This window comes from Pseudarthrobacter sp. DSP2-3-2b1 (assembly GCF_049895945.1).
Classification (GTDB): domain Bacteria; phylum Actinomycetota; class Actinomycetes; order Actinomycetales; family Micrococcaceae; genus Arthrobacter.
In genome coordinates, this window is the sequence record NZ_JAFCTI010000001.1 from 288,358 (window position 1) to 346,028 (window position 57,671).

Genomic DNA, 57,671 nt, shown 5'->3' on the forward strand with positions numbered 1-57,671 from the left:
ACCTCCTACTACAAGTACCCGCTGCTACGCGGCGATGACGGCTGGCGGATCTCTCACGTCTCGACCTTCCTCGACCCGCTCGGCACACCGCAGCAAGACTTACGGCATCATCTGCGAGGCTAGGTACGCGGAATCGCGAGGCAGAAGTCCCGGATCTCCTTGTTGAATGCGTCCGCGTTTTCCAAGTTGCTCACGTGACCCGCCCGAGGAATTACCGCAAGGCGAGCGCCGGTGATCGCCTGATGCAGCTGGTGCGCAACAGCGATCGGCGATCGTCCGTCCGATTCACCCCACAGCAGCAGAGTGGGAACGGTTATTGTCGGCAGGATGCTTCGGGTGTCCACAGCAGATGCCCTGGCCATCAGCCGGAAGCCCGTGGGGTGGAAGCCGCGCATGATGCCCGCAAGCTCCTCGACGGCCTGCGGATTCGGGGAACGGCTGAACATTGATGGAAGGTATTTCGCTACAAAGTCGTCCCGCGGTAACGAGGCATCGCGAAGGCAGGCGGCCAGCCGTTCTTGGGGAAGAGGATCCGGAAGTGAGCCCTTCCAACCGGCGTAGGTGCCGGCCAGGATCAGTGACTCCACGACAGAGGAGTGACGCCTATAGAACTCCTGCGCCAGAATCCCTCCCCAGGACAGACCAAGAATGTGTGCCCGCTCAAGCCCGGCAGTGCGGAGGCAAGCCGCCAGGCAGTCCGCCCAGTCCGCAAGTGCGAACGGGCTTGGAGGGTCGGAGGAGCGGCCTGCGCCGGGGGCATCCCAGGCGAAGACTGTGAAGTCCTCTTTGAGGTTCTCCATCTGAGGCCGCCAGACACGTGAATCGTGGGAAAAGCCGTGCAGCAGCACCAAGCCCGGCCCCTCGCCGACCTGTTGGTAGGCCACCGAGAGGCCCCTCACGTCAGCGCGAAACACGTCTCATCGGTTCATAGATTGCCGCGGCGGCGCCCATTTGGTCAGTGTAGGCCTGCCCCATCCCCGCGGGCCGTTGACAGGTGGTTCGCGGCGGCGATTTCCAGGTGCGTCAGGTCGGACGCAACCGTGACGAAGGTGAACCCCTCCGCAATGCGCTGACTGGCGATCTCGCCGCTCGCCGTGTGGATGGCTGCGATCACGCCGGCGGCCTGGGCTGCCTCGCGGATGGTTACCAGCGCGGCGTTGAACTCGTCCGCCACGTCCGGATCGTTGTGGAACTTTCCGCCCACGGCCAGGCACAGGTCTGACGGGCCAATGTAGATCCCGTCGATCCCGGGCACGGCACAGATGTCCTTCACGTTCGCCAGCCCCTCGGGGGTCTCGATCATTGCCAGGCACAGCACGGTGGCATCGGCCTCGGCCGGCACAGGCCCGATCCGCAAGGCGGACCGCATGGGCCCGTAGGACCGCATGCCATGGGGCGGGTAGCGCACAGCGCGGACCGCCGCGGCGGCTTCCTCCGCGTTGTTCACCAGCGGGACAATCACACCGGCCGCACCTGCGTCCAGCGCCTGCCCGATGAACGCCGCGTTGTTGGATGGCACCCGGACGATCCCCGCAGCGCCGGCCGCGTCAATCGCCATCAGTCCGTGCAGCCAGCCCGAATAGCCCATCAGCCCGTGTTGCGCGTCCAACGCCACATAGTCGTAGCCCAGCCGTGCCACCCGCTCAGTGGAAACCGGCGAGTCCAGGACCACCCAGTATCCGACGACGGGCTCATTGGCTCGGGCTTTGGCGGCAAACGATGCGGCACTCATGGCAGATTCCTCTTCAGTTGGCGGCGAGTCAAAGATTCGCCGGTCGGAGCTAGGGGTGGACGGGCTAGCGGTTGTACTTGGGCATGGGCCCATGGATTTCCGCGGCCACCGCGTCGCAGGCGGCAACCACGTCCTCCGGCAGCGGGCCCTTCCCGGCAGCGGCGATGTTGGCCTGCAGCTGCTCCAGCTTGGAGCCGCCCAGCAGGATGGAACCCACCCCGGGCTTGCTGAGCAGCCAGCGGAAGGAAAGTTCCGGCAGGGCCAGGCCAGCGCCACCAGCGATGGCACGGAGCTGCCGGACGGCTTCGAACAGCCGTGGGTCCCAGTACCGCTGCTTGTACATCTCAGCCAGCCGTGAGCTGCCGAACCGGCCTTCGGTGGGCGACTCCGTAAACGAATGCCTGCCCGTCAGGAGCCCGCCGCCCAGCGGGTTGTAGACCATGGTCACCAGCCCGGTGTGCCGGGCGAACTCCATATATTCGTCCTCGATCCGCGTCGCAAGGAGGTTGTACAGCTGCTGCGCCACCACCGGCCGGGGCACCCCAGAGGCGTCCGCTGCAAAGTTCAGTTCACTGATCTGCCACGCCGCGAAGTTGGACACACCCCAGGCGCGGATCTTGCCGCCGCGGATCAACTGGCCGACGGCGGCGAGCGTCTCTTCCAGCGGCGCGTTCCGATCCGGCTGGTGGAGGTAGAAAAGATCCAGCCAGTCAGTGCCCAGCCGGCGCAGGCTGCCATCGACGGAACGCCGGAGCCCCTCCGCCGAGAGCGGCGAGTTCCCTCCCGCATCGGGGTGCGGCATGCCAGCTTTGGAGGCGAGAACGACGGCGTCGCGGTGCGCGGGCAGGATCTTCGCCAGGATTTCCTCGCTGGCTCCGCCCGCGTAACCGTTCGCGGTATCCACCACAGTTATGCCAGCCTCGAGCGTGGCTTCCAGCATGCCGGCGGCCACCTCCTCCGACGCCGTGTCCCCGAACGTCATGGTGCCCAGGGCCAGCTGCGAAATGGGTAGCTCCAGGCCTGCCACTTTGGTTCCCTGCATCAGCTGGCTTCCTCCATCAGTACGGGCTCCCCCTGGGGTGCCACCTTGTTCAATCGTGAAACCAGCTCGCGGGGTTTGCGGCCGGTCATGGTCAGCGGATCCAGCGCCGCGGCCCGCAGCGCCCGGGTGTAGGGGTCCCGGGGCGTCGTGAGGACCTGTTGGGTGGGACCCTGTTCCACGATCTTCCCCTTGGACATCACCACCACGTGGCTGCTGCTTTCCCGCACCACCCCAAGGTTATGGCTGATCATCAGGTAAGTCAGCCCGCGGTCCCGCTGGATGTCCGCGAGGAGTTCGAGCACCTGCGCCTGAACGGAAACGTCCAGGGCACTGGTTGCCTCGTCACAGACCAGCAGTTCCGGCTTCGAAGCCAAGGCCCGCGCAATGCCGATGCGCTGGCGCTGGCCGCCCGAAAATTCGGCCGGCCGCCGGCCCAGGGCGGACGCGGGCAGGCCTACCTGGTCGATCAGTTTGGCTGCTTCCGCCCGGCGTTCCTTGCCGGACCGGATACCGCGCAGGGTCAGCGGTTCGGCCACGATGTCCTCTGCGGTGAGGTGCGGGTCCAGGGAGCCGTAGGGATCCTGGAACACCATCTGCACCTTGGACCGGAGCGGCCGCAGCTGCCGGGCCGGCATCCGGGCGATGTCCTGCCCGTTGAGCAGGATTTCCCCGGAAGTGGGCGTCAGCAGCCGGACGATCGCCTTCGCGATGGTGGACTTGCCGCAGCCCGATTCCCCCACGATGGCCACGGTGCTGCCCCGCGGAACGTCGAAACTGACGCCGTCCACAGCCCGGAAGCTGCTGCGGTGCACAGCGTAGTCCACGGTGAGGTTCTTGACGGAAAGCACCAGGTCCTGCCCGCCGGCCGCTGAGGGTGGGTTGCTCAAGGATGAACTCACGGGTGTGCTCCGTTCAGGGCGGCCGGGCCGGTTTCAAGCGGCTCCACGTGCGGTTCGCCGTCCCAGTGCCCCAGCCTGGGCACTGCGGCCAGCAGCTTTTTGGTGTACTCGGTCTGCGGGTTCTCCACGATCTGCTCCACTTCGCCGCTTTCCACGAACCTGCCGTCCTTCATCACGTGGATCCGGTCCGAGACCAGCCGGGCCACGCCCAGATCGTGCGTGATCATGAGGATGGCCACGTGCGTGCGTTCCTGCAGCTCCATCAGGAGGTCCAGGATGCCGGCCTGCACGGTGACATCCAGCGCGCTGGTGGGTTCGTCCGCCACCAGCAGGACGGGATCAACCGCGAGCGCCATGGCGATCAGGACACGCTGCAGCATGCCGCCGGACAGCTGGTGCGGGTACTTCTTCAGCTGGAGCGCCGGTTCCGGGATGCGGACCTGTTCCAGGAGTTCCATGGAGCGGCGGTTCACGTCTGCTTTGGAGGCAGGGCCTTTGCGCAGGATGGCCTCGCCCAGCTGCCGGCCGATGGTGTGCACCGGGGACAGCGCTGTCATGGCGTCCTGCGGGATCAGCGCCACGGAACGGCCGCGGAGCTTTGCGAACTTCCCGGGCTCGGTCACCACGTCCACGCCGTCGAGCACTGCGAGCCCGGAGATGACGGCGAGGTCCTCCGGCAGGAGCCGGAGGAGGCCCATCGCCGTCGTACTTTTGCCGGAGCCGGACTCACCGATGACCGTGACCGTCTGCCCCGCGTCGATGGCGAAGGAGATGCCGTCCACGGCGCGGATCACGCCGGCGGTGGTCATCAGTTCGATGGACAGGTCCCTGACCTCCAGCACGCTCATGAGGTGGCTCCCTTGCGGCGGCGTACGCGGTCCCGCAGGCCATCGGCCAGCAGGTTGACCCCCACCACCAGGATGGCGATCACGGCGCCGGGCAGGGTCACAATCCACCAGGAGGTGGTGATGAAGTCCTGGCCGTCGGAAATGATCCGGCCCCAGGTGGCGAAGGGCCGCTGCGGGCCGGCGCCGAGGAAGCTCAGCGCGCTTTCCATCAGCACGGCAGTCGCCAGGAGCAGCAGGACCACCACAATGACCTGGCTGATGACATTGGGGATGATGTGCTTCACCAGGGTGGTGATCTGCGGCAGGCCAAGGACCTTGGCAGCCTGCACGTAGGGCTTTTCGCGTTCCACCAGCACCAGCGAGCGCGTGAGGCGGGCAGGTTCGGGCCATTGGGCGATGGCGATCACGAAGGTGATCACCGGGATGGACGGGCCGAACAGCGCCACCACCAGCAGGAGCATCATCAACAGGGGCAGGGAGAGCTGCGCCTCGATCAGGCGGGAAACCACGGCGTCCACCCAGCCGCCGAAGAACCCGGCGAGCGCACCAAGGACCACACCCACAAGGCCGGAAATCACCACGGCGAGCACGCCGATGGTCAACGACACCTGTCCGCCGTGCAGAACGCGGGAAAGGATATCCCGGCCCAGCTGGTCGGTTCCAAACAGGTGGCCCGGGCTCAACGGCGGCAGGAAACGGGAGGTGATGGCCTGCGCGTCCACATCGGGCAGCGGCAGGACCTGTGCCAGGACGATGGGCAGGACCACGACGGCGGTCAGGAAACCTCCCAGCACCATCTTCACCTTCGCCGAGCGTTCCCGCCGCGCCGCGGAGGAGCGGCGGAGCAGCCGCTTGGTGACCGCCGTCGGCCGTTTCGTAGCCAGATCTGCGGGCGGAGTTTCGTTGAGGGTTGTCATGCGACGGACACCTTTCCGAGCCGGACCCGGGGGTCAAGCAGCGGGTAACACAGATCGATCAGCAGCTGGACGCCGACGGCCAGCACGGACGTCACCAGTACGGTGGCCTGGATCAGCGGGTAGTCGCGGGTTTCCAGGGCGCGGACCACCAGGGATCCCAGGCCGGGCCAGTTGAACACCACCTCCACCACCACCACGCCGTTGAGCATGCCGGCGAACCGGGTACCCAACGTGGTGAGGATGGGGATGGAGGAGTTGCGCATGGCGTAGGCCCAGGTGAGTTTCTGCTCGCCGGTGCCGCGGGCCCGCGCCACCGTGAGGTAGGGGGCGGCCATGTTGGTGCCCACCTCGCGGCGGACCATCCGGGACACCAGCGCGATCTGCAGGATGGCCACCGTGGTGACCGGCAGGACCACCCCGAACCAGCTGGTGAAGCCGGAGGAGGGGAAGATGGGGAACACCACCGCGAACAGGGTAAGCAGCATGATGCCGATCCAGAAGTCAGGCATGGACTGCCCGGCGATGGTGAGGACGTTGACGCCGAGCTCACGCTTGGTGTCGGCGCGCTTGGCCATCCAGACACCCAGCGGGATGGCCACCACAATGGCCAGCAGGATGGCCAGCACGGCCAGGAAGATGGTGTTTGGCAGCCGCGACATGACCACTTCCAGGGCGGGGGCCTGGAAAGAGTAGGACTTGCCGATGTTCCCGGCGCCGAGGTCCTTGAGGAAGATGCCGTACTGGGTCAGCAGGGGTTCGTTGAGTCCCATGGAGATCCGGATTTTTTCGAGGTCCCCGGTGGAGGCCAGGGGCCCGGCCAGGGCGTAGGCCGGGTCGCCGGGAGCCATCCGGATCAGGACAAAGACTGTTGACACGGTCAGGAAGATCGTGAGCAGGCTCTGCCCTAACCGCTTGGAGACGTAGGTGAGCATGGTGTTAGCCGTTCACCTTGACCGCGGAGAGCTGGTAGGAGTTGATGGGGCGCAGCTTGATGCCTTCCACCCGGGTCCGGCGGGCCAGGACGGCATTGGGGATGAACGCCCACATGCAGGGCCACTTGGCCCAGATGTCCTTCTGGACGTCGGTGAGGAGCTTGGTGCTCTTGGTGGTGTCCGTCTCGGAGGTGGCGGTGATGATCTTGCTGCTGATCTCCGGGAAAACGAAGCCGTGGTACGTGTCGCGGGTGGCTTCCTTCTCCGCTGTGCCGGCGTACATGCCCTGCAGGTTGGTCAGCGCGAGGCCGGTCTGGTTGCCGTAGCCGTTGCCCAGGATGTCCCAGTCGCCGGCCTTTCCCTGGCGCCAGCTGGAGATGTCGCCGCCGGGTTCGAACTGCTGCAGCTCTGCGGTGACGCCGATCTCCTTCATCATCTCCACGAGGGCTTCCATGATGGACACGTCGCCGGCGAATTCGCCGGTTTCCCAGATGACCTTGACGGCCAGGTTGGAGACGCCCAGGTCCGCGAGCATGGACTTGGCCTTGGCGGGGTCGTACTTGAATTCGCCGGTTTCCACCGCGCCGGCGAGAGTCTGCGGGACCACACCCTTGGCGGAGGTGACGGTGCCGCCCAGGATGCCGTCCACCACGGACTTGCTGTCGAAGCCGTAGGAGAGGGCCTCGCGGACCTTCGGATCGGACATGGGGCTGCCGGCCGGCTTGCGGAAGTTGTAGAAGAGCTGGTTGTAGCGTGTGCCGGTGACGGATTCGATGGTGACGCCGTCAACGGACTTCAGCTGGGCCACGGAGTCAGGGGTGATGGAGTCGATGACGTCCACCTCGCCTGAGCGCAGTGCCACCACCCGGCTGGATTCCTCGGACATGAACCGGACGTTGACCTCGGAGATGTTGGGCTTCTCGCCCCAGTAGTTCTCGTTGATCACCAGCTTGTAGGTGCCGGTGCCGCGGTCCGCGGAGGCCACCTTGTAGGGGCCGGTGCCCACGCCTTCCTGGAGTTCCTCCGGCTTGTTCGCGGCGGCCGGGGTGATGAGGATGTTGGACATAAGCGTGTTCAGCACGGGCAACGGGGCTTTGGTGTCCAGGGTGAAGCTCAGTTCGTCCTTCTTGGTCACGGTGGGCCATTCGGGGAACTGCGGGGCCAGGAAGGAGCCGTTGACCTGGCTGTACATTTCCAGGGCCTTGGCCACGTCCTCCACGGCCACCTTGGTGCCGTCCGAGTACTTGATGTCGTTGCGCAGCTTGACTGTCCACTGCGTGGGGCTGGTCAGTTCGAAGCTTTCGGCCAGCACGTTGCGGGGCTTGAGGTCGTCCCCGATCTCGGTGAGCGCCTGGCGGACGGCGCGCTGGACGGTTACAGCGGCGTCGAACTGGTTGAGTTTGTTGTCCAGGCTGACCAGCGAGCGGTTCAGCCCAAGGGTGAGGGTACTGGTGCCTGTTGCGCCGCCGCCGGGGGCGGCCGGGCCTACGCAGGCGGTGACGGCGGGAGCCAGCACGGCGCCGGCTCCGGCAAGCGCGCCCCACCGGAGCAGGGAACGCCGGGAGACGGAACGCTGAGCTACTTCGCCGAGGAATCCACTGCCGCCGGCAACGCTGTCGGATCGAGTCATCTTTGACCTCCAAGTAAGGGCCGGCTCCTGCCGGCTTGGGCGGTGCATCCTGCTGATACGGGCCCCCGGGGTGTTACTCCGATCACAATGCCACGATTGCGCAAAGCGCGCAATAGGTCTAGCGTGTTTTGTGCAGGGCGGTTCAGTCGGCGTCCAGCACCACTACCAGCCAGTGCCAAAGGAGGCAGCGATGCAGCGCATTCTCGCCATTGCTGATGATCTCTCGGGCGCCGCTGAGACCGCCGCTGCGCTGCGGAGTTTTTCGCAAATCTTGACCGAACCTTTTGCGCAGAGTGCGCAAAGCGGGGGCGCCGGCCGGGAAATGGCCGACGACGGCGCCCCGCGGGTGTGCCTGCTCCCCCACCTTATGGAGGAGCTTGGGCCCGCCGTGCGGCACCTTCTGCAGGAAGGCGGTGGCTGGTCCGGCAGTCAGCCCGGCTCATGGCCGGTCCGGGGAGAGGGCGGCGGTGCCAGGGCACCCCTGGTGCTGGACACGGACAACCGCAGGTTCCCGGCGGACGTTGCGGCGGAGCGGCTGCGGATTGTGGTTGAGTCCCTGCCGTCCGGAGGCTCCCCCATTGTGTTCCTGAAGCTGGACTCCCTGCTCCGCGGCCCTGTCCGGTCCCAGCTGGAAATCCTCGCCGCGGAGGGTCCCGTGATCCTGGCGCCGGCGCTGCCGCCGCTGGGCCGCAGCACGGTGAACGGGACGGTGCATCATCAGGGTGTGCCGCTGCACAAGACCTCGCTCTGGCACGCCGAGTCCTCGGCCCCGCCGGCCACTATTGCCGCTGGCCTTGAGCCTTTGGCCACCGTCCTGGTGGACCTGGCAACGGTCCGCAGCGGCAACGAAGCCCTCACTGCCGCACTCACACAAGCCAGCCGGGGCTGCCCAGGCCCCGTCCTGGTCTGCGACGCCGAGACGCAGGAGGACCTGGACTCGATCGCCGCTGCGGGCCTTAGGTTTCCCCGCACCCGGTTCGCTGGCGCGTCAGCCCTGGGAGCCGCACTGGCACGGGCCGCAGGCCTGGCACCCGGGCCAAGCGCCGGCGTCGTACGCTCCGCATCCGGCAGGCGCCCAACCGGTGGCTTTCCCCTGCTGGTGGTGGGCTCGGCGTCCGGCCCGGCACGGCAACAGTTGCAGGCCCTCGCCGCTGACGGCGTTCACGTCATCACCCTCACCCCCGCAGACCTCCTGGCAGGTACCGCCGACCTCACTCCGCTGGCGCAGGCCCTGACGGAAGGACCAGTGGCGGTGACGGTGGATGCGTCAACGGTGGATCCGGCGTCGTCGGGCAGGATTGCCGCCGCCCTGGCACAGGCCGTTGCTCCGCTCGCCATGGGCCGGCCGCTCATGCTGACCGGCGGCGAAACGGCCCGCTCGGTGCTGGATGCCCTCGGCGTTCAGCGGCTCAGCGTCAGGGGCGAGATCGAACACGGCGCTGTCCTGTCCCTGTCCCCGGACGGAAACCCCGTGATCACCCGTCCGGGCAGTTTCGGCAACCCCAACAGCCTCCGCACCAGCCTGGCCGCACTCGCCGGCCACCCCGCGCCAGCATCCCAGCCGGGGAATCCCCCCGCTTCACACTCCCCTCTGCCGACGGCGCCCCAGCCGTCCCTGCCCGGAAAAGGACCCTCCATGAACACTGTTGATCCCACGGAACTCCCGTATGTAGCCGTCACCATGGGCGACGGCGCCGGTGTTGGACCGGAGGTGGTGGTGGCCGCCGTCCTGGACGCGACCATCAACGCGGAGTGCAGGCCCGTGGTGATCGGTGACGCCCTGCGGCTCCGCCAGGCTGCAAACATCCTAGGCATCGCGGCGGACATCCAGGCCGTGGCCGCAGTGGAGGACGCGGTGTTCACGCCGGGCCGGGTGAACGTGATTGACCTGGCGCTGCTGCCGGCGGACCTGGCCTGGGGCCAGCTCTCCCCAGTGGCCGGCAACGCCGCCTACGAATACATCCGGGTGGCCAGCGAACTGGCCATGGCCGGCCGGGTGCAGGCCATCTGCACGGCCCCGCTGAACAAGGAGGCGCTGCACGCGGCCGGGCATATCTTCCCCGGGCACACCGAGCTCCTCGCGCAGCTGACCGGGACGGAGGAAGTGTCCATGATGCTTTCCACACCCAAGATCAAGGTGATCCACGTGACCACCCACATCGGGCTGATGGACGCCGTCCGCAAGATCAACCCGGACTTGGTGGAACGCACCATCCGCCGAGGCCACGAGGCGCTAATCCGGGCAGGGATCGCCAAGCCGAAGATCGGTGTCTGCGCCATCAACCCGCACGCCGGCGAGAACGGGCTGTTCGGCCAGGGCGAGGAAGCCGAGAAGATCGAACCGGGCGTGAAGGCGGCGCAGGCCGCCGGGATCGACGTCACCGGCCCGTTGCCCGCCGATACGCTGTTTTTCCTGGCCGGCCGGGGTGACTACGACCTGGTGGTGGCCATGTACCACGATCAGGGGCACGGCCCGGTGAAGGTGCTGGGCATCGAGGCCGGCGTGAACATCACGGTGGGCCTGCCGGTGATCCGCACCTCGGTGGACCACGGCACCGCCTTCGATATTGCCGGCAAGGGCATCGCCGATCCGCGCAGCATGGTGGAGGCACTGCACCAGGCGGCGGAGATGGCCACCCGCCCGGCCGTGGCCGTGTAGGAGTTGAGGGCAATGCTGCGCTCACTTGCCGGGGGCCGGAACTAGCATGGTAACCACGCCCACGGGAAGGAGACCGGGAATGCTGAGCGCACATGCCAGGCGCGAGGAGATCTACCACCTCGCGGTCACCACCGGCCTGGCTTCCGTGGAGGAACTCTCGGCCCGGTTCGAGGTGACGGCCTCCACCATCCGCCGCGACCTGGCGCTGCTGAACGGGCAGGGCCGGCTCGCCCGCACCTACGGGGGCGCCATGGCCCTGGGCGCACACCCGGAAGCGTCGCTGCGGCAGCGCACCGGCGAGGCGTATGAGCAGAAGCACGCGATCGCCCGCTGGGCGGCGTCGGTGATCCGTCCCGGGGAGAACATCCTGCTCGACGCCGGCTCCACCGTGGGTGCCCTGGCCCACGAGCTGCGGGAGTTTGACCGGTTGTCCGTCACGACGCCGGGCATCAACACCATGCAGGAGCTGGCCGATTCCGAGGGCATCGAGGTGGATTGCCTGGGCGGCCGGCTGCGGAGCCTCAGCCAGAGCTTCGTGGGCCCCCTGGCCGAAGCGGCGCTGGAGCGAATGAGTTTTGACCGCGTGTTCCTGGGCGCCGATGCCGTCACCGCCGAGGACGGGATCTGCGAGGCCGATCACGCCCAGACCCGCCTCAAGGAACTCATGGCCCGGCGCGGGAATGTTGTGTATGTGTTGGCGGACTCCTCCAAGCTGGGCCTGAGGCCGTTCCACGCGTGGGCCCGGCTGGCGCTGCCGTGGATCCTGGTGACGGACGACGGCGCCGACCCCGCGCAGGTGCAGAAGTTCCGGGACGCTGGGGTTCAGGTTGAGGTAGCCGCGGTTGGCGGGCCCTGAAAGTGCTCGTTGAATTCCGGAGATCTCCAATGGCCTAGGGTGAAACCATGATTCTGCTGACCGGCTTCGAACCCTTCGGCGGAGCAAACTTCAACCCCTCATGGGCCGCCGCCCAAGCAGCCGCCACTGCACTGACGGACGCAGGGCAGCCGGCCACTGCCGTCGTACTTCCTGTGGAATTCGGGGCGGCCGCGGATGCACTGCGGCACGAACTGGCGGCCGGGAAGTACGGCCTGGTGCTGGCCGTTGGCCAGGCTGGCGGGCGGACCGGGCTGTCCCTGGAACGGGTTGCCATCAACGTGGACGACGCACGGATCCCGGACAACGCGGGCAACTCGCCGGTGGACCAGCCCGTGGTTCCTGGTGGACCCGCAGCCTACTTCAGCACACTGCCCGTCAAGGCCTGCCTGCGGGCGCTCGGCCGGGCAGGCATTCCGGCCGAGGTGTCCCAGTCGGCCGGGACGTACGTGTGCAACCACGTCTTCTACGCGTTGATGCACGCGGTGGCGGCGGAGCCCGGCGTGCGGGCCGGCTTCATCCACGTGCCCCACGCGCCGGAACAGGCGGCCGACGCCGGGCGTCCCTCCATGGAGGTCGCGGTGATGGCCCGGGGCCTGGAAATCATTGCGCGCACGTCGCTGTCCACAGTCACGGACATCAAACTCGGCGCCGGCGCCACACACTGACGCGCGGCTGAGTGGGGAGTGACGTACGACGGCGGGCGTGCGGACGGTGGCGTCCGCCCCGAAAGTCGAGGTGCGGACCTCTATCGGTCACTTCGGCCTGGATCGGTGGGTACCCGGCGCCTATGCGGGGCGGTCAGGCGGATGTCAGGTGAAAGGCGGGCTTCGTGCGCTCCCGCACCCGAACGCGACGCGTCCGGGGACCAAGCACCGTTTGCCATATCCGGAGCACGCAGCTGCCGCCCGCTTTCAAGAGCCCGCGCCCAATGCGCCAGGACTACCGCGACGGTCAGGAACTGCAGCAGCACCATCAACGAGAAAAAGAACATGCCACTAACACCAACGTTGGTGGCGCGGACATCATTGAAGTCCGTCGTGGTGACATAGGACCAAACGCCAATCCCGAGGACGAGGACAAACCAATAGGCCGCACGCACAACCCGGGCTGCGGGACGCGAGAGCGGGACGAGTGCCGCCGTCTTGAGTGCCCTCAACATCACGGGTGGACGGGCGTCCGGCTTCTTCATCTCAACGCTCGAAAGCCGGGCATGCGAACCAATCAGCTGCTTGCGCACTTCCGCCCGCACTTTGCTGGCCTCTCCCCCCTTGGAACCGCCGGCCAGGAGCTCGGTCTCCAGCCACGCCTTCAAATATCTGACGTGGTTGGTTTCCTCCGCTATCGCTCGCCGTCGGCGCTGGGCGGCATTACGTTCCTTGCGCAGCTCCGAAAACCACAGGCTGAGTGCCGCGAGAATTGCTGTGATGAGCGGTGGAAGCACCGCGCTGACAAGGGCACGTCCGGTCTCATCCACAGCACCCACCCCCCTGATGAGTAGGACATCATTGTCCGTAACGTAAAGCATGCGCTCACTGACGCAACCGGTCAACGCCTTGCACCTTCGCCGACCCCGTCGCGTCCGAGGACGGCATCTGCGAAGCAGACCACGCCCAGACCCGGCTCAAGGAGCTCCTGCCCGACGGCGGGGTGGCCGGCAATTTTGCTGAGCGCCCCGCCGTCGAGGTTCAGTCTGCCGTGGCTGACTGTGCAGGTAGGGTGTGTCGCATGACTCAGGAAGAGGTCCGCGGCAGAATCGAGGCCTTCGTGGCCGATTTCCACACCAGCTGGCAGCGGTCGGGCACGTCGCCGGGGATGTTCGCCTTCGACCCCCGCGTGTTCGAAGGGTGGGCAAACGAGTTGGCGGCCTTGGTGGCCTCCCATGGCACGCCGGGGATGCGCACCGGCCAGGAAGGTGCCCTGAGTTCCACTCCCGCGCACCAACCGGACGCCGAACAAATCACCGGCATCGAGGTGGACGGGGACACTGCGACGGCCCGCTCGGTCATGCACGCCGCAGGGAACCAAACCTCCTACTACAAGTACCGGCTGCTGCGCGGCGGTGACGGCTGGCGAATCTCCCACCTCGCGGCCTTCCTCGATCCGCCCGGCAAGCCGTTGATCGATCCGGCGGCGGCCGAGGCACTCCTGCTCGGTGCAACACCTGAAGCCGCGCTCCCGGACCTGCCGCCCCATCTGGAGCTCGACTTTCCGGGGTTGTTTACCGCCAGCCGGGTGGTGGCCCCGTTCGGCAACCCGGCGCAGCTCGAAGTGGTCCACCTTGGCGAACTCACCTGCGCGTCCGGCGTGCTGGCGGTCCTTGACCTGGGTTTTGTCGACGCACGCTTCGCCCCTCTGGCGCGCCGGATAACGCCGGGGACGTACGCCGTGGACGTCGCCACCGTGGCGGAGATGACCGTCGCAGTGCGGCTGCGGCTCTCCGATGCGCCAGCGGTCAGCTGGCACCCCGCCGAGTTCACCGATGGCGCGCAAGGTGTGGGGGTCGACGCCGGGAACGTCGCCATCCTCGATGCCGGGTCGCTGGTGGGATGCCAGGCCCAGCACATCGAGGAGCTGTTCCAGGAGCAGGCGGCACTTCTGGTGGGAACACCGGGCACAATGTTTGGCCTCGCCGGAGAGGTGGTGGATGCGGCCGTGGTCTCGAGCGGGTATGGCGACGGGATGTACCCGTGCTACTGGGGTGTGGCCGCAGACGGAAGTCCCGCCTCGCTGGTTGTAGATTTCAGGGTCCTGGCCGAGGACATCCTTCGCACCAGCCGCGTGCCGTTCCAGCCCGGCGCCGTCAGCACGCCCGAACTCGCCGGCCTCGACCTGCAGATCAGCACGGATGGCGGCTCGTTCGTCATCAGCAGCAGAGGAGAGCGCATCACCGGCCTCCGGGTGCTGGCACCGGACGGCGAACTCCTGATGGACGGGGACCAGCTTGGCACCTTCGTCACGGGAGGGAGGTCCAGCAAGACCTGGAACCCGGACGCACCTCCCCCGCCCGGCGCAGTACTCGAGGTCACCCAGTACCTCGGGTACCGGCACATCTAAGCACTCCGAAGCGGTGGCGGCGAACGCCGAGAAGAATCGTCCGAATTACTAGGCCACGTTGAACCGAGCCTGGACCAAGTTGGCAAATGGCAGCCGTCCGTAGAGGCTGATGAACTCTGCCTGGTATCCGGCTTCGGCGGAATCGACCTCGGCCGCCTCCAATTCTTTCCAGGCAATGACCAGGGACTGAGAGTCGGCAAGCTGCCACAGCAGCCGCCCACCCCAATGTCCTACGGGTTTCCCTCGGCCAAAGTCAGCGAACTCTTGGAGACGCTTTCGAAGTCCCCTGGTACCGGCGGTTCCTGCACCTGCTTTCCCGATGTACAGAACCTCTGCGTCGTCGATCCAGTGCGATTCCAAGGAGGGTAGGAGGATGGACGGATCCCGCTTTTTGAACTGTCCTCCCACGCTCGTCGCTAGGAACAGCCGCTTAAAGCCCTCTGGTTTCAGCACTGCGTAAATTCCCGGTACCTGCGGAACCTTGTGGATCTCCAGCTCGCGGAATGACAGGAAGCCTCGAAACCCATCATCTGCGAGCATCTGTCTGTCCATCTTCATTGAGCACTCCTATGTCGAAGCTTCGTGAATGTCCTAAAGCAGTCCCTCGTTACTTACCCAGCAGCTTTGCCAGGTAGCCCTCACCAACTACCGGAATTCCATAGCCGTGTGCATTCTTCGCCTTGCCAGAAAAGCAGTCCGGATCTGCCGCAACCAACAGCCTCACCGCCTTAGTGACCGCCGGATGAGGGACAGGACTCGGAGGGCTCAAGATCGGACATTTAAAGATACGCGACGCTCACAAGGCAATCGAATATGCCACTCAAGCTGGAGTGACTAGCAAGAGGAAACAGAACCAAGGGAACGGTCTCTACGGACTGCGAAGCTCAGTTGAATCGAACGGCGGCATGCTGCAGATTCATTCCGGTAGAGGTCAATGGAGCATTGACAATGCTAAGGGCATTTCTCGCAGTTCCGACCTCAGTCGACCTGTGCTGGATGCAATACATCACTACGGCACGACGGTTGACTGGCAACTGGATTGCTCGCGACCTGCTCGGATTACCGACGCTCTCGGCGTAGCGGAACGATCTAGTGACTTTCTGGAGGCAATCGAAACTCAGAACGGTTACTACCGGATCGGAGTCTCTGAACCCGAGGAGGCATTGGGGTCAAGGTCACTGGGTCGAGAGATTCGTAATCGGCTGTCGAATTACCTCAATGCTGGGACCGAACAAGTGGTCTTGGAGTTTAGTGGGATCGGAGTGGTTTCGTCGAGCTTTGCGGATGAGGTACTGGGCAAATTGGCAGCTGAACTAGGGGAGCTAGAGTACCGCCGCCGCATTGTCATCGACAGCGCTTCTCCGACTAACCGTGCGCTAGTGGAGCGCACGGTAGCTTTACGACTCGAGTCGGGCGTCTGATGGCCGAAAAGCGCACCGGCTGTCCTCACTGACGCCGACGTCGAGAGCCGTGGCAGCCGAGAGGCGCTGCGCAACCGGACGGACTGGCGCGAATTCTCCGCCATTCCTTAGCGGACATTTCTCTACGGGGCACCTAGTTCTTTGCGTGCTTAGTTAGGGTTCCAACGCCCGGTCATGCACCATCGGTCCGGCGGGAACTGCTCATGATCGGCTTGAAACGGGGCTGCTGGTCTGTCGGTGATCTGTCGACCGATAAGATCGTGTCCCATGACCTTCGTGCAATCGGACCCATCTCCTTCTGACGCTCAAATGGTGGATCTATTCGCCGGTCCAGGTGGATTGGATGTCGCCGCACGCTGGCTGGGATTGCCTGTGGCCGGTATCGAATGGGACGAAAATGCTTGCGCAACCAGACGGGCCGCCGGGCTGGAAACCGTGCAAGGTGACGTACGGGAGCACGGTCCGGCTGAGTTCCCCTACGCGACGATCCTCACCGGGGGGCCTCCGTGTCAGACGTACACCGTGGCCGGGGCAGGTGCCGGTCGTAAGGCGCTGGACCAGGTCCTGTCTTTCATTGCGCGCATGGTCGATGGCGACGACGTCACCACCGAGCTAGCCGCTTTGGATGATGAACGAACCGGGCTGGTGCTGCAGCCGCTGCGGTGGGCGCTGGAGGCCCATCAGGCAGGGAACGCCTACGAGGTGATCGTCTTGGAGCAGGTACCAGCGGTACTGCCCGTGTGGGAGGCCATGGCGAGGGTTCTGGAACCACTCGGTTACGAGTCCGTGACTGGCATACTCCATGCAGAGGAGTACGGTGTTCCGCAGACCCGCCGCCGCGCGATCCTAATTGCGAACCGGAACCGCAGCCCTGTACTACCTGCCCCAACGCACCAAAAGTTCAGGAGAAAAGAGATGGAAGTTTCCACGGACCGATCTGCGTTGCTGCCGTACCAGAGCATTGGCAAGACCCTGGACCGGGTAGAGCCCTTCGTAATGGTCTCCAATTATGGAACCGGCGGTGATCCGAAGGCCCGCGGTCGGCGCACTTCTAAGGAACCGGCTTTCACGGTTACCGGGAAAGTCTCCCGGAATCGCCTGTTCTCGGACAAGGGTGAACTGGATCGCCTCAACGTTTCAGAGGCGGGCCGGCTTCAGACGTTCCCCGCTGACTACCCGTGGTCAGGCAAGGACGTTTCCCAACAAGTGGGCAACGCCATTCCACCGCGCCTCGCGGCTCATGTCCTGGCTGCAGCTCTCGGGCGAGAACTCTCCCCGGGTTTCCTCGACACGATGACAAGAACACGGTGGATCGACGCCGACGACGAATTCACGAACATCACTGACGGCGCCCTTAGCCTCGCGTCGTCACAGCTCTGAGCGTCCACACGCTGTCAGGATCCCATTTCTAGATTCGTTTGTCGGACCTCGCCCACCGTAAATCACCGAGACCAAGGACGGTCTCCGGTGACCACGATGATGATCAAAACCCGGAGGGACCGGGGCCGTGATGGTATGAACCGGGGCGGAAAGAACAGAGGCGGTCGGGTAGAACCTGATCCATAAGCGGCCGTATGAGCAGGTTCCTGTCAGTTATTCGGTCGGTGTCCGGATATCGACGCAGTACAAGGGACAACGCTCCAGAGTTGCGTTGAGGAGGTCGCTGTTCGCCCGGGGGGTGCGCTTTTGGGTCAATGCGCCACTTCCCGGGATGACCCGTCGTCGTACGGAAGTCCTCGTCACCCGGAGAAACGGGCGGTGTTTGTCGACGGCTAGCTCAGGCATTCGTGCCCGCTCCACACTTCGTTGCCGCCGTCCAACCATGATTCGTGGGTTGCAGAGCTCGAGAAGAACGTGCCGCGGGACCTGCGCCCCCATCTGCGGGCCATCGGATGGGGGATGTCCGCGCTTCTGGGAGCGTGAGGACAGGGACCAAGGCGGCAGAGGTCATGTAGCAGTTCCTCGATACCAGTGGGCCCTGACTCGCCACACGGCGCGTATAAGAGTGGTTGTCCTTGAAGGGTTGTCGACATCGTTAGGATCGAGGAGTCGACGTGGGGGAAGGGAACAGCAATGACGCACGATTTTCTTTGGAGCGAGCCGGATCTAGTGCTCCTGGACTTCCTCGAAAAATGGCGGTCGGTGGTCCCACGTATCTACCTGGAGGATCCCAAAATGCTCGAGGAGCATGTGGGGCAGGAGAACTCGTTCCGTACGAGTGGCTACTCACGTCGTCAGATCACTGAACTGGTCCAGAACGCTGCCGACGCGATTCTCAGGTCGGGGAACACGGGAAGAATCAAGCTCGTCCTAACTGATCACTACCTCTACTGTGCGAACGACGGCAAGGACTTTAACCAGGCGGGAATCGACGCGATTACTCATGCCTACCTCAGCGATAAGAGGGGCGAAGAAATCGGTCGGTATGGCAACGGCTTCAAATCCGTCCTGGCCGTGACCGAAAACCCGCAGGTCTTCAGTCGTTCGGTTAGTTTCCAATTCGGGGCACCTGAGGCTCGTGCGATCCTCGCTGAGGTTGGCGCGCGCGGGAAAGACCTGCCGATACTGCGCCTACCTACGGTCTTGAATGCGGCGGTAGCGATCGCCGAAGATGCCACACTTCGGGAATTGACGGAATGGGCGAGCACAGTTGTGCGACTTCCGCTTCAACAAAACGTGGAGCTGGAGGAACAACTACTAAGCTTCCAGACCCAGTTCCTGATCTTCACTCCCCACGTGGAGAAATTGACGATGATCATACGCCGGAATGGCGGCCAGCAAGAGGTCGAGCACTCGTGCCGATCTATAGGACATTCGTCCTACGAACTGCAAGGCCCCCGGCTCGCTGCCCAGAAGTGGGCGATCTTCAAGAGGGAACACCACCCCTCGCTGGCGGCACGGCAAGAGGTGGATGATGCGATCGCCCGGAAGTCGATCCTCGTTACATGTGCAATGCCTTTAGACGCCCCAGGCAAAGAAGGTGAATTCTGGGCAAACTTCCCGCTGTCTGACCGAACCTCCGCCATAGGAATCTTCAATGCACCGTGGGCGCTGAGTGAGGACCGAAGTCACATCCTTAGCGAGAAGAAGTACAACGCCGAGATTTTCGACACAATGGCTCAACTATTCGTCGATTCCTTGCCGGACCTTCGAACACAGGAGCAGCCTGCGCGGCATCTCAGATATCTTCCCAGCCGACCCCAGGAGTACCACTCCCCAGCAGACAAGGCCTTGATCTCGCACATCCATCGCAAGGCCTCGGAAGCGGCCCTGATCCCCGACACCACGGGGCAGCTACACCACGGTTGCGACATTGTCGCTCTCAATTACGGGGTCGTCCTACCAGCGAGTGCCATGGCAATGTGGGCTGCTGCTCCCCATACCCCCCAGCACGTACCTCATGTGTCGTGTTACCAGGACGACAAGAGCGGGACCATCAGGGTTCGCCTACGAGAAATGCATCGACGATCGTTCGCCGATGCCGGAGCGCTCTTGCAACGAGATTTACCCCCCTCGAGGAACGAACTCGATCCCTCAACTTGGTTGGGCATGCTGGGCGATGTGGATGATGTGCGGTACTCACGGGCAGCCCTGGCGATGATTCCCAGCATTGAACCGGAGAAGGCTCGCGGAAGCTTGTCCTCGGCCCGAATCGTACCAACCGACAGGGGCCGGCGCGTTGCCCTCAACGAGTACGCGAGGGTTCACCTTCCCCCCGAGGACGGACCTGAGTTACCGGGCTATGAGCTCGTAGTGGAGGACATTGCCAAGAACGCGTCCTGCCGCAAGGTCCTCGAGAAATTCGGGTTCAGGACGCTGGATGCCGAGGTCGTCTTCACATCAATGCTCCCGAGCCTAGGGCCCGATTCTACCGATCGTCAGTGGGAAGCCCTTTGGGACCAAGCACTGAACCTCAAACCACATCAGTTGGCGCTGGTACTCAAGGACTGGAGGCGCGAGGGTAACATCGTCAAGGTCAGCACTAAGGCATCGACGTGGCGCGACTCCGAACAAGTCTTTGCACTTCAGAACCCTGCCGTGGACATCCCCTGGGCGGATCGTGCGCTGGCACCCAATTTCCTCACCAAGGAGCTCGTCGAGCTCCTCGGCATAGTGACCGGATTCTCACACCGGTATCCAGTGATCGAGGAACCCGAGTTCGTGCAGTATCGCGCATGGGCGGTGAATCGGGCCCGGGGGGCAGGCGCCGAGGACAAAGATTCAGCACCGGAAGACTGGTACTTCGCGGAAGAACGAGGGGGTGGGCCCATAGGGCTCCTTCATGATCTGTCCCAGGTGAGCCCTCAACCGACCCATGACCTGGTGCAGTTGACTGCAGCCCTGCTTAGGACCGGCACGTCCCGGGAATGGAATCTTCACAGCCCTGACGGATCAGAGAACTTCACGGTACCGGCCCCGCATCTGTGGGCCGTAATGACATGGGGATTGGCAGACACCTCCTTCCGTGTCGTCCTTCCTGCATCGCGCGTGGTGTCTCCGCTCCTGCAGCCATATTTTCCCTGGGTACCCCTACCCACGGATTCGCACTTCGGTATCCTGCCGTTGGCCGAGTCAATCGATGAGATCGACACGGACATTCTCATGGAGGGCCTGAGAGCGGGTCGGGGCATGCAGGCCACCGCTGCAGTGACCACATCCCTCCTGAACTTCCTGTCCAAAGCTCTTCCGAGGATTCGCGGCGAACAACGTTGGACGCATGAGGTGCCAGCAGTCGTCGGTCCGGTGATCGATCTGGTCGCGGCAGGGCAGATTTTCATCGCATCCGATGAGGCGCAGGTCGATGTCCTGAAACGATCGAAGAATCCCTACCTCTTCGTCCAGGACGAGACGCTCCGGAGCATCCTTTTCGAGCACGGGGACTTTCAGGACGCCGCGAGCGCCATCCGATTCGAATTGATTCCGCAGCAGCCTGTTGAGCCGGTGCTGCTCACAGACTGCATTCCGACCGTATACCGTTTGCTTGACCGGAAGGACCGGCGGCTAACCATCACGGAGTGCTCTGAGATCGTGGCGCGTCAGTTGACGCCGGTGGGTACGCAGGAGCAGCCTCTGAAGCGGGCGTTTCATGATGGGACGATTTATGTGACCAGTGATCCTTCCGTGAGGAGGGATGCTCATGATCTACTCGCCTGGATCAATCAGGAAGTTGGTCTGCGGTTGAGTGCCGTGGATATTGACGAAGTGGTCCAGGCTCTCTTTGCAGCTGATACGAACGAGGTGAGACAGCGGTGTCTTGCCGCGTCGTCCAATGAGGATCGGCTGAGGGTGTTGGCGTCACCCGATCAGCTCGATGCGAAACTTCCTCGTGGTCTCACAGGAACCCTTCGCGCGATGGGGACCTTAGTGCGTGACGATGACATGGCGCGATTGTTCCTTGATTCTTACGGTACCGACAGCCTAAGCCATCTTGCGGATGAGTTGAGGGCTCTCGGTTTGACGCCTCCTGACAAGTGGGGGGGCCTTGGGCCCGCCCGTAGGTTCGTCACGGAATTGGGATTCACACCCGATTTTGCCGGGACGTCCAAGCCCTCGCGGCCGGCCGCGGAGACCATTATGGGTAAACCTGGGCTCGGGGCGTTGCATGATTATCAGCAGGAAGCTCTGCGTGAACTACGGTTCTGCCTTCGTTCTAACCCCGGGAATGCAGACAAGGCTCTCTTGGAGTTGCCGACCGGTGCTGGAAAGACCCGTGTCGCTGTGGAGTCGTTGGTCATGGCGTTCTTGAACAACGACTTCGTGGCCATCGGCCCGGTGTTGTGGATCGCGCAGTCCGAGGAGCTGTGCGAACAGGCGATCACGACGTGGAGCGAGGTGTGGCGGGAGTTCTCCGACGAGAGGTCGTTGAGTATCAATCGGTTTTTCGGCACGCATCGGCCGCAGGCACCTGAGTTGGAGTTGAGCGTGGTCGTGGCGACCGATGCGATGCTCTACGAGCACATCGATGATGATTCTTACGATTGGATCTATGATCCAGTCGCCGTGATCGTCGACGAGGCCCATCGGGCGGCGGACAACAAGATGTACAGGAGGATCTTCCAGCGTCTCGGCGTCGACCTCGGGAACCGCGAGCGTCCTTTGATCGGTCTTTCGGCCACTCCTTACCGCGGGAGGAACCCTGAGGCGACGAGTCTGTTGGCGAAGCGGTTCGGGAACAACCTTGTCCAGACGTTGGGCGCCGACCCGATCAAGGAGCTCCAGGATCGCGAGGTGCTGGCTCGTATCGATCATCAGGTCCTTCCCGGTACGCAGTTGACCATCGACCAGTCGGAGCTCGGATTCAACAACTTGTCACAGGACACTTTGGACCGGGTGGGTGGGGACCAGGAACGGACAAAGGGCATCGTCAATCACATCTTGGCATTGCCCGAGGAATGGAAGGTTCTGGTATTCATGCCTTCGGTGCTGTCTGCTCAGGTGCTGGCGACGATCTTGATGAGTGAGGGCATACAAGCCGCCTCGGTTAGCGGGCGGAGTTCGCGCGGTGAGCGATCAAAGGTGATCTCAGACTTCAAGCGCGGCTCCCTCCAGGTCCTGGTCAACTGCGAGCTGTTGACGCAGGGTTTCGATGCACCTCAGATCCGTGCCCTCTACGTCGCCCGGCCGACGTTGAGCGAAAGCCAGTACGTGCAGATGGTCGGTCGTGGACTGCGAGGACCCAAGAACCGTGGATCGGAGCGGTGCTTAGTGGTGAACCTCGAGGACACTATCGAGAACGTCAACGTCGATCTGGCCTACCGGGGGTTCACCCAGTATTGGGGGGTCGAGGGGTCGTGAGGTTAATCCCACCGGCGGAGTACATCGACGCCCAGAGTCCTGCGGAGCGGAAAATCGCCGAACTCCTCACCGCAATCCGGTCCGACGACGGTGTCGCATACCATTCGGTCCACCTTCCTCGCCACCGCAAACAGGTGATGGGTGAGGCGGACTTCGTGGTCCTTTGGAAGGGGACGATCCTCGTACTGGAGGTCAAAGGAGGGCGGATCGGGAGGACCGAGGACGGCCTCTGGTACTCCATGGACCGGCAGGGCATCCAACATCCTCTGCGGCGCAGCCCATGGGTGCAGGCCAAGGACGCTTCGTTCGCGTTACTCGATATCCTCACAAGGCAGTTCGACGAGAGCGGGTGGCCGTTCGCCTATGCGGTGGTGACCCCTGACCAGAATCTGACCGCGGACGCGGAATGGGTTCCGCAGCAACACATCGGGTTGGATCGGATGACTCCCGCCGGGTTGGAGCGAAGCCTGGACGCGCTGGCTCGTCTAGCCCGTACACCACCGAGTGACTCCGACTACTCCCTGCGCCAGGGCCTACGTCCGATGGCGAACCTCTCGACCGTCGTCACCCACCTGCGCCGCCAGGTGGACGCTATGCGGACCGTGCCGGACACGGAGATGCTCATCGACCGGAACATCGTAACCATGACCGATGAACAGGTTGACGCGATGCGGGCCTTCGAACGCAATCCACGGGTCCTGGTCCTGGGCGGTGCCGGTACGGGTAAAACCGTTGTGGCGATCGAAGCGGCACGTCGGGCGGTGGCCGACGGCAGTTCGGTGGCTTTCGTCTGCGGCTCCCCCGGCGTGTTGAGGTTCGCGTCTGAATTGTTGAGCGACTGCCCGGTGCAGGTGGTGCCCTTCGATTCGATTCCCGGCGACCCCGTCTTCGATGTGGTTGTAGTCGACGAGGCACAGGACCTGCTGAACCTGGAGGACATGAGCAGACTTTCGGAATCTGTCCGCGGCGGGTTGCAGAACGGTCGGTGGTGGATCTTCCTGGACCCCAACAATCAGACTCATCTGATCGGGGTGTTCGACGAGATGGTGTACCAGGAGATCCAGACCGGTGCCATCATCGTCGATCTGACGAAGAACGTCAGGAACGCCCGCACCGTGGTGACCGCGGTGCAGTCCCATCTCGGGGCGGACCTGGGAAGCCCACGCATCGGTGAAGGACCGGACGCATCGATCGTACAGGCCCGCACCCCGGAAGAAGCCCGCCGTCTTCTGGACGGGCGCCTCAGCACCCTTCGAGACCAGGGCGTCAGTCGGAAGAAGATCACCATCATCAGTGCCGCCGCCGACCCCTCGGCGTCAATACTTGCCATCGAAGGGCGACCACCGGCGAACTACACCATGGAGAACCAGTCCTATGAGGTCGTCACAGCAGCGAACATCAAAGGTCTGGAGCGGGAGCACGTGATCGTCATGGACGTCGCTGACCTGGACACCACCGGGGGTCGGGCCGGGTCCTATGTCGCGATGACCCGGCCTCGCTACTCGCTCTACGTCATCAGTTCTCCCGGCGCCTACCAGATCATGGGACGAAACGCGCTGCAGTACATACAGAAGCAGGTAGGAAAGGCCGGTGCCCGCAATGAATGAAGCCGTCGAACGCCAAAAGCGCGTGGTCGAGCACCTCGAACAGCAATACCTGGGCCCAATCGAGGGACCAGAGGAACTACTCAGGAATCGACCGAACGCTACCTACCTCGTCGGAGTCCTCTACCCCGTCGGTATCGGGGTAGAGGTCGAGGAGCCACAACCCTCCACCGAGGACAATCCAGGTGAGGAAGGGATCGACGGTACCGAGGAACTCGCCATCGACATGGCGAACGCTTACCAGCCCTCCTCCAGCGCCCTGTCGTTCATCCATGATGGCGAGGCAGTGGACATCACCCTGGGATACGCCACCTACAGCGAGGAGAAGACCGACACCCACATCGCGTGGCGGCGTCAGGGCCACCAGTTCTCCGGCATCCGCTGCGAGCAGCGAGCCGACGCGGAGGCCCCCGGGGACGGGCGGGTAGCACTGGACGTACGATGGCGGCCTTTCGGACAGAACAGTTCACTGGTCACGGTTGCCATCAGCAACACCCGCGTAGCCCCGAAGAACGACGAAGGAGAAGGACAACTACGCAGCGAGGACTGCCTGTACCAGGTCGGCATGACCGTACGCTCGATCGGGGGCCGGATCCTTCCCTACAGGTCGGTCGAGGACCTCCGCCTGGATCCGGAACAGGAAGAACTCGCGGTGCGCTACCGACACCGTCAGGTCTTCGCCGTGGGCCACGGGACATCCGTGCGCTGGCAACATGACGGGACCGGCGGGTGCTCCTCGGTGTCCTTGGACCCACTACCCAGCTATACCGTCCCCACCGTCGAGGCCAAGACAAGTGACGCCGGTATCCTGCGGCTGGACCGACTCACCCAAATCCAGGACGACACCGCAGACGTCCTCGCGGAGCTCAGGGCCTTTGTCGACGAATACCGGCTGTGGACCCAGGAACAGCAGGACCAGGCACGAGGACTCGACGAACACCATCGGCCGGCAGCCGGGAGGATCACCGACCGACAGCGATACGCCGTCGACCGCATGCACGAAGGAATCATCCTGCTCGAGGGCTCCTCGAGCGCCAGGGACGCCTTCCGTTTGGCCATGTCCGCCATGTCCGAGCAGATGCTCCAATCAGATCGTGCGAAAGCCGCCGGCTCCGAAGGAAAGAGGCTCAGACGCGAACCCACGTGGCGGCCGTTCCAGTTGGGATTCATCCTCGTCGCCCTTACCAGCACCGCGGACGTCAATCACCCGGACCGGGACCTCGTTGACCTGATCTGGTTCCCCACCGGTGGAGGCAAGACAGAGGCCTACCTCGGGTTGGCGGCCTTCGAGATCTTCCGGCGCCGGCTCGAGCACGGGATCAGAGGAGGCGGTACAGCCGTCATCACCCGCTACACCCTGCGCCTGCTGACGACACAACAGTTCCAGCGCGCCGCGACTCTGGTGTGTGCCATGGAACGCCTCCGGGCGAGTGATCCACTTGCGCAGGGCATGGCGCCCTTCACCATCGGACTATGGGTCGGTAACGCCACCACTCCCGGGACGCAAAAGGAGGCGATCAAACGCCTGGAGCTCACCAGGAGACGGGAGATCCCCGACAACCCCTTCCAACTCACCGAATGCCCTTGGTGCGGGCACCGCATGATGCCAGAAACCAGGTCCGAACGTGCCGGTGACTACGGGGCCGTCCACTCGGCCGGTGACATCTGGCTCCGCTGCCCGGACCGGAACTGCCTCTTCCACGACCGGCTTCCCGTCGAGGTTGTCGACGAGAGGATCTACAGGTACCCGCCCACCATCTTGCTGGCGACCGTCGACAAGTTCGCGCGACTGCCCTTCAAGCAGGAGGCAGGGGTCCTGCTGGGTGCCGGCACCACGGCGAACGAGCCACCGTCGCTGATCCTCCAGGACGAGATGCATCTACTGTCCGGTCCTCTGGGCACCACGGTCGCGATCTACGACGCCGCTGTCCTGGGCATCATCGGGGAGGTCGGCGGACACCCCAAGATCGTTGCCTCCACCGCGACGATCCGCTCGGCCGAGGACCAGGTGAAAGGCCTCATGGCCCGGAACGTCCAACTGTTCCCACCGTCGGGGCTCAATGAGGAGGACAGCTACTTCGCCCGCCCAACGCAGGACCCCGACGCCCCGGGCAGGACCTACATCGGTCTCATGCCTCAGGCCTTCACCCAGTCCACCTCGGTAGTGCGTGCGATGGGCGCCATGCTCGAAGCACCCGGGCGGGCCGCGCACGGACCACAGGACCTCGAGGGAACTGATGCCTACTGGACGGCCGTGGCCTACCACAACAGCCTGCGCGAACTGGGGCGCACCGTGACCCTCATCCGCGACGACGTCAACAGTCTGCTGGCCACCCGACGTGGACCCGAAGGCAGGACACGTCAGGTCCGCGGTGACGGAATGGTGGAGCTGACCAGCCGCGTGGATGCCGAGGACCTTCCCAATGCTCTGCGACGGCTAGGGCGCGGCCTCGACAAAGGCGATGCTGTGGACGTGGTCGCCTGCACGAACATGCTGTCGGTGGGGATCGACGTCCCACGGCTGGCCCTGATGCTGATGAACGGTCAACCCAAGACCACCTCGGAATACATCCAGGCCACCAGTCGCGTTGGACGCGGTGACGTCCCGGGCGTCATCGTCACGTTGTACCGAGCCTCACGCCCTCGCGATCGTTCCCACTACGAGTCCTTCCTCGGCTACCACCAGTCGCTCTACCGTAGTGTGGAACCGACCAGTGTCACCCCCTGGTCGGCAGCGTCCAGACACCGATCCTTGGCAGCAGTCCTGGTGACCATGGTCCGGCACCTGAGCCCATGGCGTGAGGACTCCCAGGCAGTACTCTTCCGGGCTAATTCCAACGTGGTGCGTAACGTCCGGGAGACGATCCTGGACGTCGTGGAACGTTCGGACCCAGACGAGTACCAGCCCACGCAGGAGCATCTTGACCGGTTGATTGACCAGTGGCGTATCCGCACCTCACCGGATCCCGATACCGGGGAATCGACGCTGCGGTACCAGCCCCTACGAGCGAAGTACGGAGAGCCTGCCCTGATGCGCGCATTCGACGAGGATCGAGATGGGTGGGCCGTGATGAATTCGATGCGCAGCGTCGATTCGAACATCAACATGAAGATAATCGGGGAGAAGGCATGAGTCCCAAAGCCAAAGCACGGCAGGACAAGGCACCTGAGATGCGTCAGCTCAGACTGCAGGAGACCATCTACCCGTTTGGGGTCGGCGCCATCGTCGACATCAAGGGCGAATCGTTCATCGGCATGGATACAGGGACGTGGAACGAGAAGACCTGCGAGCCCCTGTCCTGCCCACCCTTGGAACGGGCGTTAGGGGTCCTGCAGCTGCGCCGCCCCCCGACCGCAGGGGAATACAGTCACAACCCCAACTTCGCCCTGCCCTACCGGCGGTTCCCGAAATGGCGTTTCTGCCAGGACTGCGCCTTGATGTCCAACCGGATCCATCACAAGAACGGAGCCAGTACCAACAGCTGCTCCAGATGTGCAGGACCGATGGTCCCCATGCGTTTCGTCGCCGTCTGCGACGCCGGAGGCCATATCCAGGACCTCGACTGGCGGCGGTGGTCCCACTTCGAGTCCTCGACCGACGAGCAACGCCAGTGCAAGGATTTTGAGCACCTGGAATTGCGGACGACGCCGGGCTCAGGCGAAGGCCTGCGATCGTTGCGGGTCCTGTGTCGCTCCTGTGACGCCTCAAGACACCTGGGGTCGCTGGGACGCAACACGTCCTTGTCCGAGGAAGGGTACAAGTGCTGGGGGCTGCAGCCGTGGGAACCGCAGGACACCACCAAGGAATGCACGAAGGAACTGCGGGTTGTCCAACGGGGTTCCACCAGCGTCTATCAGGCGGAGACGGCTTCGGCGATCGACATCCCGGAAGTGGAATCCGCCACAATAGCACTGCGGGACAAAGTCCTCCAGAACGACATGTTCAAGGCTGTATTCGGACAACAAGCAGGACCCTTGCTTGACCATGCCGTCCCCCTCGTATCCGCCCAGACCGGAGCCCCGGAGCACATGGTTCGTCACTTGCTGACGACCGACCCGGCGGCCGACACTTCACAGTTGCAGAGCAACCTGCACTCAGGAGAATGGGCGGCGTTCGACAGGGTGCTGGCCGGGGACACGGAAGTGACGAACCCAGATTTCGACGTACATCCTTCCGACTACCCCCAGGAACCGGGCGTGCTGCCAGCCCTGGCCGGATTGGTAGCGGACGTCGGCCTGGTCCGCCGGCTACGGGAGGTACGAGCTCTGCGGGGTTTCCGTCGCTACGGGCAAGAAGACTTCACCCGGGTGGACCTCGGAAGCATCGACGGCCTCAAGTGGTACCCGGCCATCGAGCAGTTCGGGGAAGGTATCTTCCTCCGTTTCAATGAGCAGGCCCTCAATACATGGGAGGAGGACCCCGCCGTCCAGCGACGGACTCAGCACTGGATGGATCGAGGGACGAAGCTTGCGAACCGTAGAGGTGTCATCGCCGATCTCCACCCCCGCTACGTGCTCCTGCACACACTGGCACACCTATTGATGCGCCGATTGGAGTTCCAGAGCGGGTACTCCGCGTCGTCCCTGTCCGAACGTATCTATGCCTCAAGCGACGGTCCGGACCCCCAAGGCGGTCTGTTGATCTACACCAGCAGCGGGGACGCCCAGGGCACCCTCGGTGGCCTGGTCCGCCTGGGAGAGGCCCGGTACTTCTCTCGACTGCTCTTGGGCGCGGTCGAGGACGCCGACCGGTGCTCCAACAACCCCGTATGCACCGAGAGCCGGGGGCAGGGCATGAACAGCCTCAACCTGGCTGCTTGCCATGCGTGCAGCCTCATTTCCGAGACCTCCTGCGAGCGCAATAACATCTATTTGGATCGTAAGCTTCTCGTGGGTGATGAGTCCGTGCCCGGTTTTTTCCGTACTGTCCTGATGGATGCCCGCGCGAGCATTGAAGGGTGAACTGCGGAGGGCTTCGTATTGGAGACGAGTGTCTCCAACTACGCTGATCAAAGGACCCGGAAAAGGGCGCTGTCACCGGTCCCCACACGCCTGGAAGACAGGTATCCGTTCGAGACTGAACATCTCAGTTCCATGTAATGTGATGGACGATGACTGCTAACGTCTTTGATGACCCGTTCACTCTTTTCAACGACCCGCAATGGGCGGCAGAAGAACAAGGGAGTGCGAAAGACACTGCTGGATCCCGCAAGGCACGACGGGCCCGTCCCTCTTCCCCGGACCTGGGCAAACGCCCCGAACCGGCGCTGAAGTCGCGTTCCCGCAGGACCACAGCTGTCCCACCTACTCCAGCCCAAGACCCGGAAATCCACCACATAAAGGGCTCGATTCAAGCAGCCGACCCACAGGGAGTCTGGTGCGGGCGTGCCATCCGCAACGCTCTCGACCAGGCCTACGACGGTCGGCGGACGGGGCGCTGGGATTTGACCCAGCTGACAAAAGCCGAATCAGCCCATGTCGGACCCCTCATCGAGATCTGGCTCCAACGGGTACTAAAACTCGACGACGGCATCACCACCTCGCTCCAGATCGCCGGGGCCGACGTCGCCTGTACGTGGAGCGAGAGGCTCGACAGCTGGACACTCGACCGCCCCGTTCCCGAGCAACGTGAAGTGCCCTACTTGGTGATATGGGCCAATGAGGAGACTTCACGGTTCAGCCTTGGTATCCTCCGCCCCGGCCCTGACTCGCGAGGAGTGGCATCTATGGACCGCGGACGCCCCCGTTTGTCCCAAGTCGGGATCGATCGGATTCTTTGGGTCTTCGACGGTTGTGCCTTACCGACCAACGTACTTGTTAAACATCCCGAAACGGCCATGGCGGCCGTAAGTCAATCCTCGGGCCAGAAAGCCGTCAACATGTTGTTCCGTCATTTGCAAGGTGAGCTTGTGCAACATTCCGCCGTGGAGACGGTCGCCCAGCAGATCGACTCCTCGAAGCGGGTCCGTGAGGCTCGAGAACAGCTGAGAGGCGAGGGGATCGTCATTCTGGGGCCCTATCATCCTCAACCCGAAATCGCGGCGGCACTCGGGCTGCCGTCCCCGCGAGCGGGAACCTTCGTGAGTCACCGTTTAGCCCCCATGGAAGCCGGGGAAGTCGGTACTGGCGCGGAGATCGATGGTGGTAGGTGGCGTCTTGCCGTCCCAGGTGATCCGGTTACCATGGCGCCGGTGCTCCCCATCCTAGGCAAGCAAAGGACCTAACCCTGACAAGCGTGGCCGATCACAGGCGCTGTGATGGAGACCCACTTAATCCGAGCCGGAAAATCGTCGCCGAGCAGTTACATGGGATACAGAAGCCAGTGGGGGTACCCGCTTCGACTAGACATCAAAGTCCCTGGCCAAGCGTGATCCCTAAAGTGAATCGAACCCCGACCGGGCTGTTTTGATTATGGCAGTTTGAGTGGGGTGGGGACCGGTTCTGCAGTCTGAGTTGGGCCCATTTAGCCAGAGCTGGACTCAAAGCGCGGCAACACAAAACGCTCGGCCCGTGCAGTGCAGGCCGAGCGTCTTGCGTGATTCCAGACTAAGCACCTGATTTATGGGTGCTCCACCTAGACCTCACCGAACCTTTTTCACATTCGGCTGGGGTTACTGCTTCTCTTCGACGGTGATGGTCCAAGCCTGGAAGTTTGCTGCCGCCACGTCGAGGTAATACTTACCTGCGGACTTGTGGATTGCCGTTTCACTCGACTCATCCTTACTGAGCATCTTGAGCGGTATTCCGCCGTCCTTCGTTTTGTCTTTTCCGTCGTCCATCAGGTAGATGGCGCCTATTGCCGCGGACTGACCGTTAAGCATGGTTCCGCCCGTGAATGAGTAAACGAGACGGGCTTCCTTGCCTGACAACTGGAATGACTGGCTTGCCATATCGGATGACCCGGCCAGTTCTGCGACCTTTGTCCACACAGCGGGGGCGGCGGGGGCAGCGGGAGCGGCTGGGTTGGCGGCTTGAGCGCTGGCGGCCGTCGTTGCCGGAGCGCTCGTCGCTCCCGTGTCTTTTGCCCCCGAGTTGGAAGCAGTCGCGATGATAAAAATGACCAGAATAATCAGAGGGAGAAGAAACCGCTTCTTCTTGAACCAAGGCCGTGACGCCTTGCGGTAAGCCTTGTCAGCTGCTGCTTGGGCCTTGGCGTTACCTTTGACGTCGGTTTGTGTGGTGTTCTCGGTCATTTGTGGATCCTGTCTAGAGTTGCTCTTGGGTGCGAGCTGAAGTTCTTGTTCTAAACAACGACGCTGGGTTATCCCCAGATCAGTCCGAATGACACAATTCCCCCAACTAAGATGTGACAGTAGTGCCACATCGGAAATCCGACAAATCTCAAGCAACATTTACTTCCGCGCCGATGGGGCGTCACACGCAAGACAACGGTTGATGGACCTTGTTGCCGCCCGTCCGTTTGCCAACCAGGCAGACCGCTATGCCAAAACGGGGGGTTCGTTCTTTTCGATCACAACAGCGTTGCCGTTCGCGGTCACTGCAAACAAGAATGGCAGGTACAGCGTTCCGCCCGAACTACTTGCAGTCTCGGGGTCCATGGTCAGGTAGTCGAAATCCACTCCGATCACAGCGTTGCATCCGAGTGCATAGGCTGCCTCCTTCAACTCCGCCAAAGCGTTTTGCCGGATCTGCGAAAGCCCTGTCAGCAGGTCTGCGCCGACATCCTTGTTCACGCCCCCAAACCAGCTGCGCGGACGGTCCATCGATACCGCATCGTCGCCAGAGATATAGCCTGAGTACCTGGTGATGCCGTAGCCCTCAAAGTTGAAACCGGAGGTGATGAGCATACTCGCCACGGCTTGCTGCTTCGCTAGCTCAGCCTGCTCCTCGTTGGCCTGCTCAAACGCAAGACGTTCCTGCTCCTGAGCTGTCCGCGCCTTCTCCTCTGCAAGATACTGCTTGTAGTGGCCGATTATCTCGTCCGCGTTGACGCCGTCGTCAACGCTCAGGCCAGTCATCCCGGACTTGTACTGCAAACCGGACTGTTTTAACCACTGGTCGAATCCGGCTGGGTCAAGTTGGAAGTTCTTCGCGATGTCTCTGGTTTTCACGTAACTCTCTATCCTAGATACTTCAGGGTGTTCTGGTTGGTGGTGGCAACATCAAAGATCAAACAGTGCGGGCGACGGGCCGTTCGGTGCTGCGTTCTGGGATGCTCTATTTGATAAGCCCATGTGAACGGACTTGCTTTATCCAGTCCGGGAATTCCGTCAGCATCTTCGCGAAGAGCACCGAATCGCCGATTGCGTCCACGTCGCCGATGGGCTCATAGTTGGCGTTGTCCACGAATCGGTCCTTAAGCGTGTCCAGTTGCTCAAGAAATTCCATCTGCTGCTTACCGATGGAAAGGAACTTCCAAAAAATGGGGGCAGTGGACACCTCGGTCAAAGCCTGTATGGCAGCCTTCTTATTGTCCGGACTGCCATCAGTAAGGAACAGTGCATAAACGGGTATGTCAGCGGGCTTGGACGTCGGTGACCCGCCCTGAGCTGGCTGCACTTTGCGAAGTCCAAAGAATCCCCTCTTAGCCGGGGCCGGCGGGGCCTGCGGCGTGAACCCGAAATGGTCACGAATGGTCAGAAAGGCATCGGAGTAGTTGGTGCTGCCCATCCGCCGGTTTCTGGTCAATCGATCCACGGAACCGGCAAAGTCACCGATGCTGATTTCGCCCAGGTACGCCGCTGTGGAGTCGAAGACGAAGAAGTCGATGGACCCGTCATCATCGAACTGCGTTGCCAAGGCCAAAGCCTTTTCGACCAGTCGCTGCATAGCACCGGACCTGTAAACGTCGTGCATAGACCCTGAATAGTCCAAGGCGACCGCCACCTTGGCCTTCTGGCCGTTAAGTCCGGAGAGATCGACGACCTCAATTGCGGTCTTGGCCAGTGACAGAAGCCCCGGCGCCTGGGCGCTGATCTTCTCGAGCGAGAGTCCCATTGCTAGTCCTTGTCGTTGTGGTGTTGTGGGCTTGTGGACGTCGGATGAGGCTACCGCGTCCTAGTGGCGGCGCCTCAGTACTTTCAGATTGCTCCTGTCAGGCTCAAGACCCATTTGGCAGGATCTAGGGAACGGAACGGGGCTATCCCTCGAGGGTGGACGGACTGCCCGCGAGGGGCCTCCCCGAGTGCGGAGACGGCGAAGAAGCGGTAAGGGATCGGTTGCCCGCTGTGGGGATTTTCAAGGCTCAGGACGAGGCGGCCCGCGTTGAGCTTGTGCAGCAGGCTCCGTACTTCCTCGTGCAGAAGCTCGCCGTCGTCTTCCTGATATTGGGCGCTCTCAAGGCTGGGGTCCCGGAGGAATGCAGCGCCGGAGTTGGACATGATGGATTGCCAGTCAATGTCCTCTACTTTCCGCAACTCATGCATGGCATCGAATTTTGAAAGGATCACAGCCAGGCGAGGTGTGGCACCGCCAATGATGTTCATCAGGTTGGCCAGCACTGTGTGCGGATCACCGCCCAATTGACTCTGAGTGGGAACCAGGTCCTGCAATTTGGCCCGGATCTCTGGAACCGCCATCGGGTCAAACATGAAGAAGACGGCGTCGGCGTTGGCGAGGAAATGCAACGGCGCAGTGTCCGCAGGAGGTCTTTCCATGTCTTCGCCGGCCACATCACGGATCACAAGAAACCTCCTGACCCCGTTTAGGATGCCGAGACTGAAAATCAAGGGTTCTCGCTGATAGGAACTGTCCGTGATAGCACTCGGCGTCGGGGGCATCAGACCGCGCGATTCATATAGGGGCTTCTCGTAAATCTCCGTGTAGTTATCGCGTGTGCGGGCGTCCGCGAATTCTACGGTGCTGCTGAGTTTGGCCATGAGCTGATCCAACTGCTTCACCAGGACGGCAATATAGAGCGACTTACCGGTGGCGCGGGACCCGTTCATTGCGACGCAGGTTGCGTGACCGTCGCGCCAGCCGGGAAGCAGCCCGTGGTGGCACCGTACGCAGGCCTCCTGGACCGTTTGATTACACTCGGGACAGCATGTTGGTACTTCGGGTGCCCAGTTCTTGCCTGCGTTGGCGGGACGTACCCGGTAGATCAAGGGTCCGTTTTCAACGGTTTTGCCGGCATAGCGGGCCGCCACCTCATCAGGCTGGGTGGGGCAGCGTCCGGACCGGCAGATCCACATGTAACCGTCATCGGGCAGGTGCTGGAAACAACCAGGGCAACGGGTGGTCACGGGTTAACCCCTTCCAAGAGCTCCGAACGCGCGCTGAGGCAAGGCTGGAGCAAAGACTTCACCAGGGCAAGCAAGGCGTGAGGTTCCCCCAACAAGTGCCTTTCAAGGTCATCGCCCCCATGAACCGGTTCCACGACGGTGTGTGAGACCGAGGTACCTCCGAGAAGCTGCCAAGCCGCCTCCGGCATGACCGAAATGATATGCCGCACTTCGCCCGGCTCCTCCAGCCGCTCCAGATCAAGGATGTCTGCGGGCAAGGAGTCCGTTAGCAGATACACGATCGTGGCCGCCCCAGGGCGGAGGTTCTCATGCCGGGGGAAGGTGGAACGGAAACTGCTGGAAGGAACCAAAACCTGATGTGTGGCGACGGTATCCGCAGGAAGGGACGCCAAATCGCCTATGGGGACTGGATTGACTGAGCCGTTGACGACGGCGGCGCGCATCAGGTTGCCGCCCGCTATCACCTGAGCCATTCCGGTCAGCACCTGTGCCATGGCGCTTGCGGACCCTTCCCGTACAAGGTTCACCGCAGATCCTGATCCATCCACGGCCAACAGCATGTTGAATGCAGCGGCGTCATCCAACCATTGGAGCCCCAGAACTTCCCGCGTTGCTACGCGGGCGGCATTGCCGAGCCGGCCCAGATCCGCGTCCTCCTGGTGATGTGCCACCCGGAGACTCAGGCTCTCCCCGACGCGTTCCACGGAGATGAGGTCTTTCCGGTCCAGTCCGGAGACATCAATCGGCACCAGCACGGCTCGCTGAGGGTCCAAGGACGCTCTCTCCTCAACGGACACGGCTAAGTGCAGCACCGTGGGCGACGGAAACCGGTTCTGGCCCACGGGGACCACTGAAACCACCGTGAGCGCCTCAACCGCCGGCAGTATGACTCCGTCCGGCGGACGGATCACCGATTCCTGCAATCGGCCCTGCTGCGCGACCTCAAGACGTGCCTCGGACGATTCACCCTCAACACGCAAGGTCACACGAAGCGGACGGACCCGAACTTGAACTTCACTCGTGCCCTCCAAGATGTATGTGGGCATCATCGATCCTTTCTAATTGCGGACATAAACCCGCCGAAACGAGCCGGCTTCGCCGGGTCTAGCTCAGTGGATCCGGCTTCCTGGCGGAGCTTTTTCCACCATTCCCGGGAAAATTTCTGGCGCTCCTCGTAAACCTTTTCCACAAGGCGTTCGGAGGCTGTATTGAAAGTCTGGTTCCAGTTTTTCGCCAGGATCGCGTCGCACATCGATTGTGGATCTGTCCGACCCGTTCTGACGGCATGCCGGATGGGCACTTCGAGCAGCCGGAGGCGCTCGGACCCTGCAAATACGGTCACGTCGGACAAGAAGTCGCCCGCCACGTCCTCCCCGCCCGGATAGCCGGGCGTCGTCACGATCGCCAAGCGAGTCAACTCCTCGATTTCCGCTTGGCCCAGCACCCGGGATTCCACGCAGGCGTGAAGAAAATCGGAAACCCCATCAGCCTGGACGGCATCATAACGGGAAACCAGGTTCCGCACTTCACGGGGTAGCTCGAGGCGGTGCCGCGGATTGGAGACGGTGATCACTGCAGCCTCGAGCACCAGCGCCGTCAGTTCCGCCTGTTGCAGGCGGCCTTGCACAGCCGTCACCGCCCTCACAGCTGTGCTCAGGATCCAGTCGGCTTGGGCCTTTATCTCGCCAGGATGATCCACTGTCCACGGTCGCCTAGCCATGAGCCGCAGCCGGGCAAAGGGTACCTCCGGGGAGTCCGGGGCGGTGATTCCACGGTCCACGACAGCGCTGATAAGCTCAGCCAGCGTTTCGGACCATTCCTCTTTCAACAACGCGGTCGAGAAGAATCCAGGGAGCATCTCACCGGGAAATTTCTGTTCGAGAAATAGCAGTTCAGACGAACGCCACGGCGGTTCGGGCACAAAGATCTGGGTAAGGACCGTATCGGCCACGACTTCGATTTGTCCAGGTTCCAGGACGCCGGCTGCTGCCACAGCCCGGGCTCCATCAACGTGACCCCTGCCGCGTCGACAGAGCCAGATTGCGCGCTCCACAGCTACAGGCACTACAACGTAGCGCCGATCCGTGAGCTCGTTGGGTATCGCCGAGGCCGGGGGCGCACCAAATAACCAGTCGCAGAAGGCCGGAGGAATTCGGTTACCTGCCGGCTCAGCAAGGAACCGCACACTGTTTTCGACGGCCGCCAATACTTTCTGTCGCAGCGCGTCGGACCCAAGAGCGCCCGCGGAGAACACGAATACTTCCGCCCTGTCGTCATCATCGACAACTTGGTAGATGGTTCGCTCTAGGATCTCTGCGATGGGATCGTCGAGGGATTCGCCGTAGCTGTCCTCCTCGTCCACGAGCCCGGCCCGATGGATGAAATCCAATATCCTCATGGCCGTTGCGGGGAACTCAGCGGACTCGTCGTCATCGGTGAACTTCCGCTGCAGCCTGACAATCGCCGACCGGGCGGCCCGCCGCACCTCCGGTGTGCTGTACTCCACGCGGTAATCCGGCGGGAGCGGAATCGGACCTGCCTGCGCCAGCCACGCATCGTCCTCAAGCGACCGCTGGAGGTAGGCCTGCATCAAAACCTGCCGCATCAGTCTGGACGCCCCGTCCTGCTCAAGCTCTGCCCAGGCCTCGCCAGCGGAGGCACCGCCGCTGCTGCTCTTCATGGTGGTCCGGGCAAGCTCCATCAGCTCGTCATCCCCGCCCAGAGAATCTGGCGAGTGGCGGGCAATGACGGCAGCTGCCTCGGCCTCATAGTCGCCGAAGATGTCCGGAAGCCGCAGGGCAGCCACTGCCAGGGCCCAACTGGGCTCTGGGCCAGTGTCTCCTACCCGGTCCGCGACGTCATCCATCATGGACGTGGCTGCAGAAAAGCTTGACCGATCCACCACCGCAGCCTGGGCGAAAGCCGACCAGTGGGTCGGCACAATGAGGGAGCCCGATTGGACTCGATGCGGCCGCCCACCTACTTCGCCGAGGTCCGGTACTTCGTGTTCATCCAGAATGGTGAACACGGAGTCCTTAGGGATGGCTTCTGCGTCGGCCCGTGGAACACCGACCAAGTGCACGCCCCGGTCGAAAACGGCGTCGAGCCCGGCAGCCCGCTCATAGACTGAAAAATTCATCCGTCGGACCCAGTCGGCGGGCGCCAGCCTGCTGACGGCAGCGATCCACAGGGCGGATGTTTCCGCGGAGTCGGTGACCAGGACAACGCCCGGGCCACCGCTCAGTGCGGCCGACACTGCGTCCAGCAGGGCACTGAGTAATCCGACCCGCCATTCGCGCTGGTCAAAAAGAAAGTCGAGAACGTCCTCCCGGCCCAAGGCCGCCCCGAACGATGGACTGGCGTCTTCGACCAGCACCGCCTCGCGGACTTGCTCCGGTCCAAAAGGACACAACAAACCAGGGGAACGCCAGATCTCAATCGGCCGGATGGATGGTGTCGGCTGCGCCGTGGATCTATCCAGAAGTACGTGACTGAAGACGTTGCCTGGCCTCCCGGTGGAGTCCCGCCCCGCCATGGTGCTGTGCCAATAGGCGCCCCGACCCCGGCCATCGTTGATGTACGTTAGCCGGCGGGGCATGGCCTGAAGCTCCGCCGCATTGGGAAATGCACCGAGATAAATGTCGGAGTCGAACCTCGTGACTATCCGCTGCCGAAGAGCCTCGATCTCGCCATCGCTGAGGTTTCCCGCCGTGCTGGTTACCTGCCAGCCGCCGGCCCCATTGTCCGGGTCGAAGGACGCATAGGTCAGCTGACCCCAGCGGAGGGTGACAGCTGGCGGGCCCGTTCGGTTATCGGCCACCAAAGAACCTCTTACCTACGCTCGGCGTACCGGAGAAGCGAAGTGATGCGACGGGCGGGTCAAGCAGCGCCACATGCCGCAGCACATCCACCGGAAGATCGGCGAACAGCCGGACGAAGCCACCCTCCGGATTGACCTCCGATGCCCAGGACACGGGATCGGTCTTCCACGGAAGGGGACCGTCGGGCCCAGCACCGCCTGGTGTGAACCTGCGCGCAGGAGTCGAGGCGACATCAATAGCAGGCACCATGTTCAGCGCAGTCCCGTCCCGGCTGGTCAGCGGCAGCCGATCGGGGTGGTAGACCAGAACGAAGGCCGGCATGGACTGAACTGCTTCCGAGGTCTGTACAGTGACGGAAACACCCGTCACCTTTCCAAGAAAACTCTTCGCTTCCACGACCTGGTAGTTCAGCCGCAGAATATGCGGGTAGTTGATGGTGGTGATTGCCCCGGACACCCTCACGCCAGCCTCGAAACTTACCGGCACCAGATGAAGGTCACACCCAGTGGACGGAAGAGGCCGGGTGAATTGCAGTCCGCCACGGCGACGGTAATCGGATTGCGAAATTTCCATCGCCTGGCTGTTGAGCGCAAGCTCCGGATCCTGGCCGGTGGGGCCCATGTAAACCATTACGGAATCCCCACCGTCGGGCCACTCAAAACTGAGGATCTGGCTATTGACGCGCTCAACGATCCTCGGGTTCCGGACCTTGTCATTCCGGGACTTGAAAATGGCAGTGCCCACATGCGCCATTCCCGCTAACAGCGTCACCGGTGTGAAGTATGCGCGCGTCCAGCCGGAGGGCCAGGAGATGCTGAGCATGGTGGCGGTGCCGTCGACGACCTCCACGTGATTAGGCAGCCTTGATTCAGGCATCAGGCCGCTGATCCGCAGCGAATCCTCGGATAATGGTTCCAGCTCCAGTCCGGCCTGCGGGGGCTCTTCTGTCCGGTAGACCACTACCGTGCCGCCTGCTGGACTGCTCCAGCGCAGGTCGAAGAGCGAGGGTTCACTGTCCCCTGTCGTCGCAATGCACATGTCGGTAACCGGTTCCAGCACTGCGCTAACACGGACGGTGCAGGCCGTGGGGCTGGAGAGCCGGATGTCACCACCGAGGGCAGCTTCTGCGCACACCTGGTAGAGATAGGCTTTACCCCGCTCCGCTTCTGCATCGACAAAGCCACCGAGGTTTGTCGAGTCCTGCAGTATGCGGTATCGCTGATCGCCGCTGCCCGTGGCAGCCCGTTCGAGCGGTATGCGGAAGATTTGCACTCTCTGCGTCCCGGGAAGCGCAGTCCACCTGCCAACGACGCGTCCCTCGTCCTCGCGGATTTCGACATTCCCGAGTTCCCCCACGTAACCGCCACCGGCGTACAATGTCGGCTGGCACGCCATGGCCTCGGCTATGCTCAGTCCCTCGTTAAGCCACACCTGCAAGTATCGCGTCGCAGTTATGAAAGGGCGTTCGTCAATAGCCTCCGCAGCGGTTGTTGCCGCCACCAGGTCCGCCTGATCCGGTGCATAGGGCTCGTGCTCGTCGCCGGCGACCAGTCGATATATCGTCACCGGGCTGGTTGACTTCGCCGGCGTCCACGAGTACGTTCTGCGGCCTTGCGAGTCCTTCCGCACGTCCACGTCGAGCTGAGCCGGTGTCTGGGGGCCGTAGTCGTAAGCCGCGAAGGCGGCCGGATCAAGGTCCAGCGTGGCAGCTGGCGTGGAGGTGGGCGCTTTGTCAGCAACCGGGGCTTGGGTCGGCACCGGGGGGGCCGTGCGCATGGGGGCTGTTTGAGCTGTGGCAGGTTGCGATTCTGCGGCTCTCGGTTGTGCTGCTGGGACGGGACCCCCGGGAGGTTGCTTCGGCAAACTTACAGCCTCGACCGACTCATCGGAGGAGTGAAGGCTCGTCAGGACACTGGCCATCTCGCCTGCATACTTCGCGACGGCGGGCGGGAACGCGGACCGGATCTCCACCTCAGTCGTCTGCCCTGAATTGACGAGCAAACGGAGCTGGGCCTCCTTGAGGTTACTGGGAGACAGACGCTTCTCTGCGATTGCTTTGTTGCGCCAGGTTTTCAAGGCCAGGAAGGCGGGATCCGACGCAGGAGACCCTACAGGGAGAGCCGGACCGTCCGTCACAGGCAACGATTTCGGGGTCATTGCCGGCGCAACCCTGATGGCACCTGGCCCAGGCTCGTCAAATTCCGGGCTCAGCTGGAGATGTGGATCGGCAATGTTGAAAGCAAGCTGCTTGAGAAGTTCCTTGAGGGCATCCCGCCATGGTCCCACCAAGGCCTGGTCAAGCCCCGGGGTGTCGGTTTTCTTGTGCTCGGCGATGACGGACAGGTCCTCCTCCGCCGGTGGAACATATCCTCGGGCGGACACCATGTCCGCCCACAGCTTCAGCGCCGAGAGCCGGGTCTGGTACTTCTGATCTCTCATCTTTGCCTCTTCGTTCACTGTCTTTGACTTACGATCCGAGCTTGGCGTCCGGCCAAGGAAGGGTATGCAGCCTTGAGCCTGGTATCAGAAGGTGGGACCCTCGGGCATCATGAAGCTGTCGCGGCTGTCATCTTCAGACGCCGCCTCAGGTTCGTTCCCCAGCCACGAATTCCGATCGTCCTGGCGGGAAACCAGAAACTCGTGCTGCGGAATCCCACCACTAAGCTGAATCAGCCCGGCGTGCCGGGCCAATCCGGTCTGAGACCCGAAGGGCACGCTGTGCTCTACGACAGCACGTCCCGCATTCCGGGCAACATCGGTCAGCACCGCGCCATCAAAATGATCCAGCCGTCCCGGGTCAGGAGCGCGGTCCACACCAGACATAAAGGCCTCCAATGACGTCTGCACCATTGCCGAATCGCGAACCTCACTCACAGTCGACACTAAGCCCGAGGATATGGCGGACCGTGGGCCGGTGATGTCCTTGAGGACCCCTGTCCAGATCTCCTGACCCGGGGCGCGATCGGTCCCGGCCGCGTCCAGCGCACGAATCCAGAGGCGCAGCAGCGACAGCTCACCGTCCCCGGACTGCCGGTAAATTGCCTCAGGGTGAGCCGTCAGCTCGTACCCACGCGGTCCAATTAGGTCTCCGGCCGTGGCTATTGCACGGTCCCACGGTTTGGTCAGCCATCCGACGGCGAAGATGTCGTGGCGCAGTTGGGCGGCAGCTGCCGCGACTGACGGGGGCTGCACCAACGCCGCACCAACTTTGACGTTCAGTGGCAGGCCCTGTACAAACTTCGCCTTCGTGGGGGCATCATCATCGCTCCGGCCGAACGGCTCAGCCAAGACTGTGCCGATGATGCGTGACCAAGCCAGGAACTGGCTGTAGGCCCCGCTTAGCCTGTGCAAGTCACGGAGTGCATGCCTCAGATTCCTGCGCGAAATCTCGTCATCACTGAGTAGCTGGCTTCGTGCATTCATCAGTTGGAACAGTTCCCGCTGCCCGTTCATGAAAATCACCAGTGTGATAATCAACCAGACCACCATGAGGCCTGCACCGATGCCGAGGCCTTCCAAAGGCTGCAAATCTTCGCGCGCCACCTGTACTCCGGTGACGACGAACCCAAGCAGCAACCCGCCCAGCAGGAATTTCATCCACAACGCCAATTTTTTCTGTTGGGTTAACACGCCAGAAAGCATGTCGTCGGCATTGGCTGCCCTTCGGATCCGGTTCAGCAGTTGCTGAACCTCACTTCTGACGGAGTTTAGGCTTTGGCCGATCTTGGTTCCCACATGAACCGCATAGCTTTCCTCCGAAACAACCTTCCAGCGTCGCAACGCTTCCAGTGCCGTGCTCGCGGGTATTCCCAGGTTGGGATCCCCCCCTGCACGCTGCAGGCGCTCCTCCATACTGAGGATGCCTAAAACATCGTATGGCTCCAGCGAATCAGGCTCGATGACAGCCGCAAGGGGCGAAGGGATTTCCGAGAATACGGATCCGGGTCCCGGAACGGAGGAACTGGTGTGCCGCAGAACTCCACGTTGCGTCCCAACCTGAACTGGTGGCATACCGGTGACACGTTCACCGGCATCGACGAGCGTCAACGCGCCGGCTGTAAAATCCTGCCAGAACGAGGCCAGATCGGCGGGGGCACGGTGCTCCCGAGGCATCCCAGCGTCATCCAATAGTTTGTCAAGAGTTGCGGCCGCGTCCCGGACGTCCCGCCAGGAGACCGGCAAGCCATCCTGGCCGACGCCATCCACAATGACTGCGTACTGCGAAGGCGAGGAGCCGAAGACAAGTCCATGGACAGCGGCCGCAGCTTCCGACTTCACCCTGGTAGCCACTCGCTGCGCCCAACTACGGGGCGCATTTTTTAACGCTGCCCAAATAAATCCGAACATCATCTTGAAGGCAGCCCAGGGGCCGACGGCGGTCACCGGTTGAGGGGCGGAGTGTTCCCGATCTCCGTGCAGAGCGCGTCCGTGCTTTTCCCAAAGCTGGTCCGCCATGACCTTTGTGGCCAGTCCGGAGTCTTCGATGTAGATGGCTGAACTGCCGAAGTAGGTGGGCAACGGCACACCGTTGTGGAGTGAGAACACCTGGTTGCGAAGCTCGGCCCCAACAGCCGTTGCATCCAAGGTCCGGTAGAAGGCGCGGACCAGCCTGGCGCTCTCACCGGGCAGCGGGGACTCCCCATCCAGCGGTGATTCCGTGCTGCCGGCCCAGAGACCGAGGATGCCGGCAAGGGCGGCTGCAGCGTGGACCCCCCAGTCAAAGGGGTCCTTCGTGGTGTAAAGCTGATGATGACCCAGCCCCGGGCCAGCCGCTTCCTCGGGACCCAGCACGAGGTTGTGCCAGCCTCCCTGGGCCAGCCCGTCCAGCACTGCCGTTTCACCGTTCCGCACCACAACGGCACGAACCCTGACAACTGGGCGGCCTCCGAACGAGGATTCCAGCATCTCAGCAATACGCTGGCTGACAGCAGAGTCAACCTGCTCGTGCCCGGCAACACCGGGCACGAGCACGCATATGCGGAGGAGGTTGTAACTGCCGGTGGCCGCCAGGCTTTGCAGGCTAATGGCCTGGAGGTTTCCGTCCCTCACGAGGAGACCATGAACGCTGGTAGGAGAGACCATGCCCGGCTCAATCCAGGCAAAGCTGCCAACCATACCCAGCCCAGACCAATCGGTGAGAGCTTCGCGGACGCCTGCGGTGATTCCGCGGGGGGCCACAAAAACTGTCAACGCTTCCATCTCAGAAGGCTCCCATCACAGGGAGAACCAAGGTGTCTTCATCGCCATCCGGCTCCGGCACCAGAGCAGCATGCTTCCCGGGTTGGAGTGCGCGCTGGTGAGCGGTTTCCAAGTGGGACAGCAGGTCCCCCAGCACTACGTAAATGTCCTCGGCTACGTCCCTGAAGAGCGGCGTCGCACTGGCCGCCCGGCGGGTACTAATCTGCGAAAAAGACCCGCCGCCCGTAGCCTTGAGGCGTCCCGGCGGCATGAAGTGCTCGCTGGCAAGTGACCTGATGGTCTGCAGCCATTCTTTGGTCCGCTCATGGCGTTCCGTCACGGAGCTCTCCGCAACGACTCCCGGGACCCTACTGGGATTTCCGGAAACGGTGTGCCCGGAGCCGACCCATCGCATCAGGGTTTCCAGTGCCGTCACTTCGAACAGGCCTGCGGCTGGTTCCTCAGGGCTCGCATCGTACAGCTCCCGGAGGAGGCGATAGGGGCGTAGCGAAGAAAGTACCGGCGCCTGATGTGCACGTGCCACTGCCAGGAGAACAGACTCCAGAACTGCCGGCAGCCAGTCGAAGGACTTTGCCAGGAACTGCCTGGGTGGCGTCAGCAGCGGGTTGGGAAACTGGATCCACCGGCCATCCGTTTGATCCCAGATCTCCACTGCTTCGTCGTAGGGCGGCTCCGGCAGGCGGAGCTGTCCGGTGATCTGGCCAACGAACCAGCCTCCCACCATCGCCCTGCGCTCGCTCTCCCCCATAGGCAAAGAGGCAGCTAGGGGGCGTGACCGCCGCTGGCTCCAAAAGCCCTTGCGCTCAGGTAGCGACGTTCCATCCCACTGCCGCGCCACGGGTGACAGGACGGAATCGAAGACCAGGGGTGAATAGTTGCGGTAGGACCCAAAGATGTCGATTCGCTGAACGCGGGTGTCGGCAGTAAGGGACCGCTGCAAAATGGTGGCCGTTTCAGCCGCTATGTTGGGGTTTGCCTCAATTGCTGACAAGAGCCCCTGGCATACGTCATCGAGCTCGCCGAACGGGATGGACGAGAATTTGAATCTGTAGGCTACCGAGGTACCGTGCAACTGCTGGACCACGTCTGGATTCACGCTGATCAGCGGAACAGCACGGTTGACCGCTTCAGTGAATTTGGCGAGGACATCCGCTTGCCGCTGCGGAATATCCGACTGGTTGGCGTCCACTCCGCGCACGTAATCGCGCAACGACAGGGAGCAGAACTTGTCGAAGGCCTCGCCTGGCCGGCCGACAAAGGCACGCGACCGCTTAAGCAGTTCTTTCGGCGAGGTGTGAAGCATGAAGCGTGCCCGCGACGGGGTCAGCGGCGCCTGGCTGTAAGGATCCCGATTGAACTCGCCCGGCTGCCAGCTGGCAGTGACTTCCAGAAGACCTCCGGGTGCCTGATACCCGCCCGCCACGGGCCACAGGCCGCGGATGACCTGGCCGCCCAGAAGCTGCCGCGCGTCACTGAATCCCTTCACTCCTGCCGATCCACCGCCGGTATGCGCCACATCCGACTCGTATTGGACTGCGAACGTTTTGGATTCGGTGATCAGGATTTCGTTATCAGCGACATCGAACCGTTGCGGAACAGACAGATCGTCATCGGAGGGCCAGGCTGCATACTGGTCCGTGGCTACATTGGCGAGGCCAACAGCGGTGGGCCGTGCTGCCGCCGCTTGGTCGAGGATGTTAAGCCCTTCTGAGAGCGCTTCCCGCATCGGCCCTAAGACGTCCGAAATAAAAGCTGTCAGGACTGTTGCGGCAGAAGCCGCGGCCTGCGAGTAGAGCAGGTCCGTCGTCTGGCCTCGAAGTACGCCCATGAGCCGGTCCACCACCGACTGCCCATTTTCAATGGCCTTCATTCGGCCAAGCTCACCCTCGATGTTCTGCGGAACAGCACCAACGTTGGGCTGGGCCAGACCGGCCATCCCCTTCAACGTCACGATGAGCTGCTCCCGCAGCAGGGTCTCCAATCGCTCCACAATGGCCCGAGCATAGGGCAGCCCAAACTGCGCCACGGCGTTCTCAATCAACGCCGTGAAGCGCGCCAGCAAGATGCCTTTATATGAGAAACCCCACTGGTAGGCCGATTCCACAGTTCCATTGGTAAGGGCAGGTTTGCGTTCCAGCAGCCTCTGCCGAAGGGTATCCAGCCACTGTGCTGCTTGAATTCCGGTGGCCGGAGGCACGAACGGGACGATCTGCTCGTCAGTGATGGCGGAAGCTAGCTGGCTCACGTCCGCACGGCTGAAAGCCGTCTCGGTGAACCATGCCATAACCTCCTGCTGCGAGAGCGGTCCGTCGGCCGCTACCGGCAGGCCCATCGCCGTCGATACATTGCTCCACTGACTGGCCACCAAGGCTGTGACCTGCGCCACTGATGAGGCGGTGTTGCCGCGTTGGATATGTCCTGTCCGCAGCCGATCCACGGCAGTCCGGGCAAGGCGCTGCGCCGCGTATTCGCGGTACCGGTCGCGGCCCATGCTCAGGCTGGCGAAGCCGAACGCACCCCACGGGAGCTCGTTCGGTTCGACGCCCCAGCCGAAGTAGTCGCGTACCGCAGCCTTGTCTCCCGAATTGTTGCCCAAATCGAACGAAACGAATTCCGCAGCCGCCTTGCCGCTGAGCATCAGGGCGGCAAGCCCGCGTCCGAGTCCCCGATAGACGGCATCCTGTGTGCCGTCTCCGAACATAGTCCGGTTGACGCCAGCAAACCGTCCCACCGGGAAAACTCGTGCAAAGGGCTTTTCACCCGTCACACCGTGCCCATGCCCCAACGCTGCGAGCGTGGCCAGGTCATGGTCCTGGGCGGCCTTGGTCTGCGCTGCTACGATTTCACCCAGCATCGCGAGCGCGTTGGCCCGGACACCCCCGCGGGCGTCAGAGGGCAATCCATCAAAGACATCTGCGGCCAGCATGAAGACCCCCACCAAGGAAGGGGAAACGCCGGGCACCAAGGACAACAGCCGGCACACATCAAGCGCCATGGATGCTCCGGCGCCACCAGCCATGGATGAGACGACAAGGATGATCGGCGGTTCGGCGGCATTGAACTTGCCCAATCCGGGGACGGATAGTTGAGCCATTTCACTGTTTGTTTCGACCATGTTCAGCCGCTGGAAGGCACGTTCCAGGCCTTGCCGTACCTCGGTGGCCTTACTGAGCGTGATCATGCGTCCGACCGCCCGCATTTGACCAGCACCGCTGTGAATGGGAACAGTTATCTGGGCCGGGTCCCGTGGGGCCCACGTGCCGATTTGGCCCAAAGCTTTGGCATTGCTCAGCGTCTGGGTCAGAGCATTATCCATGACTGTGTAGCTTCCCCCCGAGGGGCCCGTCGCGATGTATCCGCCGCCTTGCTGGGAGACATTGCCGACGCCGGCAATCCTAGTATCGGGTGCAACGGGTACGTCGATATGGACGAACTGCCACCCGGCCGGTATGCCGGTGACGCCGTGGGCTGACAGTTCGGAACTGAGTTGATCCATCATGAAGGCAAGGGTGGAGCCACCGGAGCCACCGCAGCCGACTACTAGGAATTTCCGCATTGTTACTGCCTGCCTGTTCTGTTCGTGGGAGCTATCGTGTGTTTGATGTTCGGCGATATCACGGGTGCGGAGTCCCCCATGGGCTGACGCCGTTGGGTTCTCCGCCCGCGGCGGGGACCTGCGTGGTCCCGCCCGGTTGCCCCGGTTGGCTGCGCCCGTCGGCTGGCTCCCATGGCGAGGGGAAAGTGGACGAGGGAGACGGTGCTGGCTGGTTGGAGATCGGCCGTTGAAGCCCGTCATTTTCCAGCTCCGAGGCCTCGTTCAAACGCGCCAGCAGATCAGGCAAGCGGCGATTTATATCGGCTTCGATGTCCTTTTTCTGGGCAGCCGACGCTGTTCCGTTAATCAGTACAAGGACGTTGCAGGTGCCGGGGTCAGCTCCCATGTCGCGGAGCACGGCCCAGTGGTTGTGCACGGCTAGCGGGAGACGGGCATTGACACCGCTACTGTCAGTTCCGGGGTCTACCGATCCCGCGGCAAATCGGCCCGGTGCCAGGATGCTAACAAAGCCACTCCCGAACGGCGACCAACCGGAGCGTGCCTTCAGTTCCAGCCCCTTGATCATTAAGGAGCGGGAGCCCGAGGGTTTCATAGGCACCAGCTCGGTGAGGTCTGTTGGACGTATTGAAAAGGGCCGACCGTCCCGCTGCACCTGCTGGTTTAGTACTGTGACCGGCACCAGTTCCGCAGACAGAGCGATACCGGGGATTTTGGACACATACCATTTGGCACCATAGAGAAATAGGAGCGGAACTCCCGGTCCAAGGATGAGTGCCACCAAGAGCGCCAGCAGAAAATTCGTGCTGTTAAGCGGCTTGGCCATGCTTGCTGTGAAGTCCACGTTTACCGGCATTGCTTTGCCTGGCTCCCCGTCAGGCGCGATCATCAGCGCGACGCGACCGTTAACTGAGCCATTCCCAGCCTGCTCGGCTTTGAACGTCAAGGGAAGTGAGGTGAGGTCCTTCACGTTCAGGCAGTTCTCCGCTGAGTTGGCCGTGCCCAAGGTGACCGCGATGGCCCCCACGTCCGCCGGTGTGGCGAGGATTTCGGGCTGCTGGTCCGGAACCTGCCAAACACAGCCAACGCCAGAGACCGGCAGTGACGCGGAAAGCTCCTTGTTACCCTCGCTCTGACCGAAATCAATTTTGCTGGCCAGCACAGGAAATTCGGCTGGTGGCAACAGCGCCAGGGGCACTGATACCAGTGCCGGCTCCAAGGGGGTGCCGGGCACGGGCGTGCCGTCCGCCGTCGTAGTCGCTGCGGTGGTGATGGAAAGCTCCAAAACCAATTCGGCGGCTCCCACCGGATATCCGGCAAGGTCCAATGACACGGGGTTGGCGATCGCATCCTTGCCTACGGCGGCCGCGACCACGGATGACTTACCTTGGCCGCTCACGAGCGTCGCAGTCAGCTGCACGTCTCCGAGTAGGGACGCTGCGTCAACCTTCTTGCCCGCGGCATCCACGAGACCGAGGCGTACATCTGAAATGGTCTCGCCCACGTGCAAGATTGTTGCCGCGGGGTTCAACCATGCCGGTTTAAGGCTTCCGGCAATGTGGATACTGGACTTTGAGGTCCTCCCCCCGGACTGGCCCTCTGGATCCGTGAAGGCGAGCTGCCAAAGTCCGCTCCAGCCAGCCTTGGACGGCCCCTCCGTCATCGACACGGTCAGCGATTTATCGGACAGCCAGGTGTACGTCAGCGAGTTGTCATCGGACGACAGCGATGCCGGGCTGCCGATGTTGGTCTTGGGCAGACTGATGACTTGCCCGGCTGGATTCAGCAAGGATGCCGCGAGATTGGTGCCGTCGGCGGTGGCTAGCACCCGGACGCCTGGCGTTGACTGATCCAAGACGAAGCGGTGGGCCTTGTCGATGCAAACCGAAACCTGGCAGATGCCAGCATCCTGTGTGATGGGACGGCTGCCCGGTGAGGAGATCCCATCGAACGCGAGCAGGAGGCTGTCAATGTCCGTGGCTAGGTGGAACTCGCCGGGCACCGGATCAATCAACTTGCCGCAGGCTGCGCCGGTGGCCACAGATTCCATAAAAAGAAAGTCCCCGGAACTCTCGGCGCTGCCCTGCAACCCCACTCCAAAGAGAGCCACCTGCGAGGAGCGGAGCTGATCAGCTACGCCGCCATGGCGGCAAATGTCCATCATGGCGGCTGTTCGAACACTTTCCGCCGCCTCGGCGCTAGTCAGCTGGGTGTCGGGGGCGAACGGCTTGGCGGCACCGTAGGCGGCCTTTTCGGCGTCGTTCGTCCGGACGGTGTAGTTGATGCCACCGTCGGTGAACCAGACAAGGGCTTGGCAACTCTCGTTTTCCGTCCGTGCAGCTGCCCTGGCCGCAAGGTCCTTGCGCGCACCGTCTAAAGCTGTCCAATAGTCCGTCTCCATGCCATTCACTCGGTCCCTGAGGGACGTAACCGTTGACTGCAGCTGCGGCAGCGTCCCTGCATTGAGCGGTGTCCAAGGCTGAATCTGGGTGTAGCTGTTGGCGAAGACGCTGATGGCAATGCTGACTTCGGCGCTGGATTCGGAGGCAAAGCTGCCCAGCTGAGTCATCAGATAGGCCGCCGAAGTGACACGTGCGTCATCCGGGTCGGTCCGGTTCAAACTAGACGACTCGTCGACCAGCAACAACATGTCGGTCACGCCGCCGCCGGCAATGCAGGCCCGGAAACCGTCCACTTGGCTAAGCGGTGTTTCGGCTGCGGCGCTTACTCCCGCATTAACGGCTGCCAAAGGGATGCCCAGTGCGAGGCTGGCGAGTACTGCCATGAATCGCCGCATCACAGCCGTCCTACCCAGTTGGCAATGTTCAAGGCGCTTGTCACTACGGCTGCGAGGCTCAAAAAAAGGGCAAGCCGGTAAAGCCAAGGCACCTTCGCATCCGCGGAATACAGCGTGTGGGTCCGGGCCCGGGTGTCTCGAAGCGAGAAGAAGGCGATTAAAGCAATGGCCACCGGGCCGCCCATCAGCCATGCCGAGATGGCGAGGGCTGGTGATGCACCGAAGGCTGCGGCTACCACTAGCGAGACAACTGCGCAGGCAATAGCACCGGTGAGCCAGATCACGGGCGCCTTGGCTGGCACACCTAGGTGAGACGCCAAATACGCATCAGTCTGATGACCACCGAAGGCGAAGGAGACGTCGACCGGGCTGCCGGCGGCCGGGGACTGCGGCTGCCCCTCAGCTAACGGACGCGAAGACGCAGGCTCCAGTCCGGACGAGTTGTACTTGCTGAAATCAAATGGATTACCGCCGTTAGACAAACTTCTTACACCCCAATAATCCATCGACGAAAACAACCAGACGAAACTTCAACATGCCGCGACTTTGCGGACAACGTCGATGCAGCAGGGAACGGATCCGCCCGCTAGCGCTAATACTAGGGGCTCACATGCCAGTATCACAACGATGTCATACGGCCTCGAATGCGGTTTGCCAGCGATAGAGATTCGGCGCTTGGGCACTGATCTCGTCGAGCGGAACTGCAAATACCAGTCCTCTTCGTGGAGTTTGTCATGCCATGTCATTAGGAAACATGGGTGGACTGATGCCGACGCTAAGCCTCGCCTCATCAGGTCGCCCGTATCCTGTATGATCCGTTCGAGTTCCGGCATCTCATCCCCTGTAGGGCCTCAGCAGACTTTTGATTGGTAACGAGTTAATGCGCCATTCGTCAAGATTCCGTCAAGATGAGGCGAATTTCTGCGAAGTATGGCTTCAGCGCCTTTAGTTGGACTGTTCAGGTAACGAGGTAGGGCTAAGATGATGGACGAGTCAGGGGGAGACTTACTCCTGGTAGCACGTCGAGGTTAGGCCGTTTTGCTCACGGCGGGCCCCGCTTTACAGGAGTTGGATACACAGTGTTCTTTAAAACTTTCGGATGGTCCTTTGGGGTCACTATCGCCGCCTTGGTGATTGCGTTCCTCTACGGCGGCCCTCAGGCCCTTATCCTTTGCCTTATACTCGGGATTCTTGAAATCAGCCTGAGCTTCGACAATGCGGTGGTCAACGCCCGCATCTTGGAGCGTATGAACGCATTCTGGCAGAAGATGTTCCTGTCCGTCGGCATCATCATCGCAGTCTTCGGCATGCGTATTCTGTTTCCCCTTTTGATCGTGGGCGTGACCGCTAACCTGAACCCGGTCGAGGCGATTGACCTTGCTTTGCAGAAGGGTGATCCGCACACGCCGGGAACCTACGGCTACCTGCTGCACGAAGCGCACCCTCAGATCGCTGCATTCGGAGGCCTGTTCCTTCTGATGCTTTTCCTCGACTTCATGTTCGAGGACCGAGACATCAAGTGGATCAAATTCCTTGAGATTCCCATGGCCAAAATTGGCAAACTTGATGGTGCTTCGTTGGTGGTGGGACTGGTGGCTCTCGTTTTCGCCGGAAGCATGTCTGGAGAAAACCAAGGGATCGTCCTTCTCTCCGGGCTCATGGGCATCATCACCTATCTCCTGGTCAACGGCCTTGGCAATCTCTTCGACGTCGATAACGACGGCGACATCGACTTCGATGATGCCTCCAGGAACCTTCACGCCGGGCCGAGCGCGCCGGCAAAGCTAGCCGGCAAGGCCGCCTTCATGCTCTTCCTCTACCTCGAAGTCATCGATGCGTCCTTCTCCTTCGACGGCGTCATCGGGGCCTTTGCGATCACATCGGACCCCATCATCATCGCCCTCGGCCTCGGCCTGATCGGGGCCATGTTCGTGCGATCCCTGACCGTCTACCTCGTCCGGCAGGGAACCTTGGACGAGTTCGAATTCCTGGACCACGGCGCCCACTGGGCAATTGGCGCCCTCGCCGTCATTCTGCTCCTGACCATCTCAATCTCCATTAACGAGATCATCACCGGCCTGATCGGCGTCGTCTTTATCTGTGCTTCCTTCACCGGCTCCATCATGCGGAACAAAAAGAAGGCCCAACTCACCGAGGGAACCGAGCCAGCCGAACTTTCCACAGTTGCCAAGTAAACACAGAACAGGAGCATGACAATGGGGTTAAGTCTGACAAAGGGCCAGTCGCTGTCGCTGACCAAGCAAAACGGTGAGTCCCTCACGAAAATTCGGCTGGGACTGGGCTGGGATTCAGCTGTCCCCGCCAAGCGGGGCTTCTTCGGTGGAACGAAGACTGTGGAGATTGACCTGGATGCCTCGGCTATCCTCTTCGATGCCAACAAGCAGCCGCTGGACTCGGTTTTCTTCAACAACCTGAAGAGCAAAGACGGCTCAATCAGGCACACAGGTGACAATCTCACCGGAGCAGGCGATGGCGACGACGAATCGATCACTGTCGATCTGAGCTCCGTCGCCCCGAACGTGGCGCACATCGTTTTCGTTATCACCAGCTACAGCCAGCAGACCTTCGACATGGTGGAGAACGCCTTCTGCCGTGTCATCGATGAGTCCGTCTCCGCCGCGCCCGAGGTGGCTAAATACCAGCTCACAGAGTCCGGCCGCCACACCGCAATGATTATGGCCAAGCTTTCCCGGGGGGCAGGTGCCTGGAGTTTCCAAGCCATTGGCGCTCCAGCGAACGGCAAGACCGCCCATGACGTTGTCCGCCCCGCAGCTTCCGTCCTTTAGCACGACCCTCAACCCTAAGGAGATCACTTGGCAAGCCTGACCCTCAGCAAGGGAAGCAACCTCTCCCTGAGCAAAGCCGATCCCGGACTCCGGAAGGCCATGATCGGCCTTGGCTGGGATCCGCGGACCACGGCGGGACAACAGTTCGACCTGGACGCCTCGGCCCTGCTCCTGACTGCAGCCGGGAAAGTCCGCTCCAATGATGACTTCATCTTCTACAACCAACTCGCATCCAAAGATGGGGCGGTAGTTCACCAGGGCGACAACCGCACCGGTGAAGGCGACGGCGACGACGAGCAGGTACTCGTTGATCTCGCCTCGGTCTCCCCCGAGATTGAGAAAGTCGTGCTAGTCGTTTCCATCGATCAGGCAGAGGCACGCGGCCAGAATTTCGGTCAAGTGCGGGACGCGTTCTGCCGGGTAGTCAATCAAGACACAGACAACGAAATCGTCCGCTACGATCTCACTGAAGACGCAGCGTCCGAGACCTGCATGATTTTCGCTGAAATCTATCGACACAACGGCGACTGGAAATTTCGTGCTGTGGGACAGGGCTACGCCACGGGCCTCCAAGGTATCGCATCTGACTACGGCATCGTTCTCGACTAATAACTGGAGTCCGCTGCAGCCACGGGCTGCAGCGGACTTTTCTCAACACTAAAGAACTTGAAGGAGCAGGCTAATGGCCGGACTCACCCTGACCAAGGGCGCTAATTTATCACTGACAAAGTCGGCCCCGGGGCTGACAAAAGTACACGTCGGACTCGGCTGGGACCCCCGCACCACCACAGGCGACGCCTTCGACCTCGACGCATCAGCGCTGCTGCTGGGCGAGGACGGAAAGGTCCGCTCGTCAGCCGACTTTATTTTCTATAACCAGCCTTCAACCCCGGACGGAACCGTCGTTCACAAGGGTGACAACCGCTCAGGTGACGGCGACGGCGACGACGAGACAGTCGCCGTCGACCTTTCCAACCTCGCCGCGGACGTCTCCCGAATTGTCTTTGTTGTGTCCATCGACCAGGCAGTGGAACGGCGTCAGAATTTCGGCCAAGTACGCGCTGCCTACTGCAGGGTCGTGAATCAGGAAACCGACGCCGAAGTGGTCCGTTACGACTTGAGCGAAGATGCTGCTCCCGAAACATGCATGATCTTTTCGGAGTTGTACCGCCACAATGGCGAGTGGAAGTTCAAGGCTGTCGGACAGGGATACGCATCAGGCCTCGCCGGTGTTGCCGCTGACTACGGCGTTCAGCTCGGCTAACACGCTCGACGACAAGGACCCAACATGAGCATTCAACTGACACCGCCGGACGCTTCCGACTCAGCCTTGCTATTGAAGGCCCCGGATGCGCCGGAAATCGTAAACGAAGATGCAGCTCCCGGTATGGTCCCGGTTCCGCCGGAACGCCAAACCGAAATTGCTGCCCAGGCTAGGGCATTCATAGCGGAAATCGCTGGGCTGAATCCTCACAGCCCGGAGTACACCAGCAAGATCGATGGCATCAACCGCCTGGCCGGCGAACAGTTGGTTGCGTCCTCAAATACCTCGAGCCGCCTCCTCGAACGTTCCTCGACGTCACTCGCTGGTGCCAAAAAAGCCGGAAACAGTGCTCAGGTGCAAGTGGCTTCCACGTTGGGCGAGTTGCGAACGACTGTCGAGGATCTCACTCCCAATGCTGCAGACTTGAGTGTCGGCCGAAAAATCCTTGGCATCATCCCCGGCGGCAACAAACTTGCTAAGTATTTTCAAAAGTACGAATCCGCACAAACACAGCTGAACAAGATCATCAAGTCCCTGATGTCTGGCCAGGACGAACTGCTCAAGGACAATGCAAGCCTCGCCCAGGAAAAGACCAACCTCTGGGAGACGATGCAAGGCTTAAGCGAGTATGCCGTTTTCGCAAAAGCCTTGGACGGGGCAACAGCGGAAAAGATCAGCTCCATGAAGCAGGCGGGCCAGATCGAGGAAGCGAATAAGCTCGATTCCGACGTCCTTTTCCCCATTAGGCAACGCCACCAGGACATTCTGACCCAGCTCGCTGTTTCAGTGCAGGGGTACTTGGCCATCGATATGATTCGCAAGAACAACACGGAGCTCATCAAGGGCGTGGAGCGGGCGAGAACCACAACTATCTCGGCGCTGCGAACTGCCGTTATCGTCGCGCAGGCCCTGGCCAACCAGAAGATGGTCCTTGACCAGATCGACGCGATTAACACTACGACCAACAACATGATTCTTAAGACCAGTGAAATGTTGAAGGATCAGACAGGCCGAATTCACCAGCAGGCTGCTAGTTCGGGCGTCAGTGTCGAGACACTCCAAAAGGCCTTCGATAACGTATTCCAGACAATGGATGCCATCGATACCTTCCGTTCTCAGGCCAACAAGAACATGGAGGGAACTGTCCGGGCACTCGAATCGGGCCTTGAACGCGCCAAACCTTACTTAGAGCGAGTCCGTCAGCAAGAAGGAAGCTAGTGCCAACAAAGCGAAAGATTCAACGTCGAAATGGTCGGTAAGTTTCTAGGGTCCCTGTTCGGTGCCGCTACTACAGTTAGTCCCGAAACTGAACAGGGGCCTGAGCCTGACCAAAACAGCGTTGATCTTGGTGCCAGCCAAGCCGCTCTCGATGCTTTCCGCATCGAAGTACGAACTGCCGGGGCAGAGTTGCCTACACTTATCTATTCGCAGTTCCGTCAAATCGATGACCTCGTCGCTCCGCTACTGGCGCACATGCAAAAGGCCGAGCCGTCGACTGAACAGGTTGTGCTGGCTGGAGCAATTATCAGCGACTACATGCCCACTTCCCTGCGGACCTACCTCATGCTTCCCAAATCGTCCCGCCTTGACGGTTCCCGCGAATCGAATACCTTGCTTGCGCAACTGGCAACTCTGCACTCCACTGCCCTCAACCTCAATCAGCAGGTCCGGAGCGGAGCGGCCACGGAACTGGCCATCCACGGAAGATTTCTCCAGGATAAGTTCGATCTGGGCAGCTTACGTCTGGAGGACAACTAGTGGTTTCAATGGTTCCAGGCAGCAACGCTGCGCTAACGGCTGAGAATCCGAGCCTCCGTAAAGTACTTGTGGGATTCGGCTGGACTATTACACGAAGTCTCGGTCCGCAGGCCGAACTGGTTCCCATGGCCATCATGTGCGGGTTAAATGGGCAGGCCCTCTCTGACGAGCACCTGGTGTTCTTCAACCAACTGACGACTCCCGATGGAAGTATGGAATTTTCGGGCAGGGAAGACCAAGAGCAAATCGATGTCGACTTGCCTAATGTTCCCGAAGCGGTTCATAAGATAGCTTTCGTCGTTTACGTCGACCCGGACCTTCGCGGTCCGGGAAACTTCAGTGCCGTCAAGAGCTCCTATGTGCGGTTGGTGGACGAAACTAACCGTGAACTTCTCAGGTTCGACGTTCCCTCGGGAAACCAGGTTCAGGTCAGGGCAATGCTTTTCGGAGAACTCTACCGGCACGGCGGCGGCTGGAAGTTCAGGGCGATCGGTCAGGGTTATCAGAATGGGCTCGCCGGTGTGGCCGCGGACTACAAAGTGAGCCTCTGATGGTCCACTCTCAGCGGACGGCTCGCCCCGATATCACTTTCATCTCGCGACGCCGCCGGCCCAAGACTATGCACAGTGCAATGGACTCCACCCTCGTACAGGACCTCCCCCCCGCTGCCGGCGCTGATCTCCTACTCAACGGTGGGCCGTCGTCGAGCCTCAGCCTGGAACGATCGGTGGCGAATTCAGCGGGTCTCAGCTTGCACCGCCCAGGAACAGGCAGCGGACCTTCAACCAGGAGGGAGGCTCGTCCCACTCTCCTTGCACCGGTGCGGGACTCCGCGCGTCTCTTCGCTGCTCCAAGTTTCGCGGGTACTCGTCAACTGACGGAGGACGCCCCCATTGTGCGCCTAGACGCACGGCAGTCCGCCATCGGAACGCTGCTCGTCCACGGCGCGCGGTCGGCGGCCTGGGAGGACCTCGACCAAGTGACAGGCGCAGAAAATGCGCAAGGTGAGACGGCCGGCGTAGCCATCCCGACCCCCGGCAACAGAAAACTAGTGGGATACCACGACCGTTCTGCTGCCATCGCACTCAGGCACGTCAAACGGCTTCGTCGTGCCATCTTTGTTGCGCAGCAGGAACCGCTGGTTGTCAGCCTATTCGGGGAAGAAGCCCTCGCAGTCTTCCCCAGTGCCCCGGACGGCAAAAGTGCGGTGTTGTATATCTCGCGCATCGACAGCCTCCTTGAACTGCGCGTGGAGTATGTCCAGCCAGCAAACGACGAAGCCATTTGGGCTGCCTTCGGCTTCACCATGACCACTCCGACACTCGTGCACACTGGCCGCCGATAGCATATTCTGAGGCAAAATTTGGGGATAAATGCGACATTTTGAGTTTTTGAGTCAGCCCGAACGTGAGCGGCTGTTTCTCTTGCAGCCCGAAGAACTCCCGCGGAACTCCCATCCCAGCCTGCTTGCGGTCGCTCTCGGCGCGACTCTCTACTCGCCCGCTAACCGGCCGGGTCTGGCAAAGGGAGTCCTCAAACAGACGGAACGCGGTTGCATCAGCTTCGTTCTCTGTTTGGAGGACTCAGTCGCGGATGACGACGTAGCGGGCGCTGAAACCAACCTCCTCGATGCGTTGGATGAACTGGCCGCCCACTCTGAAGACACGGCGCTCCCGCTCCTGTTCATCAGGTGCCGGACTCCCGAACAACTTCTTGACGTGGGTCGGAGGGCAGGGTCATCGCTCGACGTCGTGGCGGGCTTCGTTCTGCCCAAATTCGAAAACGAAACGGGCCGTGGCCGTGCCTTTTTCGAGGCGCTTCGCCAGCTGAACAGCGAGGCGGGCCGAACCGAACCGG

The 57,671-nt window shown here is 62.1% G+C and carries 41 protein-coding genes (1 of these 41 running past the window's edge); 20 read left to right on the forward strand and 21 right to left on the reverse strand.

Annotated elements, in window-relative coordinates; genetic code table 11:
• Positions 1–119: 119 nt before the first annotated feature.
• The 8 genes from ACP7AX_RS01215 to ACP7AX_RS01250 form a co-directional block, all read right to left on the reverse strand.
• The gene (locus tag ACP7AX_RS01215; protein WP_426225073.1) at positions 120–884 is read right to left on the reverse strand and encodes an alpha/beta fold hydrolase; all 765 of its coding nucleotides are present in this window, start codon (positions 882–884) and stop codon (positions 120–122) included.
• A 71-nt stretch (positions 885–955) separates the two neighbouring features.
• Entirely contained in the window at positions 956–1,732 is a 777-nt protein-coding gene (locus tag ACP7AX_RS01220; RefSeq protein ID WP_426225074.1) for an HpcH/HpaI aldolase family protein, read from the reverse strand.
• A gap of 64 nt (positions 1,733–1,796) precedes the next feature.
• Positions 1,797–2,774: an aldo/keto reductase gene (locus tag ACP7AX_RS01225; RefSeq protein ID WP_426225075.1), complete on the reverse strand. Its 978-nt coding sequence runs from the start codon at positions 2,772–2,774 to the stop codon at positions 1,797–1,799.
• Positions 2,774–3,673 carry an ATP-binding cassette domain-containing protein gene (locus ACP7AX_RS01230; protein ID WP_426225076.1) on the reverse strand — a complete coding sequence of 300 codons (900 nt, stop codon included), beginning with the start codon at positions 3,671–3,673 and terminating at the stop codon, positions 2,774–2,776. The genes ACP7AX_RS01225 and ACP7AX_RS01230 overlap by 1 nt, the downstream gene beginning before the upstream one ends.
• A complete protein-coding gene (locus tag ACP7AX_RS01235) occupies positions 3,670–4,521 on the reverse strand; it encodes an ABC transporter ATP-binding protein (protein ID WP_426225077.1) in 852 nt (283 codons plus the stop codon). The genes ACP7AX_RS01230 and ACP7AX_RS01235 overlap by 4 nt, the downstream gene beginning before the upstream one ends.
• Entirely contained in the window at positions 4,518–5,438 is a 921-nt protein-coding gene (locus tag ACP7AX_RS01240) for an ABC transporter permease (protein ID WP_426225078.1), read from the reverse strand. Before ACP7AX_RS01240 ends, ACP7AX_RS01235 begins: the two co-directional genes overlap by 4 nt.
• Entirely contained in the window at positions 5,435–6,370 is a 936-nt protein-coding gene (locus ACP7AX_RS01245; protein WP_426225079.1) for an ABC transporter permease, read from the reverse strand. The genes ACP7AX_RS01240 and ACP7AX_RS01245 overlap by 4 nt, the downstream gene beginning before the upstream one ends.
• 4 nt (positions 6,371–6,374) lie before the next feature.
• Positions 6,375–8,000, reverse strand: a complete 1,626-nt coding sequence (locus ACP7AX_RS01250) for an ABC transporter substrate-binding protein (protein ID WP_426225080.1) — start codon at positions 7,998–8,000, stop codon at positions 6,375–6,377.
• Positions 8,001–8,190: 190 nt separating this feature from the next.
• Between ACP7AX_RS01250 and pdxA the strand changes: the two genes are divergently transcribed.
• The 3 genes from pdxA (at position 8,191) to pcp (ending at position 12,201) form a co-directional block, all read left to right on the forward strand.
• On the forward strand, positions 8,191–10,659 hold the full coding sequence (gene pdxA / locus ACP7AX_RS01255; protein WP_426225081.1) for a 4-hydroxythreonine-4-phosphate dehydrogenase PdxA: 2,469 nt from the start codon (positions 8,191–8,193) through the stop codon (positions 10,657–10,659).
• Positions 10,660–10,738: 79 nt separating this feature from the next.
• Positions 10,739–11,515, forward strand: coding sequence for a DeoR/GlpR family DNA-binding transcription regulator (locus tag ACP7AX_RS01260; RefSeq protein ID WP_426225082.1), 777 nt, complete (start codon positions 10,739–10,741; stop codon positions 11,513–11,515).
• Positions 11,516–11,562: 47 nt separating this feature from the next.
• Positions 11,563–12,201, forward strand: a complete 639-nt coding sequence (gene pcp, locus ACP7AX_RS01265) for a pyroglutamyl-peptidase I (RefSeq protein ID WP_426225083.1) — start codon at positions 11,563–11,565, stop codon at positions 12,199–12,201.
• Positions 12,202–12,281: 80 nt separating this feature from the next.
• Here pcp and ACP7AX_RS01270 read toward each other — a convergent pair whose 3' ends face one another.
• Complete coding sequence (locus tag ACP7AX_RS01270; protein WP_426225084.1) at positions 12,282–13,061, reverse strand: hypothetical protein; 780 nt, start codon at positions 13,059–13,061, stop codon at positions 12,282–12,284.
• A 200-nt stretch (positions 13,062–13,261) separates the two neighbouring features.
• Between ACP7AX_RS01270 and ACP7AX_RS01275 the strand changes: the two genes are divergently transcribed.
• A complete protein-coding gene (locus tag ACP7AX_RS01275; protein ID WP_426225085.1) occupies positions 13,262–14,590 on the forward strand; it encodes a DUF4241 domain-containing protein in 1,329 nt (442 codons plus the stop codon).
• Positions 14,591–14,638: 48 nt separating this feature from the next.
• Here the strand turns inward: ACP7AX_RS01275 and ACP7AX_RS01280 are convergent, their stop codons facing one another.
• Complete coding sequence (locus tag ACP7AX_RS01280) at positions 14,639–15,148, reverse strand: hypothetical protein (protein ID WP_426225086.1); 510 nt, start codon at positions 15,146–15,148, stop codon at positions 14,639–14,641.
• Positions 15,149–15,495: 347 nt separating this feature from the next.
• On the opposite strand from ACP7AX_RS01280, the gene ACP7AX_RS01285 reads away from it, so the two are divergent.
• From ACP7AX_RS01285 to ACP7AX_RS01315, 7 genes are all read left to right on the forward strand, one after another.
• Positions 15,496–16,011 (forward strand): STAS-like domain-containing protein, encoded by a 516-nt coding sequence (locus ACP7AX_RS01285; protein WP_426225292.1) that lies wholly within the window; start codon positions 15,496–15,498, stop codon positions 16,009–16,011.
• 267 nt (positions 16,012–16,278) lie between these two features.
• Positions 16,279–17,391 (forward strand): DNA cytosine methyltransferase, encoded by a 1,113-nt coding sequence (locus ACP7AX_RS01290; protein ID WP_426225087.1) that lies wholly within the window; start codon positions 16,279–16,281, stop codon positions 17,389–17,391.
• Between the two features lie 693 nt (positions 17,392–18,084).
• Positions 18,085–22,806 carry a DEAD/DEAH box helicase gene (locus ACP7AX_RS01295; protein ID WP_426225088.1) on the forward strand — a complete coding sequence of 1,574 codons (4,722 nt, stop codon included), beginning with the start codon at positions 18,085–18,087 and terminating at the stop codon, positions 22,804–22,806.
• Positions 22,803–24,413 (forward strand): NERD domain-containing protein, encoded by a 1,611-nt coding sequence (locus ACP7AX_RS01300; RefSeq protein ID WP_426225089.1) that lies wholly within the window; start codon positions 22,803–22,805, stop codon positions 24,411–24,413. Before ACP7AX_RS01295 ends, ACP7AX_RS01300 begins: the two co-directional genes overlap by 4 nt.
• On the forward strand, positions 24,406–27,543 hold the full coding sequence (locus ACP7AX_RS01305; protein ID WP_426225293.1) for a helicase-related protein: 3,138 nt from the start codon (positions 24,406–24,408) through the stop codon (positions 27,541–27,543). Before ACP7AX_RS01300 ends, ACP7AX_RS01305 begins: the two co-directional genes overlap by 8 nt.
• Positions 27,540–29,372, forward strand: a complete 1,833-nt coding sequence (gene drmB, locus ACP7AX_RS01310; protein WP_426225090.1) for a DrmB family protein — start codon at positions 27,540–27,542, stop codon at positions 29,370–29,372. The genes ACP7AX_RS01305 and drmB overlap by 4 nt, the downstream gene beginning before the upstream one ends.
• A gap of 149 nt (positions 29,373–29,521) precedes the next feature.
• The gene (locus tag ACP7AX_RS01315; RefSeq protein WP_426225091.1) at positions 29,522–30,634 is read left to right on the forward strand and encodes a NaeI family type II restriction endonuclease; all 1,113 of its coding nucleotides are present in this window, start codon (positions 29,522–29,524) and stop codon (positions 30,632–30,634) included.
• A gap of 387 nt (positions 30,635–31,021) precedes the next feature.
• Here ACP7AX_RS01315 and ACP7AX_RS01320 read toward each other — a convergent pair whose 3' ends face one another.
• The 11 genes from ACP7AX_RS01320 to ACP7AX_RS01370 all read right to left on the reverse strand — a co-directional run bounded on the left by ACP7AX_RS01320 (position 31,022) and on the right by ACP7AX_RS01370 (position 50,503).
• Complete coding sequence (locus ACP7AX_RS01320; RefSeq protein ID WP_426225092.1) at positions 31,022–31,603, reverse strand: hypothetical protein; 582 nt, start codon at positions 31,601–31,603, stop codon at positions 31,022–31,024.
• A gap of 246 nt (positions 31,604–31,849) precedes the next feature.
• Positions 31,850–32,482: a heavy metal-binding domain-containing protein gene (locus ACP7AX_RS01325; protein ID WP_426225093.1), complete on the reverse strand. Its 633-nt coding sequence runs from the start codon at positions 32,480–32,482 to the stop codon at positions 31,850–31,852.
• A gap of 106 nt (positions 32,483–32,588) precedes the next feature.
• Complete coding sequence (locus ACP7AX_RS01330) at positions 32,589–33,368, reverse strand: VWA domain-containing protein (protein ID WP_426225094.1); 780 nt, start codon at positions 33,366–33,368, stop codon at positions 32,589–32,591.
• A gap of 83 nt (positions 33,369–33,451) precedes the next feature.
• Complete coding sequence (locus tag ACP7AX_RS01335) at positions 33,452–34,519, reverse strand: TRAFAC clade GTPase domain-containing protein (RefSeq protein WP_426225095.1); 1,068 nt, start codon at positions 34,517–34,519, stop codon at positions 33,452–33,454.
• A gap of 92 nt (positions 34,520–34,611) precedes the next feature.
• Positions 34,612–35,388: a hypothetical protein gene (locus tag ACP7AX_RS01340; protein ID WP_426225096.1), complete on the reverse strand. Its 777-nt coding sequence runs from the start codon at positions 35,386–35,388 to the stop codon at positions 34,612–34,614.
• Positions 35,389–35,660: 272 nt separating this feature from the next.
• Positions 35,661–38,435, reverse strand: a complete 2,775-nt coding sequence (locus ACP7AX_RS01345; RefSeq protein WP_426225097.1) for a hypothetical protein — start codon at positions 38,433–38,435, stop codon at positions 35,661–35,663.
• A complete protein-coding gene (locus ACP7AX_RS01350; protein ID WP_426225098.1) occupies positions 38,425–40,875 on the reverse strand; it encodes a hypothetical protein in 2,451 nt (816 codons plus the stop codon). Before ACP7AX_RS01350 ends, ACP7AX_RS01345 begins: the two co-directional genes overlap by 11 nt.
• Positions 40,876–40,959: 84 nt before the next feature.
• On the reverse strand, positions 40,960–43,227 hold the full coding sequence (locus tag ACP7AX_RS01355) for a hypothetical protein (protein ID WP_426225099.1): 2,268 nt from the start codon (positions 43,225–43,227) through the stop codon (positions 40,960–40,962).
• A 409-nt stretch (positions 43,228–43,636) separates the two neighbouring features.
• The gene (locus ACP7AX_RS01360) at positions 43,637–47,191 is read right to left on the reverse strand and encodes a tubulin-like doman-containing protein (protein WP_426225100.1); all 3,555 of its coding nucleotides are present in this window, start codon (positions 47,189–47,191) and stop codon (positions 43,637–43,639) included.
• Positions 47,192–47,249: 58 nt separating this feature from the next.
• Positions 47,250–49,985, reverse strand: a complete 2,736-nt coding sequence (locus tag ACP7AX_RS01365) for a vWA domain-containing protein (RefSeq protein WP_426225101.1) — start codon at positions 49,983–49,985, stop codon at positions 47,250–47,252.
• Entirely contained in the window at positions 49,985–50,503 is a 519-nt protein-coding gene (locus ACP7AX_RS01370) for a hypothetical protein (RefSeq protein ID WP_426225102.1), read from the reverse strand. Before ACP7AX_RS01370 ends, ACP7AX_RS01365 begins: the two co-directional genes overlap by 1 nt.
• A gap of 561 nt (positions 50,504–51,064) precedes the next feature.
• Here ACP7AX_RS01370 and ACP7AX_RS01375 point away from each other — a divergent pair.
• From ACP7AX_RS01375 to ACP7AX_RS01415, 9 genes are all read left to right on the forward strand, one after another.
• Positions 51,065–52,180 (forward strand): DUF475 domain-containing protein, encoded by a 1,116-nt coding sequence (locus ACP7AX_RS01375; RefSeq protein WP_426225103.1) that lies wholly within the window; start codon positions 51,065–51,067, stop codon positions 52,178–52,180.
• A gap of 21 nt (positions 52,181–52,201) precedes the next feature.
• Complete coding sequence (locus tag ACP7AX_RS01380; RefSeq protein ID WP_426225104.1) at positions 52,202–52,792, forward strand: TerD family protein; 591 nt, start codon at positions 52,202–52,204, stop codon at positions 52,790–52,792.
• 27 nt (positions 52,793–52,819) lie between these two features.
• Complete coding sequence (locus ACP7AX_RS01385) at positions 52,820–53,401, forward strand: TerD family protein (RefSeq protein ID WP_426225105.1); 582 nt, start codon at positions 52,820–52,822, stop codon at positions 53,399–53,401.
• 73 nt (positions 53,402–53,474) lie between these two features.
• The gene (locus ACP7AX_RS01390; RefSeq protein ID WP_426225106.1) at positions 53,475–54,056 is read left to right on the forward strand and encodes a TerD family protein; all 582 of its coding nucleotides are present in this window, start codon (positions 53,475–53,477) and stop codon (positions 54,054–54,056) included.
• 24 nt (positions 54,057–54,080) lie between these two features.
• The gene (locus ACP7AX_RS01395) at positions 54,081–55,274 is read left to right on the forward strand and encodes a toxic anion resistance protein (RefSeq protein WP_426225107.1); all 1,194 of its coding nucleotides are present in this window, start codon (positions 54,081–54,083) and stop codon (positions 55,272–55,274) included.
• Between the two features lie 30 nt (positions 55,275–55,304).
• Entirely contained in the window at positions 55,305–55,814 is a 510-nt protein-coding gene (locus ACP7AX_RS01400) for a hypothetical protein (protein ID WP_426225108.1), read from the forward strand.
• Between the two features lie 8 nt (positions 55,815–55,822).
• The gene (locus ACP7AX_RS01405; RefSeq protein WP_426225294.1) at positions 55,823–56,365 is read left to right on the forward strand and encodes a TerD family protein; all 543 of its coding nucleotides are present in this window, start codon (positions 55,823–55,825) and stop codon (positions 56,363–56,365) included.
• 344 nt (positions 56,366–56,709) lie between these two features.
• Positions 56,710–57,159, forward strand: a complete 450-nt coding sequence (locus ACP7AX_RS01410) for a hypothetical protein (protein WP_426225109.1) — start codon at positions 56,710–56,712, stop codon at positions 57,157–57,159.
• A 28-nt stretch (positions 57,160–57,187) separates the two neighbouring features.
• On the forward strand, positions 57,188–57,671 hold the 5' portion of the coding sequence (locus ACP7AX_RS01415; protein WP_426225110.1) for an HpcH/HpaI aldolase/citrate lyase family protein. Its footprint extends 704 nt past the window's final position; 484 of the gene's 1,188 nt are visible here — the first part of the coding sequence; the start codon lies at positions 57,188–57,190; its stop codon lies off the right edge, out of view.

Excerpts from the sequence above, each read along its gene's own strand:
- pdxA (WP_426225081.1), top strand. The coding sequence starts at position 8,191 with ATGCAGCGCATTCTCGCCATTGCTGATGATCTCTCGGGCGCCGCTGAG.
- ACP7AX_RS01380 (WP_426225104.1), top strand. The coding sequence starts at position 52,202 with ATGGGGTTAAGTCTGACAAAGGGCCAGTCGCTGTCGCTGACCAAGCAA.
- ACP7AX_RS01365 (WP_426225101.1), bottom strand. The coding sequence starts at position 49,985 with ATGCGGCGATTCATGGCAGTACTCGCCAGCCTCGCACTGGGCATCCCT.
- ACP7AX_RS01400 (WP_426225108.1), top strand. The coding sequence starts at position 55,305 with ATGGTCGGTAAGTTTCTAGGGTCCCTGTTCGGTGCCGCTACTACAGTT.
- ACP7AX_RS01395 (WP_426225107.1), top strand. The coding sequence starts at position 54,081 with ATGAGCATTCAACTGACACCGCCGGACGCTTCCGACTCAGCCTTGCTA.
- ACP7AX_RS01330 (WP_426225094.1), bottom strand. The coding sequence starts at position 33,368 with ATGGGACTCTCGCTCGAGAAGATCAGCGCCCAGGCGCCGGGGCTTCTG.
- ACP7AX_RS01360 (WP_426225100.1), bottom strand. The coding sequence starts at position 47,191 with ATGCGGAAATTCCTAGTAGTCGGCTGCGGTGGCTCCGGTGGCTCCACC.
- ACP7AX_RS01285 (WP_426225292.1), top strand. The coding sequence starts at position 15,496 with ATGCTGCAGATTCATTCCGGTAGAGGTCAATGGAGCATTGACAATGCT.
- ACP7AX_RS01295 (WP_426225088.1), top strand. The coding sequence starts at position 18,085 with ATGACGCACGATTTTCTTTGGAGCGAGCCGGATCTAGTGCTCCTGGAC.
- ACP7AX_RS01270 (WP_426225084.1), bottom strand. The coding sequence starts at position 13,061 with ATGCTTTACGTTACGGACAATGATGTCCTACTCATCAGGGGGGTGGGT.
- ACP7AX_RS01235 (WP_426225077.1), bottom strand. The coding sequence starts at position 4,521 with ATGAGCGTGCTGGAGGTCAGGGACCTGTCCATCGAACTGATGACCACC.
- ACP7AX_RS01275 (WP_426225085.1), top strand. The coding sequence starts at position 13,262 with ATGACTCAGGAAGAGGTCCGCGGCAGAATCGAGGCCTTCGTGGCCGAT.
- ACP7AX_RS01250 (WP_426225080.1), bottom strand. The coding sequence starts at position 8,000 with ATGACTCGATCCGACAGCGTTGCCGGCGGCAGTGGATTCCTCGGCGAA.
- ACP7AX_RS01245 (WP_426225079.1), bottom strand. The coding sequence starts at position 6,370 with ATGCTCACCTACGTCTCCAAGCGGTTAGGGCAGAGCCTGCTCACGATC.
- ACP7AX_RS01240 (WP_426225078.1), bottom strand. The coding sequence starts at position 5,438 with ATGACAACCCTCAACGAAACTCCGCCCGCAGATCTGGCTACGAAACGG.
- ACP7AX_RS01305 (WP_426225293.1), top strand. The coding sequence starts at position 24,406 with ATGAATGAAGCCGTCGAACGCCAAAAGCGCGTGGTCGAGCACCTCGAA.
- ACP7AX_RS01220 (WP_426225074.1), bottom strand. The coding sequence starts at position 1,732 with ATGAGTGCCGCATCGTTTGCCGCCAAAGCCCGAGCCAATGAGCCCGTC.
- pcp (WP_426225083.1), top strand. The coding sequence starts at position 11,563 with ATGATTCTGCTGACCGGCTTCGAACCCTTCGGCGGAGCAAACTTCAAC.
- ACP7AX_RS01290 (WP_426225087.1), top strand. The coding sequence starts at position 16,279 with ATGACCTTCGTGCAATCGGACCCATCTCCTTCTGACGCTCAAATGGTG.
- ACP7AX_RS01350 (WP_426225098.1), bottom strand. The coding sequence starts at position 40,875 with ATGAGAGATCAGAAGTACCAGACCCGGCTCTCGGCGCTGAAGCTGTGG.
- ACP7AX_RS01260 (WP_426225082.1), top strand. The coding sequence starts at position 10,739 with ATGCTGAGCGCACATGCCAGGCGCGAGGAGATCTACCACCTCGCGGTC.
- ACP7AX_RS01320 (WP_426225092.1), bottom strand. The coding sequence starts at position 31,603 with ATGACCGAGAACACCACACAAACCGACGTCAAAGGTAACGCCAAGGCC.
- ACP7AX_RS01315 (WP_426225091.1), top strand. The coding sequence starts at position 29,522 with ATGACTGCTAACGTCTTTGATGACCCGTTCACTCTTTTCAACGACCCG.
- ACP7AX_RS01405 (WP_426225294.1), top strand. The coding sequence starts at position 55,823 with ATGGTTCCAGGCAGCAACGCTGCGCTAACGGCTGAGAATCCGAGCCTC.
- ACP7AX_RS01390 (WP_426225106.1), top strand. The coding sequence starts at position 53,475 with ATGGCCGGACTCACCCTGACCAAGGGCGCTAATTTATCACTGACAAAG.
- ACP7AX_RS01280 (WP_426225086.1), bottom strand. The coding sequence starts at position 15,148 with ATGAAGATGGACAGACAGATGCTCGCAGATGATGGGTTTCGAGGCTTC.
- ACP7AX_RS01225 (WP_426225075.1), bottom strand. The coding sequence starts at position 2,774 with ATGCAGGGAACCAAAGTGGCAGGCCTGGAGCTACCCATTTCGCAGCTG.
- drmB (WP_426225090.1), top strand. The coding sequence starts at position 27,540 with ATGAGTCCCAAAGCCAAAGCACGGCAGGACAAGGCACCTGAGATGCGT.